The following is a 55,697-nucleotide window of genomic DNA, read 5'->3' as shown; positions in this document are numbered from 1 at the left end:
GGACGAGTTCGACGTCGACGGGGATGCCGGGCTCGAAGCGCACGGCGGTGCCTGCGGCGACGTTGAGCCGCTTGCCGCGCGCGGCGCCGCGGTCGAAGTCCAGACCGGGGTTGGCCTCGGCGAAGTGGTAGTGGGAGCCGACCTGGACGGGGCGGTCGGCGGCGTTGAGGACGGTCAGCCGGGTGACCTCACGGCCCTCGTTGAAGACGACGGGCTCCTCGGCGAAGAGGATCTCTCCGGGAATCATGGCGCTCGCTCCCCCGTCAGACGATCGGGTCGTGGACGGTGACGAGCTTGGTGCCGTCCGGGAAGGTCGCCTCGACCTGGACGTCGTGGATCATCTCGGGGATGCCCGTCATGACGTCGTCCCGGGTGAGGATCTTGCGCCCGGAGGACATCAGTTCGGCGACGGTACGGCCGTCACGGGCGCCTTCGAGGATATGCGACGTGATCAGGGCGACGGCCTCGGGGTGGTTCAGTTTCAGTCCGCGGGCCCGGCGCTTCTCGGCGACATCGGCTGCCACATGGATCAGCAGCTTCTCCTGCTCGTGCGGGGTCAGTTGCACGGCGTCCCACCTCACATCCTCGCTCCGGACCGTGCGGGGCCCGGTGGCCGCAGCCACCAAAACCCCTGGTGGCGTGGATGGGCACGCTAGTTGGCCGGAGTTTCGAGGACGTTAACCAGCCCGTGATCGCTCCAGGGCCGGGCGGAAGGGCTCCGTCGGGCCCGCGAGGCCGCCCCGCTTCCCCGGTTTCATGCCGTCGGGCCGCACCGGTACCCGGGGAGGCCGCGACCCTGTCGGCGACCGGACCGTATACGGCATACCGCTCGGCCGCGGGGGTGGTCCCGGAGCGCGGTCGTTGCCGCAGCCGTTGTCCCGCGCCGGTGACCAGGGCCGGTGACCAGGGCCTGTCCGACCAGAGAAGCCCTAGGAGGCGCTGGGCCCCCGGTGTTCCGCGGCGATGCCGAACCGCTGGCGTTCGCGGGGCACGGACGCCACCTCGCGGACGCTGGACAGAGCGCTGATCACCTGATCGTCCGCGGGCTCCTGGAGTTCTTCGAGGCGCTCCAGGTCGGCGGCGGAGACCAGGGCGACGAGGGGCTTCCCGTGCCGCGTCACGACGACGCGCTCGCCGCCGTACACGACGCGGTTGATCAGTTCGGCGAGCTCAGCTCTGGCTTGCGTCACCGGAATCTCGTAGGCCATGACGTCCAGCTTAGACCGGGCCTCCCGCACTCCGCGGGGCATGAGATCCCGCCCGAGGGCGGCGCGCAGGGCCTGTCGACCGGCTCTCGGTCCCGGGGTGCCGCCGTTTCGCTCTCAGCATGGCCCTCTTCCACAGGGACGTACGTCCTGTACATTTTTTACAGACGTCGACCCGAGGAGGCGCGCCATGGACAGCCCGTCCGCCCGCTATGTCCTGCCCGAATTCACCGAACGGACCAGCACGGGGCACCGGACGCTGGATCCGTACTCGAAGCTGCTCAGTGAGCGGATCGTGTTCCTCGGGACGCCGATCGACGACACCTCGGCGAACGACGTGATGGCGCAGTTCATGTACCTCGAACACGAGGCGCCCGAGCAGGACATCTCGCTCTACATCAACTCTCCGGGCGGCTCCTTCAGCGCGATGACCGCGATCTACGACACGATGCAGTTCGTCACCTGCGACGTGGAGACGATCTGCCTCGGCCAGGCGGCATCGGCAGCGGCCGTCCTGCTGGCCGGCGGCACCCCGGGCAAGCGGCTCGCCCTGCCGGGAGCGCGCGTCCTCCTCCACCAGCCGTCGGTCCCGGAGCCGATCCAGGGGCAGACGAGCGATCTGGTCATCCAGGCAGAGGAGTTGCTGCGCACCCGCGAGATCCTCGAGGAAATGCTCGTACGGCACACGGGACAGAGCCCGGAGCAGGTCGCCGCGGACATCGAGCGGGACAAGGTCTTCGACACTCCGGCGGCGCTGGCCTACGGACTGATCGACCGGATCGTCCCGAGCCGCAGGGCCTCGTTCGAGACGCACGGCGCGAGGTGAGCGGCCGATGATCCCGGACCTTCCACCGCTGCCCGCGCTGACCCGCGCCGAAGCCGAGCTGATCGACCGCTACCTCGACGTGGTCGACCTGGTCGGCCGTATCAACCCGTCCCGTCCCGGGGACACCTATCGCGGCCTGAGGGCGGCTCAGGCTCTGGTCGGCAAAGCGGCGGCCCTGCGGGACGCCCTCACCCTGATGCACCAGCGGGGCGAGAGCGAGGTGCACGCCCCGACCCTGGCTCAGGCGCTGCGGGTTCTCGACGGCGAGCGGCGGGCTGCCCGGGTCACCGTGCCGCCCGAGTCCGGCAGTTGACGCACCCACACCTCGGAGCCGGTACGTGCCGCCGCTCCGTGGTGTCCGGTCCGGGACTCAAACGCACCGGATGGTGTACCCCCCGATGGCGTAGTGAACGATCCTTTCTGCGACCCCTCCAAGTTGCGCAACACGCCGATCAGAAAGGCGGGATGAAGCCCTTAGCCGCAGGTGCGGGCCTCGTCGATGTCTCCAACACCCCCTCGAACAGAGGGGTGTCCACCCGAACGGGTGAGTGGTGAGTAACCCCACAAAAAGCCCGTTCCGCTCGGCATTTCCGACACTCATGAGTGAAGATCCCTTCCGACGACAAGCCCCCGCCACAGCGGCGGGGCGGTCCGGGCGGACGCCGAGTCCTGCCGCCACCCGGATGACCGGTCGACAGATGTGCATCGGCAGGAGTGGAGGACCCAGCACGACGGGTCGCCGGAGCAATCCGGGCGGTCCTTGGGGTGAAGCCGCAGCTGCGGCCGGGCAACTTCGCCAGCCCGAATCCGACAGGTCATCCTTCACAGGCGGCTGACGAAGGGTTGCGCATGACTGCGCTCAATCGTGTCCCGTCGCTGTGGACCCGGGCCGGTACGGCCTCGGCGCTCACTCTTGCCGCCGTGGGCAGCAGCCTCGTGGTCCCCGGCGTCGCACCCGACGCCGAGGCGGCCACACTCGCGACGAGGGCACTCCAGGTCGCGGCGTCGAAGCACGGCTCCCCGTACCAGTGGGGCGCCGCGGGACCGCACCGCTTCGACTGCTCCGGGCTCACGCTCTACTCGTACAAGAAGGCGGGCAAGAAGCTGCCTCGTACGGCCGCGGCACAGTACAACAAGACGCACCATGTCTCGGCCTCGCACCGCAAGGCCGGTGACCTCGTGTTCTTCCACTCGGGCCGGAACGTGTACCACGTCGGCATCTACGCCGGGAAGGGAAAGATCTGGCACTCCCCGAAGACCGGGGAAGTGGTGAAGCTCCAGAAGATCTGGACGAGAAGCGTCTGGTACGGCAGGGTCGGCTGACCCTGTGCCCCGGGGGCGTCGGCACACGTGTGCCGACGCCCCCGGGGCACACAGCATGTGAAGGGTGTGCAACACGGGCCGGAGTGGTTACTCATTCCCCATGACCGCCGACCCGGCCGACACGTCCCGGAACGAGACGTCCGCCCCGAGCGACCCGTCCCCTGGGACGCGGACGTCCGGCCGCGACGAGACACCCCTCGAACGGGCGGACCGCAACTTCGCCGAGTTGCTCCAGGAGCTGCGCGTCACCCAGACCGGGGTGCAGATCCTGTTCGCCTTCCTGCTGACGCTCGCCTTCACCCAGCGTTTCTCCTCCCTGGACACCGCGCAGAGGGCGACCTACGTGGTCACGCTGCTGCTGGCAGTGCTGGCCGCCGCCCTTTTCACGGCCCCCGCGGCCCTGCACCGGTCGCTGTTCCAGCACAACGCCAAACCCGCCATCGTGCAGGTCTCCTCGCGCCTCGCCACCATCGGTCTCTACGTCCTGGCGGCGGCGTTCACCGGTTCGGTGCTGCTCGTCGTGGACGTGACGCTGGGGCGCGCCGCGGGCATCGCGGCAGGGGCCGGCACCCTGGCCGTCTGTCTGGCGCTGTGGAGCCTGCTGCCCCGGCTGGTGCAGCGCCGTCTCAGCTCCTCAGAGGCTCCAGCACCAGGACGAGCCCCAGAACGGTGAGGGCGGCGCCCGTGACCCCCTCCACGGTGCGTGCGGCACGTGGCCCGCGCAGCCACCGTCCGAGCCGGTCCACCAGCAGCGCGACCGCCGGGAACCACACCAGTGCGAGAACGACCACGATCAGTGCCAGCAGCAGCGTCCGCGGCATCGCGGGGCTGCCCGCGGGCACGAACTGCGGCAGCAGGCTGAGGAAGGTGATGGGCGCCTTCGGGTTGAGCGCGTTGGTGACGAAGCCCTGCCGCAACGGACGCGCCCCCGGACCCGCCGCCCCGGCCACCGCCTCGCCCGGACGCGTGCCCAGCCCCTCCGCCGCCACCGCACGAGGAAGCGGGCCGACTCCACCGGTGACCACCCCTCGCTGACGGCCCGGTGAGCGCAGCGTGCGCAGGCCCAGATAGAGCACATAGGCACCGCCGAGCAGTTGGAGCGTCCGGAACAGCGCCGGGACGGCGGTGAGGACCGCGGCGACCCCGGCGACGGCGAGCGCGGTGTGGAGCAGCAGCCCGCCCGCGATGCCGAGGGCGCACGCGACTCCGGCCCGGCGTGAGACGAGGGCGTTGCGTACGACGACGGTGAAGTCCGCGCCCGGCATGGCGACCATGCCCGCGGCGACGCCTGTGAAGGCGATGAGCTGTGCGTCCATGCCCCCAGACTGCCCGGCCCGGGCCTTCAGCAGGTATGTCGAATATCCTGGGCGAGTCTTAAGCAATCGTTTAGACCCGGCAGGGTGCCGCCGGGCCCGGGAGGACGCGATGTACGACCCGACGCGGCTCGCGGCGCTGGTGGCGGTCGCCGAGGCGGGGTCGATCACCCGGGCCGCCGAACGCCTCGGCTACACCCCGCCGGCACTGTCCCAGCAGGTGGCGAAGCTGGAGCGGGAGGCGGGGGCGACATTGCTGGTGCGCTCCCATCGCGGGACCCGGCTCACCGGTGCGGGTGAACTGCTGGTCGTGCGGGCCCGCCGGGTCCTCGACGAGATGGAGCTGGCCCGGCACGAACTGGCCCGTCTGACGGGACTGTCGGGCGGCACGCTGCGGCTCGGCACCTTCCAGACGGCGGGCATCCATCTGCTGCCGCCCGTCCTCAGCGCCTTCCGTCGGGCCCACCCGGACGTGGCCCTCGCGGTCGCCGACTACGAGCCTCCGCACGGGATCGAGGCGGTCGCGGCGGGCGAGGTCGACCTCGCGCTCACGCACACCTACCAGCCCGCCCCGCCGGTCACGCTGCCGTCGTCCGTGGGCGTCGAGCCGGTCCTGGTCGAGGAACTGGTGCTGGTGACCGCTCCCGGCCACCTGCTCGCGGGCGGTTCGGCGCGGCTGCCGCTCGCCGAGCTGGCCGGGCAGCCGCTGATCAGCATGGCCCCGGACCACCCTCCCCGGCAGGGCGTGGAGGCCGCGCTCGCCCGGGCGGGGGCAACACCGGCGGTGCTCGTCGAGACCCCCGGGTACGGCCTGGTGTGCGCGCTGGTCAGCGCCGGGCTCGGGGTCGCGGTCGTGCCGGAGATGGTGGCGGCGACCGCGGCGACGCCGGTGGGGACACGACTGCTGGAGCCGGGCGATCTGCGCCGTACGATCTCGGTCGTCCACCGGACGGATGTGACGGCGCCCGCGGCCGACGCGTTCCGTGCCCTGCTGCGCGGCGCCTTCGGGCGGGCCGGACAGCACCGGCCCGGCAACCGTCCGGAGGTCTAGGACCTGTCCGATCGACCCGTTCGAGCGCCGTGCACGAACGGGCTGCCCGAACGGCTCGTCCGCACGGTCTGCACGAACGGCCTGTCCGCACGGTCAGCCCGGACCGGCTGCCCGGACGACAGCGCTCAGGGCTCCTGAGGCCCCCCGGCCGGCACCGGCTGGACCGGTACCGTCCACGGGAGTTCGATGGAGACCGTCTTGCCGCCCTCCCGGGTCGGCCGGACGATGAGTCTGCCGCCGCATTCGGCGGTCAGCCAGCGGATGATCACCATGCCGCGGCCGTTGTCCTGCTGGACAGCCGCGGGCAGCCGCTTCGGAAATCGCGGATGGCTGTCCGTGACACCGATGCGTAGGTGCTCCTCGCGGTCGAGACGCACGCCCACCGTGAAGGTGGGCGACTGCCCGAGCGTGTGCTGGACGGCGTTGGTGGCCAGTTCGGACACGATCAGACGGACGGTCTCGGCGACTTCGCAGTCGCGCGGCAGGCCCCATTCGGCCAGCACTTCGGCGACGAATTTACGGGCCACGGAAACCGAGACCGGCTCGCTCGGCAGCGTGACGGATGCTTCCTGGTGATCTGCCATGGCGACGTCGTCCCTTTCCCACGGGACCGGAGCCCGACACCGAGCGGTTGGTTCGAGTACGGTCCCGGACTGGTGCTTGCGCCAGACTGCCATTACCGGGCCGGTCGCGGGTGCGATCCACCGAGTAATGCATATATCTGTCGCTCGATGCGGTGAACTCTGCGTCGGCAGAGCGTATTCGGGTGGCTTGGAAGGAGTAAGGAGAACGGCCATGCAGCACGGTCCCGCGGTGCGCCGCCGCAAACTCGGTGCCGAACTGCGCGCGCTGCGCGCGGGCTCGGGTCTCACGAGCGGTGAGGCGGCCCACCTGCTCGGCTGGCACCAGTCGAAGGTGAGCCGCATCGAAACCGGCACCAGCGGCGTGAAACCGGTCGACGTGGAACGCCTGTTGAACGCGTACGGCGTCGAGGATCCGGAACTGCGCGAGCTCCTGGTGGTGTTGGCGGGGTCCGAGGGCAACGGCCGCCACCACTGGTGGCACGCGTACCGCGGGGTTCTCCCTCCGGCGTACCGCGACTTCATCAGTCTGGAGTCGGGAGCCAGTCGTATGCGCACCTTGGAGACCTCTGTCGTACCCGGGCTGCTGCAGACGCCGGAGTACGCCCGCGCGGTGACGCGGGCCGCCGTGGACGGGCTGGAGGAGAGCAAGCTCGACGCCTTGGTCGAGGTGCGCCTGGCCCGGCAGGACGTGCTGCGTTCGGACCCGCCGCTGGAACTGTCCGCCGTCCTCGACGAAGCGGTGTTGCGGCGGGAGGTCGGCGGCCCCGATGTCATGGCACGCCAGTTGCGCCGGCTGAGCGAGGCCGCCGCCCTGCCTCAAGTGCGGCTCCAGGTACTGCCGTTCGCCGCCGGGGCACACATCGGAGTCACCGGTCCTTTCGTTATTTTCTCATTTCCGAACACAACCGATCTAGATGTGGTTGTTCTCGACCACTTGACGAGTAGCCTCTATCTCGAGCGGAAAGAAGACCTCCAGGCCTACACCGAGGCCTTCAACGCCCTTCAGTTCCACGCCCTTTCGCCCGAGGACTCGTTGGACTACATCGCCGGGATAGGTGACGGCGCGTAAGGAGGCAACCTTCATGTCTGCAATGCCTCGGTACGTACCATCCAGCACTTCACTGCACCATGTGCGATGGCTGCGCAGCAGCCGCAGTACCGGAATGAACAACTGCGTCGAGACGGCACGGCCGAGCTCCGGACCCTGGTCCGGATTGGTCGCCGTGCGCGATTCCAAGAACACGGCGGGCCCCGCCCTGATGTTCACTCCCGACGTCTGGGAGGGGTTCATCACCGGACTGAACTGACCTCGCACGGCTCACCGCTCCACCGGTTCACCACTCGAACGCACCATCGCTCCATGGGTTCACCGGTCCACCGGTCGATCACATCACCGGTTCACCGGTTCCGGCTGATCACGTCCACCGCGTACTCGATCTGCTCCTCGGTGAGGTCCGCGCGGGCCGTCAGCCGCAGTCGCGAAACACCGTCGGGCACCGACGGGGGACGGAAACAGCCGACAGCGAGGCCCGCCTCGCGGCAGTCGGCCGCCCATCGCACCGCCCGTTCGGGGGACGGTGCCCGCACGGAGACCACGGCCGCGTCAGGCCGTACCGCGGAAAGGCCCACCGCCGTGAGCCGGGTGTGCAGCGCCGTGGCCACCTCACGTGCCCGCGCCGCCCGCTCCGGTTCGCGGCGCAGCAGCCGCAGCGCCGCAAGCGCCGCGCCCGCCGCCGCCGGCGCCAGACCGGTGTCGAAGATGAAGGTGCGCGCCGCGTTGATCAGATGGTCGATGACCGCCGCCGGGCCGAGGACGGCGCCGCCCTGGCTGCCGAGCGACTTGGAGAGCGTGACGGTCACGACGACGTCCGGGTCCCCCGCGAGCCCCGCCGCGTGCGGAGCTCCCCTGCCACCGTCGCCCAGCACACCGAGTCCGTGCGCGTCGTCGACGATCAGCCCGGCGCCGTACTCCCGGCAGGCGAGGGCGAGTTCGGCGAGCGGCGCAGCGTCGCCGTCCACCGAGAAGACCGTGTCGGAGACGGTGACGGCGGGTCCGTCGTGGGTGCCGAGCGCCTTGCGCACCCCGTCGGGGTCCGCGTGACCGACCACCTGTGTGGTGCCGCGGGCCAGCCGGCAGCCGTCGATCAGCGAGGCGTGGTTGCCCGCGTCCGAGACGACCAGCGAGCCGTGCGGTGCGAGCGCGGTGACGGCGGCGAGGTTGGCCGCGTAGCCCGAGGACAGGACGAGCGCGGATTCGAAGCCACAGAATTCGGCCAGCTCGCGTTCCAGTTCCGTGTGCAGTTCGGTGGTGCCGGTGACGAGCCGGGAGCCGGTCGCGCCGCCGCCCCACGTGCGCGCGGCACAGGCCGCGCCCTCGGTGACCTCCGGATGGCGGGCGAGCCCTAGGTAGTCGTTGCTCGCGAGATCGAGGAGCGGCGAGTCGGCAGGGCGCGGGCGCAGCGTACGTACGAGTCCGGCCCTGCGGCGCGCCTCGGCCTGCTCGTCGATCCAGCCGAACGCCATGTGTCCTCCGGGGCTCGCCGCACGTGCGGTGGCGGTGTTTTGTAGGCAGTGAACAGACCCTAGCGGTCGCTCCGGCGGCCCGAGATGTGGCAATACCCACACGTCGAACCATCTCTGTTGTGCAAACTCTCCTTGGCCGAGAGCGGTCGCATAGGTCAGGATCGGACCTCATGGACCTGCTGAACACACTGGTGGACAAGGGGCTTCGGCGCGAGTTGCCGACCCGCGGCGAGGCGCTGGCCGTCCTGGCCACCTCCGACGACGACGTGCTCGACGTGGTGGCCGCGGCCGGAAAGGTACGCCGCCACTGGTTCGGCCGCCGGGTGAAACTGAACTATCTCGTCAACCTGAAGTCGGGCCTGTGCCCGGAGGACTGCTCGTACTGCTCGCAGCGCCTCGGCTCCACGGCCGGGATTCTCAAGTACAGCTGGCTCAAGCCCGACGAGGCCTCCCGGGCCGCGGCGGCCGGACTGGCCGGGGGCGCCAAGCGGGTCTGCCTGGTGGCCAGCGGGCGCGGCCCGACGGACCGTGACGTGGACCGGGTCTCCGACACCATCAAGGCGATCAAGGACCAGAACGAGAACGTCGAGGTGTGCGCCTGCCTCGGCCTGCTCTCCGACGGCCAGGCCGAGCGGCTGCGCGAGGCGGGCGCGGACGCCTACAACCACAACCTGAACACGTCCGAGGGGACGTACGGGGAGATCACGACCACCCACACGTACGCCGACCGGGTGGACACCGTCCAGAAGGCGCACGCGGCGGGGCTGTCCGCCTGCTCGGGTCTGATCGCGGGCATGGGCGAGTCGGACGAGGACCTCGTCGACGTCGTGTACGCGCTGCGCGAGCTCGACCCCGACTCCGTTCCGGTGAACTTCCTGATCCCGTTCGAGGGCACCCCGCTCGCCAAGGAGTGGAACCTCACCCCGCAGCGCTGTCTGCGCATTCTCGCCATGGTCCGGTTCGTCTGCCCGGACGTCGAGGTCCGGATCGCCGGTGGCCGCGAGGTGCATCTGCGCACCCTCCAGCCGCTCGCCCTGCACCTCGCCAACTCGATCTTCCTCGGTGACTACCTCACCAGTGAGGGCCAGGCGGGCAAGGCCGACCTGGAGATGATCGCGGACGCCGGCTTCGAGGTGGAGAACGCGGGCGAAGTGACGCTGCCGGAGCACCGCGCGCCGTCGGGCGGCGGCTGCGGATCGCATGCCGAGGCCGGGTGCGGCTCGCACGGCGGCGGCGGGTGCGGATCGCACGCCGAGGCCGGCTGCGGGTCCCAGGAGGGCGGCGGGGTGTGCGGCTCGGCCTCCACGGCTCCGGCCGAGGTGCCCGCGGCTGTGTCCGAGGCGCCCGCCGACGCCCGTACGGACCTCGTCTCCGTGCGTCGTCGCGGCGCCGGAACGGATCTCGCGCCCAATGCCTGACCTGTCCGTGCGGGAACTGCTCGACCTCGACCGGCGGCATGTCTGGCATCCGTACGGGCCGATGCCCGGCCGCCAGGATCCGCTGGTCGTGGAGTCGGCGAGCGGGGTCCGGCTGCGGCTGGCCGACGGCACGGGCGAACTGGTCGACGGGATGTCGTCCTGGTGGTCGGCGATCCACGGCTACAACCACCCGGTCCTGAACGACGCGGCACGCGGCCAGCTCGACCGCATGAGCCACGTGATGTTCGGCGGGCTCACCCACGAGCCCGCCGTCCAGCTGGCGAAGCGGCTCGTGGACATCTCGCCGGAGGGTCTGGAGCACGTCTTCCTCGCCGACTCCGGCTCGGTCTCGGTCGAGGTCGCCGTCAAGATGTGCCTCCAGCACTGGCGCTCGCTCGGCCGTCCGGGCAAGCAGCGGCTGCTGACCTGGCGGGGCGGCTATCACGGGGACACCTGGCAGCCCATGTCGGTGTGCGACCCCGAGGGCGGGATGCACGAGCTGTGGCAGGGCGTGCTCCAACGCCAGGTGTTCGCCGACGCGCCGCCGGCCGGGTACGAGGAGTCGTACGCCGACCATCTGCGTGAGCTGATCGGGCTCCACGCGGACGAGCTCGCCGCCGTCATCGTGGAGCCGGTGGTCCAGGGCGCGGGCGGGATGCGTTTCCACTCCCCCGCGTATCTGCGGGTGCTGCGCGAGGCCTGCGACGCGCACGACGTGCTGCTGGTCTTCGACGAGATCGCGACAGGCTTCGGCCGTACGGGTGAACTGTTCGCGGCGGACCACGCGGGTGTCACCCCGGACGTGATGTGTGTCGGCAAGGCGCTGACCGGCGGCTATCTGACGATGGCGGCGACGCTGTGCACCTCGCGGGTGGCCGATGGCATCTCGCGCGGCGAGGTCCCGGTGCTCGCGCACGGCCCGACCTTCATGGGCAACCCGCTCGCCGCCGCGGTGGCGTGCGCCTCGATCGACCTGTTGCTGGGCCAGGACTGGCGGACCGAGGTGAAGCGGATCGAGACGGGTCTGCGGGACGGTCTCGCGGAGGCCGCCGCCCTTCCGGGTGTCCGGGAGGTACGCGTGCTCGGCGCGATCGGGGTCGTCCAGCTCGACCACGAGGTGGACATGAAGGCGGCGACGGCGGCCGCGGTGCGCGAGGGCGTGTGGCTGCGGCCGTTCCGCGACCTCGTCTACACGATGCCGCCGTACGTCACGGGCGACACGGATCTGGCACGGATCGCGCGAGCGGTCTGCGCGGCGGCGCGGGAGGGCTGAGATGGCGGTACTGGTGATCACGGGGACGGGCACGGAGGTCGGCAAGACGGTCGTCACGGCCGCTGTCGCCGCCACGGCTCTCGCGGCCGGGCGGTCCGTGGCCGTCCTGAAACCCGCGCAGACGGGTGTACGTCCGCACGAGCGCGGCGACGCCGACGAGGTGGCCCGGCTCGCGGGTGCCGTCACGACGCTCGAACTGGGCCGTTACCCGGAGCCGTTGGCGCCTGCGACGGCTGCCCGGCGGGCCGGCCTTGCGGCCGTGTCTCCGCAGTCGGCGGCCGAGGCGGCGGCCAAGCTGGCCACCGAGCACGATCTGGTGCTGGTCGAGGGCGCGGGCGGCCTGCTCGTCCGGTTCGACGACGAGGACGGGACGCTGGCGGACACGGCCCGGCTGCTCGACGCGCCCGTGCTGGTCGTCGCTTCGGCGGGACTGGGCACGCTCAACACGACGGAGCTGACGGCTCGTGAACTACGGCGCCGGGAGCTGGACTTCGCGGGCGTGGTGATCGGCAGCTGGCCCGACTCCCCCGATCTGGCGATGCGGTGCAATCTCGCGGATCTTCCGGCGGTGTCCGGTGCGCCCCTGCTGGGCGCGGTACCGGCGGGCGCGGGGTCGCACTCGCCCGCCGACTTCCGTGCGGGGGCGCCGAGTTGGCTGGACCACCGGCTGGGCGGACGCTGGAACGCCGGGGTCTTCGCCGCGGCACACACGGCCTGACGTCGCCCCCCTCACCCACCACTTGTCACTCACCACCCATCACCCACCACTCACCCACCACTCACCCACCACTCGTCACCCGTCACCCGTCACCCGTCACCCGTCACCGAGCAACCGCACCAGCTCGATCCGTGACCGGATCCCCAACCGCGTGAACACGCCGCGCAGATGGTGGTCGATGGTCCTCGGACTCAGCGCGAGCCGAGCGGCGATCTCCCGGTTCGTCGCGCCTTCGGCGGCCATGCGGGCCACCATCAACTGCTGTGCGGTGAGCCGGGCCGCGAGATCCTCGGCACCCCGCGCCGGTACCGCGGACTCGCCGAGGACGCGGAGTTCGGCCCGAGCCTGGGCGGCCCACTGCGGCGACCCGAAGTGCTCGAACGCCTCAAGGGCGCTGTGCAGCCGGTCCCGCGCCTGCGTACGCTGCCGCAGCCGCCGCAGCGCTCCGCCGAACAGCAGTTCCGTGCGGGCGCGTTCGAAGTCCCGGGTGCTCGAGGCGTGCAGGTCGAGGGCGGTGCGGTAGTGATCGACGGCCTCGGCACCGCCCGCGAGGAGAGCACGGCCGCGGGCGCTGAGCGCGAGTTCGTCGGGGCTGCGTACGGTCCGCGCCCAGTGGTCGTAGTCGGCGTGGGCCGCCCTGGCCACCCGGGTTTCGCCGGTGCGGGCGGCCGCCTCGACGTACAGCGGGGTCGCCAGGTGCCGGACGGCCCGGTGTCCGTGGCCGGGGCCGAACCCGGCCAGGGCGCGCAGCCGGGCAGCCGCGGCGGCGAAGCGGCCGGCGCCGAGGTCGAGGAGGGCGAGCGCGAACAGGGCCAGCGCGGCGGGCAGGCCGAGTCCGCGCTCCAGGGCGTAGCGGCGGGCGGCCCCGGCACGCTGCCGGCACATGTCCTCGTCGCCGGTGAGGGCGGCGAACATCGCGAGGGCCGCCTGGAGATGACAGGCGGCGTTGTCCTGACCGGTGGCGTACGCCTGGCGCAGTGCGTCGAGGGTGGCGGCCTCGGCGGCGCGGGGCCGTCCGGTCCAGAACTCGGCGTAGGCGCGGAATTCCATCGCCTGGGGCACGGCAACGGTCTCACCCCAGGAGCGGGCCGCGGCGGCGGCGCGGACGGCCGCGGTGGCCGCACCGGTGTGGTCGCCGAGCAGCAGCGCCGCGATGGCGGAGTGGATCAGTGCGGTGGGGTCGCCGCCGGGACCGCAGCGGCCCGCGGCCGCCTTGAGCGCGTCCCGCGCGTCGTCGTAGCGGCCCTCGACGGCGGCGGCGAGCCCGCCGAGTGTGCCGGGCGGCGCGATGCCCAGCCGGTCGGCCACGGCGGCCGCCTCACGACAGCGGCGCAGGTCGCCGGTGTAGATGGCGGCTTCGGTGGCGCGGGCGAGGAAATGCGCGGCGGTGTCACGGTGGGTGGGCACACCCGGGCTCCCCGGGAGCGCTGGACCACCGGGATCCGCGGCGCCGTGGGACCGTGCGCGGGCGCCGGACTCCGTGGCGCCCGGGAGGTACGCCTGCACGCCGGCCGACGCGTCCGCGCGGCCCGTGTGCAGCACCGCGGCGGTCAGCAGGGCGTCGAAGGCGTCGGTCGCGTTCCCCGCGCGGAGCGCGAGCAGACCGCTCAGTCCGTCGTCGTCGGTGGACACGACCAGACGGCTGGCCCGGTCGCCGTCGCCGGAGCGCCAGGCGTCGGCGGCTGCTCGGGCGAGCAGTCGGGTGCGCTCGCCCGGTTCAGGCGCGAGCGCCGCGGCGCGTTCGGCGAGGGTGCAGGCCAGGGTGTGTTCGCCCACCCGGCGCGCCGTGCTCGCGGCCGCCGTCAGTTCCGCGGCGAGCCGTCTGCTGGGGCCGAGCGCCGCGGCGCCCCGGTGCCAGGAGCGCCTCGGTGACTCGCCCTCGCCGCGCAGCACCCGGGCGAGCAGCCGATGGACCGCGCGGTGCTCCGTCGTGGACGCGGTCTCGTAGGCCGCGATCCGCGTCCACGGGTCACGGAAGACGACCCCACCGGCGGTGGCGTGGGCGAGTCCGGCCGCTTCGGCGGCGTCGATGGGCCGGGTGTCCAGCCGGGCCGCCGTCACGGCACGCAGAAAGGCGTGCGTGTCGACGGGGTACTGGTCGGCCGCCGCCAGGAGCAGGAGAAAACGGGTGCTGTCCGGCAGGCCCCGGATTTCCTGGCGGTACACCCGCAGCAGGACGGGAGGCTGCACCGGAAGCGGCTCCAGACCGGCCAGCTGACGCTCGGTCAGCACCGAGGCGAGTTCCCGGGCCACGCGCCGGTCGCCGTGCGCGGCCCGCAGAACGCGTACGCGCACGCCCTCGGACAGCGAGGGACCGAGGTCTCGTTCCGACCATGAGGCGCCGAGGCCGGGTTCGGACCGTGGGGGGGGTCCGACTCGGCCTGCCGGCAGCCGTGTTCGGGTGGAGCCGTCTGGTGTTCTCGCTGTACGGGGTCGAGTCGCCGCCACAGGTGCGGGGGCTGCGGTGGCGAAGTGTGCGGGAGAGGCGGGGGGTTCACCGAAGTCACCACACGCATGACGTTACCGGCGGGTTAACTGGCAAGTAAAGACCGGCGATTTCACTGATGCGGCGCGCGTAGACCCGGGCTGACACTCCTGCCACCCCCACCCCTTTCAGGAGGCACCATGCAGCCTGTCCTGCGCCGCGCCGTCACATGTGTCTCAGCCGTGGCCGCGACGCTTCTTCTGTCGCTCTCCCTCTCCGCGGCACCCGCTCAGGCGGCCACCCACAATCCCGTGCTCTTCGTGCACGGGCTCAGCAGTTCGGCGAGCAGCTGGGACGAGTGGATCACCGACTTCAAGGCGGACGGATACTCCTCCTCCGAGCTGTTCGCGTGGTCGTACGACTGGAAACAGTCGAACGTGACCACGGCGCAGCAACTGGCCACCGAGGTCAAGAGCGTGCTCGCGCAGACGGGCGCCTCGAAGGTCGACCTGGTCGTCCACTCCATGGGTGCGATGAACTCTCGGTACTACCTCAAGAACCTCGGCGGAACGGCGTACGTCGACGACTTCGTCTCCGTCGCCGGGGTGAACCACGGGACGAGTGTCGCCTCGTGGTGCACCTGGCTGTATACGTCATGCACCGAGATGTACACCGGCAGCTCGTTCCTGACGTCTCTGAACTCCGGTGACGAGACACCGGGCAGCGTGACGTACGCCACCTACTGGTCGAACTGCGACGAGGCGCTGAATCCGGACAGCACAGCGCTGCTGTCCGGTGCCACGAATGTCGGTGTCGGCTGCATCTCGCACACCGACATGAACAACGATTACGGCGTCTACACACAGGTGCGCAACTTCATCGCCTGACACGCGGCGCGTGCGGCGGACGTCCCGGGGGGACAATCTCGGTAAGCCCTGTCCCCCCGGGAGGTCCGTCATGCCGTTCATGCCGCTCCGGTCTGCCGGCTCGGGCAAGGTCTCTCCGGAGGCCGTGCACCATCCGGTGTTCGCCCGCTACTACGCCCGTTTCAGCGTCGGCGCCGAGACCCGGATGGGGATGGGCCGGGTACGCGAACGGCTGCTCACCGGGCTGTCCGGGCGGGTCATCGAGATCGGCGCGGGCAACGGCCTGAACTTCGCCCACTATCCGGGCACCGTCTCCGAGGTCGTCGCCATCGAACCCGAGCGGCTGCTCCGGCAGTTGGCGGTGGAGGCGGCGCTGCGCTGCGAGGTACCCGTCGATGTGGCGCCGGGCGCCGCGGAGGCCCTGCCGGTCAAGAGTGAGGCGTACGACGCCGCCGTGCTCTCGCTGGTGCTGTGCAGCGTGCGGGACGTGCCGAGGGCGCTCGCCGAGGTACGGCGGGTGCTGCGCCCCGGTGGCACGGTGCGGTTCTTCGAGCACGGCAGGGGTGGCGGACGAATGATGGCGTCCGTCCAGCGGGGATTGGACGCCACGGTGTGGCCACGGCTGTGCGGCGGCTGTCACGTGGCCCGCGACCCGATCGCCGCACTGCGTGAGGCGGGGTTCGAACTGGGCCCGTACCGAAGCCTGTTGATGCCCGACAAGGGACCGCGCCTGCCCACGTCGTACTGCGTCCTGGGCACGGCCCGTCGGCCGCTCGACCAGGACATGCCCGGTCGGTGACGGGAGCTGCGTCACAGGCTCCAGCGGCGCAGTTCGTGCGCGATGTCGTGCACGGTGGCCTCGCCGCTCTTCACCAGGCGGGCCAGCTCCCGCACCTGTTCGGGTGAGGTGACGACCTTCAGTCCGCTGGCGACGAGATAGGCGTACGCGACGGCCGAGGCGAACATCGCGTTGGAGCGTTCGAGCGCCGGGACGTGCAGCAGGAGCTGGAGGAGCGCGGCGGCGCGGGCGTGCGGGCTGTCGTAGACGGGAATGCCGAAGATCTCCGCCTCGTGCCGGCTGACGGCGGCGACAAGGGCTCCCCAGTCGGTGACCTGGGGATCTCCGGGCGTTTTCTGTTCGGCGATCATGAGGAGCCAGGCAAGATCGACTCTGAGACTGCTCAAGGGATCAACGACGACCTTCGCGGGTGCCTTCACGGTCCGCGCCGAATTCCTCGGCGAACACGGACTCGTACTGCTTCATGAAATCGGCGGCGGCCTCCACGAAGGTGTGGCCCACCTCCCCGGTGTCCTGCCGGACCAGCTCCTCGATGTAGCGGTTCACGCTCATCCCCCGTTCCAGGGCTCGCTCCCGGGCGGCCCGCGCCGTGCCTTCGTCCACCCGGACGTTCAGCTGAGTCTTCGCCATCCTTCGAAGCTAGCGCGATATCGCTAGCACAGACAAGGGGGCCTGGCCCGGAGGTGGAGAACCACGGTGGAGATTGCCCCTTACATCGATATCAGGGGCACACCCTGGGGCGGAGACCGTCCGGGACCTAGGGGGGATACCGAGTGTGCCTCCGATCACACTACGCTCGGGCTGGACGAGGAGTCCGGACATCCACCACAGAGGAGGCGGTCTTGTCCACAGCTGCTGCGGAGCAGGTTCCCGGCCGCGCGGAGGGGGACGGGATCGCCGCCCGCGCCCGCGGCCTGACCAAGGCGTACGGTTCCGGCGAGACCACGGTGCTGGCCCTCGACTCGGTCGACGTGGACATCGCGCGCGGCCGATTCACCGCCGTCATGGGCCCCTCGGGCTCCGGGAAGTCCACCCTCATGCACTGCCTGGCGGGCCTCGACAACGTCTCGGCCGGCCAGGTCTGGCTGGGCGACACCGAGATCACCGGACTGAAGGACCGCGAACTGACCCGGCTGCGACGGGACCGGATCGGCTTCATGTTCCAGTCCTTCAATCTGATCCCCACGCTGAACGCGGCGGAGAACATCACGCTGCCCATGGACATCGCGGGCCAGAAGCCCGACCAGAAGTGGCTGGACCAGGTCATCGACACCCTCGGGCTGCGCGACCGGCTGAAGCACCGGCCCGCCCAGCTCTCCGGGGGACAGCAACAGCGCGTCGCCTGTGCACGGGCGCTCGCCTCCCGGCCCGAGCTGATCTTCGCGGACGAGCCGACCGGCAACCTCGACTCCCGCGCCGGTCTCGAAGTCCTCGGCTTCCTGCGCGGGGCCGTCGACGAGCTGGGCCAGACCGTCGTCATGGTCACCCACGACCCCGGCGCGGCCGCCCACTCCGATCTGGTGCTCTTCCTCGCGGACGGGCGGATCGTGGACGAGATGGAGCGGCCCTCGGCCGAAGCCGTGCTGGAGCGGATGAAGCGTTTCGACACGACCCGGGTGACCTTCGACGGCGGGCGCGGCGAGCCCGGCGAAGCGACGCCCGACCGCGACTTCGGTGCCGCGGCCCGTACAGATGCCGACTCAAGTGACACGGCCCGCTCCGACGGCGCGAATGGCACCACTCCGGTCGCCGCCGCCGGCGACACGGCCCACGGCAGCTCCGGCGGCACCGCTCCCGACAGCGGCTCCGGTGACGTAACCCCCGACAAGGACTGAGGCGGTCGTGCTCAAGGCGACACTGCGAAGCTTTCTCGCGCACAAAGGCCGGCTGCTGCTCTCGGCACTGGCCATCGTGCTGTCCGTGGCCTTCGTCGCGGGCAGTCTCATCTTCTCGGACACGGTGACCCGCACGTTCGACCGGCTCTTCGCCTCCACCGCGGCCGATGTGACCGTCGAGCCCAAGAACGACCTGAAGTCACAACTGCCGACCGGCGCCACCGAGACCGTGCCGGCCTCGCTCGCCGACAGGCTCGCCGAGGTCGACGGAGTGGCCGCCACCCATGTCGACGCGTCGGTGGAGAACGCCCCGGTCGTCGACAGCGCGAACAAGTCGGTCGGACCGACGACCGGCGCCCCCACCATCGTCACCAACTGGCAGATCACCGAGCGCAGTCCGGTGAAGCTGACCTCCGGGCACGAGCCGCACGGCAGCGGCGAGGCACTGCTCGACGCGGACACCGCCGACAAGAAGCACCTCGGCATCGGTGACACCCTGACGGTGCAGGCGCAGCCCGGCTCGTTCAAGGTGCGGATCGTCGGGATCGCCACCTTCACCACCACCAACCCCGGTGCCGCGCTGATCTTCCTCGACACCCCGACCGCGCAGTCCAAACTGCTCGGCGCCTCCGACGTCGCCACGAGCGTCTCCGTGGACGCCGCGCCTGGCGTCGACGACGCCGTGCTCAAGCAGCGGGTCTCCGCCGAACTCGGCGCCAGGACCTACGACGTGAAGACCGCCGAGGAGCAGGCGAAGTCGGCCGCCGCCCAGCTCGGCGGGTTCCTCGACGTCATCAAGTACGTGATGCTCGGCTTCGCCGGGATCGCGGTACTCGTCGGCATATTCCTCATCGTCAACACCTTCTCGATGCTGATCGCCCAGCGCACCCGGGAACTCGGGCTGCTGCGGGCACTCGGCGCCGACCGCCGTCAGGTGCGCCGGTCGGTGCTCACCGAGGCGCTGCTCCTCGGCCTGGTCGGTTCGACTCTCGGCCTCGCGGCCGGGATCGGACTGGCGGTCGGTCTGATCAAGCTGATGACCGCGTTCGGCATGAACCTCAAGTCCACGGAGATGGTGATCGGTTGGCCGACACCCGTGGCGGCGTACGTCGTCGGGGTCGGCGTCACCTATGTCGCGGCCTATCTCCCGGCCAGGCGCGCGGCGACCGTCTCCCCCATGGCGGCCCTCTCGGACGCCGAAGTCGCGGGCGTGGGACGGCCGTTGCGGGTACGGGCCGTGGTGGGCGGAGTCGTCGGCGCGGCCGGGGCCGCGGCTCTCGCGGGATGCGCGGCCTCGACGAAGACCTCGACCGCGGCCTCCCTGCTGGGCCTCGGTGTCGTCCTGACGCTGATCGCCACGGTGATCGCGGGGCCGCTGCTGGTCCGGCCGGTGATCCGCGTCCTCGGGGGCGCGTTCCCGGCGATCTTCGGCCCGGTGGGCCGGATGAGCCAGCGCAACGCGCTGCGCAATCCACGGCGCACGGGCGCCACCGCGGCCGCGCTGATGGTCGGGCTCGCCCTGGTCGGCGGGATGTCCGTGGCCAGTGCGTCCATGAGCAAGTCCTTCGACCAGCAGATCGACAAAACCCTCGGCGCCGACTTCGTGCTCCAGAACGCCAACTTCGTGCCGTTCTCGCACGAGGTCACCGACAAGGTGCGCGCCACGGAGGGTGTCGGGCTCGTCGTCCGCCAGCGGTTCAGCCCGGTCGCGGTCCGGCTGCCCGACGGCAAGCGGGTCGAGACGACCGCCTCGGCCTACGATCCGCAGCTCGACGAAGTCGCCCACATCACCTACGCGCAGGGCGACACCGCGGCCGCGCTCGGCGACGGACACATCGCCATGGACGCGAAGTTCGCCGAGGACCACGACGTGCGGGTCGGCAGCACGATCCCCGTCGAGTTCCCCGCAGGCCGCAGGACGGAACTGACGGTGGGCGCGCTCACCGACCAGGCCGGCAGCGGCGGGTTCGGCATGCAGGGCGGACTCTTCTTCGGTTTCGGCACGATCGAGAAGTACGTGCCCGGCGGGCAGGACTCGTCGCTGTACGTGAACGCGGCCCCGGGCACCGCCCCGGACCGGCTGCGCCCGCCTCTGGAGAAGACCCTCGAACCGTATCCGCAGGTACAGGTCCGTGACCAGGCCGACTACAAGAAGCTGGTCCACGACCAGATCGCCGTGCTGCTCTACCTCGTGTACGCGCTGCTCGGGCTCGCGATCGTCATCGCGGTGCTGGGTGTGGTCAACACCCTCGCCCTGTCGGTCGTGGAGCGCACCCGCGAGATCGGCCTGCTGCGCGCCATCGGTCTCGGCCGGCGCCAGCTGCGCCGGATGATCCGTCTGGAGTCCGTGGTGATCGCCGTGTTCGGCGCGGTCCTCGGCCTGGCGCTGGGGATCATCTGGGGTGTCTGCGTCCAGCAGGTGCTCGCGCTGCAGGGCATGGAGGCGCTCGCGATCCCCTGGACGACGATCGTCGCGGTCGTGATCGGCTCGGCCGTCGTCGGTATCGTCGCGGCGCTGCTTCCGGCTCTGCGCGCGTCCCGCATGAATGTGCTCGCGGCCATCGCGCACGAGTGACCACCGGCTCGCCCCGGTCCGGAGCAGGTTCCCCAGGTCCGGGGCAGGTTCCCCAGGTCCGGCAAGCCCCCAGGGAAGGAATGGTTCATGTCGCGCCCGTTCCGTTTCGGCGTCAGCCTGATCGACGCGGCGCCCGCCGCCGAGTGGGCTGCCAAGTGCCGCCGTGCCGAGGAGCTCGGCTACGACGTGATCACCGTGGCGGACCATCTGGGCATGCCCGCCCCGTTCCCCTCGCTGGTCGCCGCCGCCGGGGCGACCGAGCGGCCCCGGCTCGGCACGTTCGTGCTCAACGCGGGCTTCTGGAACCCCGCCCTGCTGGCCCGCGAGGTGGCCACCACGGACGCGCTGACGGGCGGCCGCCTCGAACTCGGCCTCGGCACCGGGTACGTACCGGCGGAGCACGAGACGGCGGGCCTGCCCTGGGGCACCCCGGGCGAGCGCGTCGACCATCTGCTGCGCACGGTCGAGGAGTTGGAGCGGCTGCACGGCTCGGACGAACTCGCCCGCGTCGCGCCGCGGCCGGGCGGTGAGAGTCCCGGTCCGGGAACCGGCGGGCTGCCGCGGGTGCCGCTGCTGATCGGGGCCAACGGCGACCGGATGCTGCGTATCGCCGCGGAGCACGCGGACATCGCCGCGTTCACGGGCGCGCGCACCCGGCAGAACGGCGCTCTGGAGCCGGTCACGGCCGCCGAACTCGACGGCCGCGTCGCGCTCTACCGGAAGGCGGCCGCCGCGCGCGAGGAGCCCGCCGAGCTCAACCTGCTGATCCAGATCGTCGCCGTCACCGACGACCGCCGTGCCGCGATCCGGCCTTGGCTGCCCCGGATCCCGAGTCTGAGCGAGCGGCAGGTCCTGGAGCTGCCCATCGTGCTGGTGGGCACCGTGGAGCAGATCGTCGAACAGGTGCGGGCCCAGCGCGAGCGGTACGGATTCTCGTATCTGACGGTGCTGGAGCCGAACCTGGAGGCCTTCGCTCCCGTGGTCCGCGAACTGCGCGGCCGGTGACCGTCCGCATGGCGGAAATGCCCTTCCCGCGCCGGGCCCGCGTGGTGGGATCGGATCATGGATGACTTGCGGATACGGGCCGCGCTGCCCGAGGACCTCGATGCCGTGCTCGCCTTCTGGAAGGTGGCCGCCGAGGGCACGAGCATCAGTGACGACCGAAACGGCGTGGAGCGATTGGTCGCCCGCGACCCCGAGGCGCTGCTGCTGGCGGAGCAGGCCGGGGAGCTGGTCGGCACGGTGATCGCCGGCTTCGACGGCTGGCGCTGCCATCTGTACCGGCTGGCGGTCGACCCCGGGCGACGCCGCCTCGGTATCGGCTCGGCACTGCTCGCCGCCGCGGAGGAGCGTTTCGTACGGCTCGGAGGGCGGCGCGGGGATGCCATGGTATTGAAGGAGAACGAGACCGCCCACCATGCCTGGCGCGCGACCGGGTACGCGCCCGAGGAGCGCTGGCGGCGCTGGGTGAAGCCGCTCACCGACTGAGGGCGTCCCGTACTCCCCGGTGGATCGGCGCGCGGCGTCGGATGCTGGGGCCCCTCACATGTCTTTCGGACTGTGGGGGAGCGTCGCAAGGCGGAGGGTCGTCCTCGTACCGGGCGTATTCGGGCGATCCGACGACGCGGCGTGGGGGTCCCCCTGCTCGAAGAGCTTGGGGGAGTGCCGTGGCTGTCTCCGTGCGCCTGCCGGGGATCACGGGACAGCCCTTGGCCGGAACTCCGGGGCGCCGGTGGACGGCAGGGGCCACCGAGAAGCCCCTTTGCCTTTCCTTTACCCTTGTTGGGCAATCGTTCCTTCTACGAAAGGTGTGAGCGTCCGCCCATGGGCGAGCCTCCCCGTACCCGCAGCCGTGATCCGCACGGTGGCCGCGGACATCGCGCGATCCCCCCGCCGCTGGCCGATCATGGGACGGAGGTGACCCGATGACCGAAGTGTTCCTGCTGCTGGTGGCGGTTCTGCTGTCGCTGGCCTGCGGCGGCTTCGTGGCGGCGGAGTTCTCGCTGACCACGGTCGAACGCAGCGAACTGGAGCGTGCCGCGGAGCGCGGCGAGCGGGGTGCCTCCGGCGCCCTCAAGGCCGTACGGAACCTCACCTTCCAGCTGTCCGGCGCCCAGCTCGGCATCACCGTGACGAACCTGGTCGTCGGCATGCTCTCCGAGGCGTCGATCGCCAAGCTCATCGCGGGCCCCCTGGAGTCGATCGGCGTGCCGCCCTCCGCGTCGAACTCGGTGGCCCTGGTCATCGGTACGGCGCTCTCGACGCTCTTCCTGATGGTCGTCGGCGAGCTGGTGCCCAAGAACTGGGCGATCTCCTCACCGCTGGCCGTGGCCAAGCGGGTGGCGACGCCGCAGCGCTGGTTCAGCGCCGCGTTCCGCCCGTTCATCGCCCATCTCAACAACACGGCGAACCACGTCGTACGCCGCTTCGGCCTCGAACCCGCCGAGGAGCTCGCCTCCGCCCGCGGGCCCCAGGAGCTGGTGGCGCTCGCCCGGCACTCCGCGAAGGAGGGAGCGCTGGAGGCGGACACCGCCGAGCTGTTCGTGCGCACGCTGAATCTCGCCGACCTGACCGCGGAGAACGTGATGACACCGCGCGTCCAGGTCATCGCACTGGACGTCCAGGCCACCTGCGAGGACGTGGCGAACGCGACCCGGGCGACCGGCCTGTCCCGCTTCCCCGTCTACCAGGAAACCCTCGACGAGGTGGTCGGCATCGCGCACATCAAGGACGTGCTGACCGTGCACGCCGCGAGCCGGACGCAGACGCCCGTCTCGCAGATCATGCGCGAGCCGCTGCTCGTACCGGAGTCGCTGACCGTCGACCGGCTGCTGGACCGGCTGGCCGACAGGCGCACGATGGCCGTGGTCATCGACGAGTACGGGGGCACGGCCGGGGTCGCCACCCTGGAGGACATCGTCGAGGAGGTCGTCGGCGAGGTACGCGACGAGCACGACCCGCACGAGACGCCCGATCTCGCCCCGGTGGGCACGGACGACGAGGGCCGGGCGCTGTACTCGGCCGACGGGTCCGCCCGTACCGACCAGCTCGCCCGGGTCGGGCTGCGGGTGCCCGAGGGGCCGTACGAGACGCTGGCCGGTTTCGTCGCGGCCGAGCTCGGCCGCATCCCCGCCGAAGGGGACACCGTCGAGGCCGCCGGGTGGCGGCTCGACGTGGTGGACGCCTCGGGGCGGCGGGCCGCCCGCGTGCTGCTGCACGCACCGCTCGACGCCGAGGAGGGCGCGCGATGACCGCCGTACAACTGCTGATCGGGCTCGCGACGCTCGTCGTGAACGGCTTCTTCGTGGGCGCCGAGTTCGGGCTGATCTCGGTGCGCCGCAGCCAGATCGAACCGCACGCCGAGCGCGGCGACCGGCGGGCGAAGAGTGTTCTCTGGGGCCTCGAACACGTCTCGGCGCTCCTCGCGACCGCGCAGCTGGGCATCACGCTGTGCACGCTGGTGCTCGGCATCGTGGCCGAGCCCGCGATCGCGCACCTGCTGGAGCCGGTGTTCCACGCGCTGGGCGTCCCCTCCGGTGCGGGCCACGCGGTCTCCTTCGTCATCGCGCTCACCCTGGCGACGTATCTGCACATGCTGCTCGGCGAGATGGTGCCGAAGAACGTGGCACTCGCCGAACCCGTGCGGACGGCGCTGACGCTCGGACCACCGCTGGTCGCGCTCTCCCGCGCGCTGCGCCCGGTGATCTTCACGGTCAACGCCTTCGCCAACGGGCTGCTGAAGCTGTTGCGGGTCGAGACGAAGGACGAGGTCGCGGCGACCTTCTCCGACGACGAACTGGCCCGACTCGTGCAGGATTCCAGTGCCGCCGGGCTCATCGACCACCGCGCACAGGAACGCCTGCACGACGTCCTGGAGCTGGGCCGCCGTCCCGTGCACGATGTCGTGCTCCCGGTGGAACGCGTCGTCTACGCGCACGTGGGCGTCACCCCGGAGGAGCTGGAGCGGCTGTCGGCCGAGTCGGGCTTCTCCCGCTTCCCGGTCGTCGACGGGGGACGTCGCATCGTCGGCTATCTGCACGTCAAGGACGCGCTGGACGCGACCCCGCGCGAGGAGCCGTTCCGCGTGGAGGACATGCGGCCCATCGCCCGCGTCCGGGAGAGCACTCCCCTGGACGACGTCCTGACGGCGATGCGCCGCAGTCGTACACATCTCGCGGCCGTCATGGGCAGCGACGGACGGCTCACGGGGCTGGTGACGATGGAGGACGTCCTGAGGGAGCTGTTCGGGCAGCCGGCGTAGGAAAACCGTGGGCGTCGTACGAGCTGCAGGAGTCGTATGAGCCGCAGGAGTCGCACGAGCCCACCTGCCGGCCGGGTCCGGGCGGCACCGGCGGGACAGCCCGACCGACCGCTGAGTATGTGTTCGGGTTACCATCTTTCCCGCCATGCAGATGAATGCCACCTACACCAGCCTCGTCGCGGTCGGCGACTCCTTCACCGAGGGCATGTCGGACCTGTTGCCCGACGGCTCGTACCGAGGATGGGCCGACCTCCTCGCGGGCCGGATGGCGGCCCGGACCTCCGGTTTCCGCTACGCCAACCTCGCCGTGCGCGGCAAGCTGATCGGACAGATCGTCGCCGAGCAGGTGGACGTGGCCGCCGCCATGCGGCCCGACGTGATCACGTTGGTGGGCGGCCTCAACGACACCCTGCGGCCCAAGGTCGACATGGGACGTGTCCGCGGTCTCCTGGAGGAGGCCGTGGAACGGCTCGCCCCCGCCTGCGAGCGGCTCGTCCTGATGCGCAGCCCCGGCCGCAACGGTCCGGTCCTCGAACGCTTCCGGCCCCGCATGGAGGAGCTCTTCGCCGTCGTCGACGATCTCGCCGAGCGGCACGACGCGTTGGTGGTCGACCTCTACGGGGCGCCCTCGCTCGCCGACCCGCGGGTGTGGGACGTCGACCGGCTGCACCTGTCCGCCGAGGGGCACCGCCGGGTCGCCGAGGCCGTATGGCAGACCCTCGGGTACGAGGCCGAGGACCCTGAGTGGCGCACCCCGATGGCGCCCACGCCGCCGCCCGACTGGGTCGCCCGCCGCGGCGCCGACGCCCGCTTCGCCCAGCAGCATCTGCTGCCGTGGATCGGTCGACGTCTGACAGGCCGCTCGTCCGGCGACGGGCGTCCGGCGAAACGGCCGGAGCTGCTTCCCTACGAGGGTCCGGTCGCAGACGGCCACGGCGGCTGAGTCCGTGCTTCACCGAGGCGACTCCGGGAGCCGCGGACCACGTCCGTGCGCGGTGGAGCACGCGCGGTGCCCGCGGGAGCTGAAGGGAGTGCAGAAGGGGCGGCTTCCGCCGTGCCCCTCTCTCGAGTGACACGGCGGCCCATGCTCCGCATGAAGGAGGACGCTACCGGTTCGCCCCTCGGCCGCCACAGGGCGCACGGGGGGCGCTCGACAGCGCGGGAGTGCCGTTGATGCGCTCACTCACGCGCCCCGGAACTACGGCCGGGCCCGGCGCGTACGCCGGGCCCAGCCGACGGCCCCCCCAGCTTTGCGGAGCATGGAGAGGAGCCGTCCCGCCACCCTGGAGGGGATGGCAAGTAACAGGCCAGCCGGGAAACCCAGCTGGAATCAACATCAAAGCACTCATGCGTGGGCCTGAGAAGTACGCCCCTGAGCACCGCCCAACGAACTTCCTGGCGCCTGTCTGTGGGCGTGGCCGGGGCAAAGGCGTGTGCGTACCTTTTGGCACCGACACGCCATCGGTGGACGGATCAGGGCCGATGTGCCCCATCGGCACCGTTGCGGCGACCTGTCGGGAGGGTGGGAAACCAGCCACGTCGAGCGACCGCGCCTACTACTGATCAGGTTTGCTCTGCGCCAGGTGCAGTACACGGCCCGGGAACATCCGTGGACGCGGGGCCCTGGTTCGCCTCGTGCAGAGGCGAGGGTCGCCACGGATGAGAAACAGCCAGCGGAAGCGGCGGCCCCCGCCGGCGGTCACGCACTGTCTCCGGCCATTCCGTCGGAGGGGAGGGGGGTGGCCGTCAGCGGGCCGTGCGCCATGACGATCGAAGCCAGCGGATAGGGGGGACCGTCCGTGCCGCGCAGGATCAGCAGGGGCATCCCGCGCTCGTCCTGCCGCCGGCCGAGGGACAGCCAGATGCGGTCGGTCCGGTCGATCTGCCCCATCCCGAGGTCGTAGATCCGTCCCCAGAGGTAGAAGGGATCGGCGGCCGCGTCGCTCGCTTCCTGGAGGAGTTCGGGGACACCGTGCGCGGTCAGGTGGACAGCGACTCCGTCCAGGGTTCCCGCGGCCACCTGGGCGTGCCCGGCCGTCCTGGTCCGGACATTGCGAGGAGCCCCGATGGCGTCGAGCCAGTACTCCCAGTCGGCCAGGCAGGTGGCCTTGATGGCCACCGTGACCCGCTCGCCGTCCGCCGAGATCTGCATGGCTTCCAGGCGCGCGAGGTGGTCCGACTGCAGGCCTGCGGCGACGGAGACCGCGCGGGCGGAGGCGCTGCCCCATCCGACGGCGCGCGTCCGCGCGGCGGCCGGCCGCACCCGCGGAACCTGCCCGTCGATGCGCTTGGGCACCGACGCCGGCCCGTACTCCGCCATGGACCGTCCGCCGCCCCGGTCGGCGAGGTGCAGCACGATCGCCCCGCGTGCGGCCGGAACGAGCAGCGAGGACTCGGAAGCACGGTCGTGCCGCGGTTCGGAGTCCTCGCCGTCGAGAGCCGGCCCCGCGCGGTTCGGCGCCGACGCGGGAGCATGATCGGGCCGGGGTTCGGGGCCCTCGCCACCGGGGGCGGGCCCCTTGCGGTTCGGCCCGGACACGGGCGCGCGATCGTGCCGGGGTTCGAATTCCTCGCCACCGGGGGCGGGCCCCTTGCGGTTCGGCCCGGACACGGGCGCGCGATCGTGCCGCGGCTCGGAGTCCTCGCCGCCCGGGATCAGCCCCTTGCGGTTCAGCGCGGTGGCGATCCTCATCGCGACCTCGCTCGGGTAGCCGCAGTCCTCGACGATCGTGTCGACGGCCGCGTGGTAGGCCTCCGGAAAGTTCTGCCAGGCCTCGGCCTGTGCCCGCAGCCGTTCGAGAACCCCGGCCCCGCCCACTTCCACCAGGCGCCCCTGCGCCTCCAGTTCGGCGACGAACTCCCGCGCGAACGTGCCGAGTTGCTCGGCGAGGTCCGCCTCGACGGCCGTGCGGATCCCGGGCACCGTGGTCATGCCGCCACCCCCAGGTACTCACTGCGCAGCTTGGCCAGCGCCCTGAACTGAAGCGTCTTCACCGCGCCTTCGGACCGCTCCATCTGACGCGCCGTCTCCAGCACCGAGAGCTCCATGAGGAACCGGCGCGTGAGGACTTCGCGTTGCGGCGGTCGCAGCTGCTCCAGAGCCTGGAGCAGCAACTCCTCGTCCAGATTGATCAGTACGGTGTCCTCGGTGCTCACGGTGAGGTCTTCGTCGAAGCCGAGCATGTCCTCGACGACGAACTCGCGACGCTGCGCACTCTTGCAATGGTCGATGACCTTGTTCCGGGCGATGGTGATCAGCCACCCGACGAAGCCGATGCCGCGGTAGGTGAACGTGCCGCGTTTCATCCAGGCGTTGAGAAAGGTTTCGCCGGTGATGTCCTCGGCGACCTGCCGATTGCGTACACGGCGCTGTACGTAAGCCAGCACCGCGGGGTGGTGCAGAGCGTAGAGCTCCCCGAACGCGTCCCGGTCACCCGCGAGTGCACGGGCGATAAGGGCCGGTTCTCTAGTGTCGAACCGCGGTGTGGCGGCGTTAGCCTCGGCGATCAAGGCCTACTCCGTTCATGAGTGGATGAACTGTGGCGGGCAGGTGCTGCGACGGTCCGCTCCGGCCACGGCCGGCCTCGGGCGCCGGGTGACCGGGGCGTCGTGTCCGAAGGTTTCGAGGCGTCCCCCGCAGATGCCTCGCAGCTCCGGAGCCTGGTCGAGCTGATGTCGAGGCGGTGCAAATAGGGTCCCCTCAAAGGGACTTGCATACGTGCGACTAACTCACAGTCATGCAACATATGCAACTTGCGTACACGTACGCAAGTTGCTTCGCCGGTATGACGACGAGAGTTTTTGTTGGGAACTGGAGTGCGAGCCGTCCCCCTTGGCCTGCCACGACACCCATACGCCTGTTGACCTGCGAAGATGCACGCATGCAAGTCGCGTGCAAGTTGCATACATGCGCGCTACTCTCCGGGCATGCGGAGCATGGAAGAGTCCCCCCACGAGTCCCGCGGTGAGCGACAAGCTCTCGCAAGGAGGGTTGGCGAGTACCTGACGAATGCCGCGACAGCGGCCGGGTACGACGTCCGCCCACGAGCCGGTGGCCGGGCTCAGCTGGCCATCTCGATTGGAGTGAGCCTGACGACGATCAGCAGAACACTGGAAGGGAAGACCCTCCCCCTCCCCTCGCAACTGAACACATGGGCGTCAGTACTTGGCCTCGACCAGCGAGAGATGTTGGTCAACAGCGGGATGCTTCCGCCGGAACACGGGCCTCAGCCTGCGGCACGGAGGGTAGCCTCAGTCACACTCACCCCGGAGGAGGCCATGGACGCATGGGGAATCACTGATCTCAGAATCCGCACAATGCTCAGCGGGAACATCGTCCAAGCTATCGAGCTCCAGAAGGATCTCGACGCCGACGAAAACCGGGGGGCCACTGCAAGGGGGTAACGAAACGTGGCGTACAGACTGGCATTCGCGTCCGCCGCCAGCTGCACAGCCGGCTGGACATTCGTGGGCGAGGGCGTCTGGCACCATACATGGGAGTTTGCGGCAGTCGGGGTCGGCCTGTTAACCGTGGGAGCGGCCGGGGTCCTTGCGGCCCTGCTCCGCCACACGATCAACCAGGTCGACGCCCGTACACGGCATGATCTCAGCGTCCTGGCGGAGCATCGCAGACGTCTCGAGCTGGACATGCACAAGCGCGAGCTGGAACTGTCCCAGAGAGAGAAAGCCATGGCCCGCAGGGCCACCATCACGGCCATCAGACTCGGCAGCCATGCCAGAGCCCTCGACGAGGCGCGGAATGCGAACACGGCACTGCGCGCCAAGAACTCCCAGCTCATGCAGGAGATCGAGGAAGTCAACGATGAGCGCAACCAACTGATCACGGCGGAGCTCACCCTCGCCCACGACCGGTTCACTTCGAAGACGTACGGGGGTCTGCGCGCTGTAGTCGGCAGCGAGCAGTCCCACCACGATCCCCACGCGCAGGCGGGCTACGGAAGCCGCCCACCGCGCTCGGGGTCGTGACAACGATCCTGCGAAAACGGTCCACCAAAACATCTCTGCACTACATACGATGAACAACTCCCTTCTACTCAAAGGAAGTTGAGCGTCTTTTCGCCGGGCCCACCGGCGAACGGCAGGAGCGACGACGCGGTCTGTGGTGTCCGCTGAAACGCGGCACCTGGGTCCCGTCCCCGCACCTCTCACGCACACCCCGGTCCGCCGGGGGGTGCCGCTCCGCCCCGACCTGCGCATTCAGGACGCGGCGGACGTAACAGGACCCGCGCCGGACAGCCGGTATGCTCCATACACGTGACTGCCGCGCCTGCAAAGCCCCGTATCCCCAACGTTCTCGCCGGACGCTACGCCTCCGCCGAGCTCGCCACGCTCTGGTCCCCCGAGCAGAAGGTGAAACTGGAGCGTCAGCTCTGGCTCGCCGTCCTGCGCGCCCAGAAGGACCTCGGGATCGAGGTTCCGGACGCCGCCATCGCCGATTACGAGCGCGTCCTCGACCAGGTCGACCTCGCCTCCATCGCCGAGCGCGAGAAGGTCACCCGGCACGATGTGAAGGCACGGATCGAGGAGTTCAACGACCTCGCCGGGCACGAGCACGTGCACAAGGGCATGACGTCCCGCGACCTCACCGAGAACGTCGAGCAGCTGCAGATCCGGCTCTCCCTGGAACTGATGCGCGACCGTACGGTGGCGGTCCTCGCCCGGCTGGGCAAGCTCGCCGGCGAGTACGCCGAGCTGGTCATGGCCGGCCGCTCGCACAACGTGGCCGCACAGGCCACCACCCTGGGCAAGCGCTTCGCGACCGCCGCCGACGAGCTGCTCGTCGCGTACGGCCGCCTCGAGGAACTGCTCGAGCGCTACCCGCTGCGCGGTATCAAGGGCCCGGTCGGCACGGCACAGGACATGCTCGACCTGCTGGGCGGGGACGCGGCCAAACTCGCCGACCTGGAGCAGCGGATCGCCGGGCACCTCGGCTTCTCGCAGGCCTTCACCTCCGTGGGCCAGGTCTACCCGCGCTCCCTGGACTACGACGTCGTGACCGCGCTGGTACAGCTGGCGGCCGCGCCGTCCTCGACGGCGAAGACCATCCGGCTGATGGCCGGGCACGAGCTGGTCACCGAGGGCTTCAAGCCCGGCCAGGTCGGCTCCTCCGCGATGCCGCACAAGATGAACACCCGCTCCTGCGAGCGCGTCAACGGCCTGATGGTCATCCTGCGCGGCTACGCGTCGATGACGGGCGAGCTGGCCGGCGACCAGTGGAACGAGGGCGACGTGTCGTGCTCGGTCGTCCGCCGGGTCGCACTGCCGGACGCGTTCTTCGCGCTGGACGGTCTGCTGGAGACCTTCCTGACCGTCCTCGACGAGTTCGGCGCCTTCCCGGCCGTCGTCGCCCGCGAGCTGGACCGCTACCTGCCGTTCCTCGCGACGACCAAGGTCCTGATGGGCGCGGTGCGCGCGGGTGTCGGCCGTGAGGTCGCCCACGAGGCGATCAAGGAGAATGCTGTCGCCTCCGCCCTCGCCATGCGCGAGCAGGGTGCCGAACGCAACGAGCTGCTCGACAAGCTCGCCGCGGACGAGCGGATCCCGCTGGACCGCGCGCAGCTCGACGAGCTGATGGCCGACAAGCTGTCCTTCACGGGCGCCGCTGCCGACCAGGTTGCCGTCGTCGTCGGGCGTGTCGAGGAGATCGTGAAGCAGCACCCGGAGGCCGCCGCCTACACGCCCGGGGCGATCCTCTGACACGGCTCACCCGAGCGGACCTGGAGGCCGCCCGCGACCGGCTCGTGCCGGATGTCGTCGCGGACGGCCTCTCGGTCCTTTTCTGCGGCATCAATCCGGGCCTGATGACGGCGGCCACCGGCCATCACTTCGCCCGGCCCGGCAACCGGTTCTGGCCGGTGCTTCATCTCTCCGGGTTCACTCCGCGGCTCATGAAGCCCTCCGAGCAGGACGAGTTGCTCTCGTACGGACTCGGCATCACGAACGTGGTGGCGCGGGCGACGGCCCGCGCCGACGAGCTGAGTGCCGAGGAGTACCGCGAAGGCGGGCGGCTGCTCGGCGAGAAGGTCGAGCGACTGCGCCCGAGGTGGCTGGCGGTGGTGGGGGTGACCGCCTACCGTGCGGCCTTCGACGACCGCCGGGCCCGCATCGGTCCGCAGGAGCGGACGATCGGGTCGAGCCGGGTGTGGGTTCTGCCCAACCCGAGTGGGCTCAACGCGCATTGGACCGCGGCGACGATGGCCGAGGAGTTCGGCCGCCTGCGGGTGGCGGCGCAGGCTCACTGAATCAGGGTGGGTCTGTCGCCGTGATCACCGCGAGCAGTTGGAACGGCAGTTCGCGGTCCCACTGCGAGATGCCGAGGGCGAGCCAGCGGTCGTGCCCGGCCGGCTTCCAGAGGTGCACATCGGGAACGTGCGAACTCAGGACGCCCCAGGGCTCGGGTATGTCCTCGCCGTCCATCACCCGGTCGAGAACGCTCGACAGGCTGAGGACGTCCGGGTGCCCCCAGCGGCGGGTGAGCAGCCCCGAGAGACCGTCCCGGTCGGCCTCGTACTGCTCCTCCGTCTCCTCGCGTGCCGCGCCGTCGGCTTCCCAGAAGTCCTCGCTCGTCGCTAACTCGGCTATGTGGTAACCGGGTCCACCCGAGCCGACATCCGACCGGCTGTGCTCCGAGGGGAAGTCCTCGGAGCACAGCCGGTCGATCACGGCGAGATGCTGCGCGATGGTCATGACGTCCAGTAAAGCGGCCGCCACTGACAATTGGTGAGGCGTCAGGAGGCCCGTGCGGTCACGCGTCCCGGCGCCGGACGCACCACGCGCCCGCGCCCAGCGCCGCGGCGGTCCACAGCGCGGTCACCGCGAGCCCGCTCCAGGGGCCGAGGGCACCGCCCGACGTCTCGTGCAGGACCGTCTGCCCCGCCTTGTCCGGCAGGAAGTCCGCCACGGTCCCCGATGCTCCCCCGACGACGAAGGACACGATCAGGAGGAAGGGGATCAGGATGCTCAGCGTGGCGACCCCGCTGCGCAGGACGGCTGCCAGGCCCGCCGCGAACAGGGCCATCAGGGCCAGGTAGATCGCGCAGCCGACCACTCCCCGGAGTTCCTCCGCCCAGGTCAGCCCGTTCGCCCTGGAACCGAGCACGGACGTCCCCACGACCAGACCGGCCACTCCCGTGACCAGGCCGACGATCAGGGCCGGTCCTCCGATCGCCACCGTCTTCGCCAGGAACCAGCGCCCCCGGTCGGGAACCGCCGACAGCGAGACACGCAGGGCGCCGCCCTGGTATTCGGCCGAGACGGCCTGCGCCCCGAAGGTGATGGCGGCGATCTGGCCGAAACTGACACCGAAGAAGGTCGAGAAGAGCGGGTCGAACTCCGGGTCGTCGGAGTTGTCGAGTCCGGCGAGTGCCGAGAACGCCACCGTGGCCGCGAGGACGGCGAGCAGGCCCCAGAGGAGCGAGCGCAGGGTTCGGATCTTGATCCATTCCGCGCGGAGTGCGGGTGCGAAGGACACGGTCAGGCCTCCTGAGGCTGGGTCGGGACGGCGGCGAACTCGGTCTCGGTGGCTGTCAGATCCAGATACGCCTGTTCCAACGTGCCTTCCTCCGCGGCGAGTTCGAGGATCGGAAGACCGGCGGCCGAGGTGAGGCGCCCGATGTCCTCCAACCGCGCGTCGAGGGCGGTCCAGCGGCCGTCCTCGCCCTCGACGGCCTCGATGCCGTGCTCCGCGAACAGGCTCGCCAACGCGCCGCCGTCCGTGCTGCGTACCCGGACGCGAGGCTGCACGCGCGCGTGGATGAACTCGCGCATGGGCATGTCGGCGAGAAGACGGCCGCGGCCGAGGACGACGAGCTGGTCGGCGAAGGACGCGGTCTCGTTCATGAGGTGGCTGGAGACGAGGACGGTGCGCCCCTCCCGGGCCAGACGGCGCAGCAGCTCCCGGATCCAGATGATCCCTTCCGGATCGAGTCCGTTCGACGGTTCGTCGAGGAGTACGACGGGCGGATCGCCGAGGAGGGCGGCCGCGATGCCCAGACGCTGACGCATGCCCAGGGAGTACGTCTTCACCCGGCGCCGGGCCACCGAGGTGAGCCCCGTCTCCTCCAGTACGTCGTCCACCCGGCGTTCGGAGATGCGGTTGGTGGCGGCGAGCGCCCGCAGATGGTCCCGGGCGGTCCGCGACCCGTGCGCGGCCCCGGCGTCGAGCAGGGCGCCCACCTTCCGGAGCGGCTCGTCGAGGGTGGCGTAGGCACGGCCCCCGACGGTGGCGGTGCCGGACGTGGGCCGGTCCAGGCCCAGCACGAGCCGCATGGTGGTGGACTTTCCGGCGCCGTTGGGCCCGAGGAATCCGGTGACGCGGCCCGGGAGAACGCTGAAGGTCAGGCGGTCCACGGCGCGCTTGCTGCCGTACTCCTTGGTCAGGTCTTGGACGTCGATGCTGGTCATGGCCCCAGCGTGGTCGCGGCCGCCTGGTCCGCGCCTCCCCCGCAGGTGGAGATCCTCTCCCCCGCCCGGGGGAGGTCCGTTGTCAGTGCCGGCTGGCACGATGACGCGATGGCCCGGTTTCTGCGCCCGCTGCTGTGGGGGACGACGTACACGCGTTTGCTGCACCTGTGGGTGCCGATGCTGTTCGTCAGCGTGTGGCTGTTCATCGACAGTACGAGGCCGTGGGTGCCCGCGCTGATGCTCATTCCGCTGGGGCTGATCCCGGCCGTGCGGCGGGGCGAGGGTGTGCAGGCACGGTTCATGCTGGCGCCGGGCGAGCGAAGTGGCGAGGACACGGCGTTCTCGGTCGCTCCTTCGGCCGGCCGACGGGACCGGTGGCGGACCGTGCTCTGGCTGGAAGCGCGCATGTTGCTGAGCGTGGCGACCTCCATGGCCACCGTCTGGCTGCCCATGTTCGCCGTCGATCTCACCAGGGCGGCCCTCGGTTACTGGCCGGGCAACGACCCCGTGGTGAGGCTCCTCGACCCGCACTGGAGCTGCGCGCTGCTCATCCCGCTGCCCCTGCTCGCCCTGTACGGCGCGGTGGTCGGCCTCGGCGAGCTGACCACGGCGCTGGCGCGGCGGCTCCTCGGCCCCTCCCCCACCGAGCGGCTCGCCGCTCTGGAGGAGCGCACCGAACAACTCCTGGAGCGCAACCGCATCGCCCGTGAGCTCCACGACTCCATCGGCCACGCGCTGACGGTCGCGGTGGTGCAGGCCGGCGCGGCGCGGGCGGCCGGCGACCCGGCTTTCACCGGCCGCGCCCTGGTCGCCATCGAGGAGACCGGACGGGCCGCCCTGGAGGACCTGGAGCGGGTGCTGGGAGTACTGCGCGAGGCACAGCGTCCCGTGAGCAGCCGTCCTACGCTGACCGACGCCGACCGGCTGCTGGAGTCGGCCCGCACGTCGGGTGCCAAGGTCGACGCCGAAGTGACAGGCCCGCTCGCGACCGTGCCCGGTCCGGTGTCCAGAGAGGGCTACCGGATCCTCCAGGAGTCGCTCACCAATGTGCTGCGGCACGCCGGGAGCGTCCCGGTGCGGGTCCGTATCGAGGTCAAGGACGGCGCGCTCGCCCTGGAAGTCCGCAATCCGCTGCCGGCCGGCATAACGGGGCCGGGGCGGGGCAGCGGCCTGCGCGGCATACGGGAGCGGGCCGCGCTGCTCGGCGGCCGTGCCCGGACGGGCCCGCACGAGGGTGACTGGCAGGTGCATGCAGAGCTGCCGTTGCGTTGATCTACGCTGGCCGGATGCCGGTCACCGTTCTGCTCGTCGACGACGAACCTCTCGTACGCGCGGGGCTGCGCGCCGTTCTGGAGGCGCAGCCCGACATCGAGGTCGTCGGTGAGGCGGCCGACGGCGCCGCGGTGATCCCGCTGGTCCGGCAGTTGCGGCCGGATGTGGTCGCGATGGATGTCCGGATGCCGCTGATGGACGGCATCGAGGCCACCCGCGCGGTACTGCGGACCGTCACCGATCCGCCGAAGATCCTTGTCGTGACGACGTTCGAGAACGACGAATACGTCTACGAGGCGCTCCGCGCGGGTGCCGACGGATTCCTCCTCAAGCGGGCTCGGCCGGCCGAGATCGTGCACGCGGTACGTCTGGTGGCCGAGGGCGAGTCCTTGCTGTTCCCCTCCTCCGTACGGCAGTTGGCGGCCGAGTACGGGGAGAGCGGGGGGAATCCGGCGGCACGTGCGGCCATGGAGCGGGCCGCGCTGACCGAGCGCGAGGCGGACGTGCTGCGTCTGATGGCCCGGGGGATGTCGAACGCCGAGATCGCCACGCGGCTGGTCGTCGGGACGGAGACGGTCAAGTCGCATGTCAGCGCCCTGCTGGCGAAGCTGGGGGCCCGGGACCGTACTCAGGCGGTCATCGCGGCCTACGAGTCGGGGTTCGTGGCACCGGGCTGACAGCGAGCCGTAGGAGGGGCTGACGGCGACCCCGTGGGCGGGAAAGGGTCCCCGGCCCTCGCCGAGGTCCCCCGCGACGAGTACGATCCGGCCAACACGCGTACAAGCTGGGAGGACGGACGTTGGGGCGGTTGACCGGCGGGGATCCCTCTCTGCTGCGACGGATCAATTCCGCGGTGGTGCTGCACGCCCTGCGTGCCACGGACTGCGCGACCCTCACCGAGATCACCCGGGTGACCGGATTGTCACGGCCGACGGTCGAAGGAGTCGTCGAGGGGCTGATCGAGAACGGGCTCGTCGTCGAGAAGGCGGCCGAGGAGGGCGCCACGCGGCGCCAGGGGCGCCCGGCGCGCAGATTCCGGTTCCGGGCCGAGGCGGGACATCTGCTGGGCCTGGAGATCGGCCCGCACCGCGTCGCGGCGCTCCTCGCGGACCTGGACGGGCGCGTGATGGGCGCGATGGCCAAGGACGTGGACGAGACGGCGTCCGCCGACGAACGGCTGGAACGGCTGCGGATGGCGGTCGCCGAACTGCTGCGCAGGGCCGGTGTCGCCCGTAGCTCCCTGCGGGCGGTGGGCGTGGGAAGCCCCGGCATCGTGGAGGCGGACGGCACTGTGCGCCTGGGCACAGCGCTGCCGGAATGGACGGGCCTGCCGCTGGGCGAGCGGCTGAGCCGCTCCTTCAAATGCCCGGTGCTCGTGGAGAACGACGCCAACACGGCGGCGGTCGCCGAGCACTGGAAGGGGGCGGCGACCGAGTCCGACGACGTCGTATTCGTCCTGGCGGGGCTGAGTCCGGGCGCCGGCTCGCTGATCGGCGGGCGGCTGCACCGGGGATACGGCGGGGCGGCCGGTGAGATCGGCGCGCTGCATCTGCTCGGCCGCGACGTCACTCCCGAGACGCTGCTGTCGACCACGGACGAACCATTGCACCCGCTCGACGAGCAGGCGGTGGCCAAGGTGTTCGCACTGGCCAAGGGTGGCGACCAACGGGCGCGCGCGGCCGTCGACCGCTTCATCCAGCGACTGGTGCACGACGTGGCGGCCCTGGTCCTCGCCCTCGATCCGGAACTGGTCGTCATCGGCGGCTGGGCAGCCGGTCTGGACGGCGTACTGGAGCCGCTGCGGCGGGAGTTGGCGCGCTACTGCCTGCGCCCGCCCAAGGTGGCCCTGTCCATGCTGGGGGAAGCGGCCGTGGCGACCGGAGCGCTGCGCCTGGCCCTCGACCACGTGGAGGAACAACTGTTCGCGGTGGAGGGAACCGTGACGGCGCGCCGCTGACACGACAGCGCAGCATCCGCTGTAGCTGTAGCTGTAGCTGTAGCTAGGAAAAAAACATCGCGCCCCGGAGTGTTCCGGGGCGCGACGGGTGTCGTCCGGGACGCGCAGAGAAGTGCGCGTCGGTCCGGGCAGGACGGCTCAGGAAGCGCGACGCTCCGGGTCGTGGTGGATCTCCACGCCACCGGAGTCACCGAACGTGAGCCGGCAGGTGTCCGCGCGGTACGTGGCCATGGAGACCGCTGCCGTACGCCCCTCGGTGAAGAAACGGGTGGTGACGACCAGAACGGGCGCTCCGGGAAGGCGGTCGAGCTCCTTGGCGTCGTCCGCGCGGGCCGAGCCGAGCTCGACGGCACGGTCCTGGCCTTCCAGTTCCAGGCGCTGGAGTTCCCGCAGCACAGCACGCGCGCGTGCGGCACCCGAGGGCGCGTCGATCGCAGACAGGTCCGGCACCGAGGACGCCGGGATGTACAGGAGCTCGGCGGCGACGGGCTGGCCGTGCGTCACCCGGGAACGGCGCACCGTGTGAACCAGTTCGCTGGCGGCGGTCTCCAGGATGTCTGCCACTGACGCGGGCGGTGCCGCCACGGTGCAGTCCGCGGCGTGCCAGGCGTCGCCGGCCGCCCCCGGCCACACGTGCTGTTCTGTTCCGACGGCCACACCCATACGCGGCGGCGCGACCGTGGTGCCCACGCCGCGACGGCGCTGCAGCCGGCCTTCCAGTTCGAGCTGTTCGAGCGCCTGGCGCAGCGTGGCCCGAGCGACACCGAAGCGGGCCGCCAGATCACGTTCGTTGGGCAGGATCTCGCCCACGGTGAATTCGGAGTCCAGTGCTTCACTGAGCACGGTCTTGAGATGCCAGTACTTAGGTTCCGGCACCGATTCCAACTGCGTGGTCCCCACCCTGTCCTCCGCAATCGCCGTGGCCCGGCGGCGTTTTAACGCCCTTGTTTATTAAAGGTTCCTGCACTATCCCTGCGACGATAGGGCCGCCCCCACCCTTGGTCAAGACCAATCCTCGATCCCTTGTGGATTGCACAGGCGGTCCGCCGCAGAGCGTTCACGGGGTGTTCTCGCTGGGCGATGTCCCTGACACAACAGCGAAAGCCCCCGTCCGAAGACGGGGGCTTTCGCTGCCGTTCGGCGCCTCGGACCGAGGCGTTCGTCAGTGGTCAGTCGGCGGAGAGCGACACCAGCTTCTCCGGGTTGCGCACGATGTAGACGCACTGGATGCGGCCGTCCGCGACGTCCAGCTGGATGATGCTGTCCGGCTTGCCCTCGGACAGCGCGAGCACCGCGACACCGCCGTTGACCTCGAGGAAGCGGAACGACAGGCCCGGTACACCCTTCCTGGTGACGCCGATGACGAAGCGGCCGACCTTGTCTGCGGAGTCGAGGACCCGCAGCGGCGCCTGGGCCAGGCCTCCGCTGTCGCCGATGAGGCGCGCCTCCGGTGCCAGCAGCGACATGAGCCCCTCGAGATCGCCCCCGCCCGCCGCGGCGAGGAACCGCTCGGTGAGGTCACGGCGTTCGGCCGGGTCGACCTCGTAGCGGGGCCGTCGTTCCTCGACGTGCTTGCGCGCCCGCCCGGCGAGTTGACGCACCGCCGGTTCTCCCCGGTCGAGGACGGCGGCGATGTCGGCGTACGGATAGCCGAACGCCTCCCTCAGGACGAACACCGCGCGTTCCAGCGGCGAAAGGGACTCCAGGACGACGAGGACGGCGAGGGAGACGGAGTCCGCGAGGACGGCCCGTTCGGCACTGTCAGGGACGGTGTCGCCGAAGTCGGTGACGTACGGCTCCGGGAGCCATGGTCCGACGTACGCCTCGTGGCGCGACTGGACCTGGCGCAGTCGGTCGATGGCGAGCCGGGTGGTGACGCGGACCAGGTAGCCGCGCGGTTCACGCACGTCCGACCGGTCGTCGGCGGACCAGCGCAGCCACGCCTCCTGAACGACGTCCTCCGCGTCGGCCACCCGCCCGAGCATGCGGTACGCCACGCCCATCAGTACGGGGCGATGTTCTTCGAAGACATCGGTCGCGGTGTCGATTGCCACCGCACCATCCCACCCGACACCTTCCCTCGTGTCCAGGCGAAATCGCCGACCCGGAGCACAATGACGGCGGGCCGCCGCCGGCCCGCGGTCTCGAAACGGGAGGAACGACGATGCGATACGGGGTTCTGGGCACGGGCGACGTGGGGCGCGCGCTTGCCGGCAAACTGGTCGAGGTGGGCCACGAGGTCTGTCTGGGTTCGCGCACGAAGGACAACGCGGCGGCCGTCGAGTGGGCCGGCGGTTCGGGTCCCACTGCCCGTCACGGCACGTTCGCGGACGCCGCGGCGTTCGGCGAGGTGGTAGTGAACGCGGTGGGCGGGCGGGTCGCTCTCACCGTGCTGCGGTCGGCCGGCGAGGAACAACTGGACGGCAAGGTACTGCTGGACGTCTCCAACCCCATGGCGTTCGAGGACGGCGAGATGCGGCTCTCTCCTGTCGAGTCGGACAGCGTGGGCGAGCAGATCCAGCGCGCGTTCCCGCAGGCCCGCGTGGTGAAGAGCCTCAACACCGTCAACTGCCAAGTAATGGTCGACCCCGCCAGGGTGCCAGGAGAGCACCAGATCTTCGTCTCCGGGGACGACGAGAGCGCCAAGGAGCAGGTGACGGCGCTGCTGGGGGAGTTCGGCTGGCCCGCGCACCGCGTGCTCGACCTCGGGGGCATCCGGACCGCGCGGGCCGCGGAGATGTATCTGCCCCTGTGGCTGAACCTCTTCCGAAGCATCGGGCACCCGGAGTTCAACGTGGAGGTGCACAGGGCACGCTAGCGCGGGCCGCGGGCGACGGGGAGGAGGGATACGGGTGCCGGGAGCAGGCGGCTGACAGCTGGCGGCCGACGGCTGGCGGCCAGCGGCTGGGGTGAGGTACGGGATCCCGCTCTCGGCGGGCCGGCCTGGCCGTCGTCCCCTCGGCAGCCCGGTCCCCCGGGCTGCCCGATCCGCGCCGTTCCGTTCCTGGCGTACGGTTCGTGACACCTCGGGGCTACCCGTCGGTAGCAGTTGCTGACAAGCTGTCTACAAGATGGTTCGTCACGGCGTCCAGACGAGGAGCAGTCCCATGTCCGACACGGTCACCGTCAGTCTCCCCTCCCCGAGCGGCCCGAGGGCGGTCACCCTGTCCTACGCGCGCGTGGGCGCCGGTGAACCGCTGCTCCTGCTTCACGGGATCGGCCACCACCGACAGGCCTGGGACCCGGTCGTCCCCATCCTCGCGGCCGAGCGCGACGTGATAGCCGTCGATCTCCCGGGCTTCGGCGAGTCACCGGCGCTGCCCGAGGGGCTCACCCACGACCTGTCGACGGTGGTTCCCGTGCTCGGCGCACTGTGCGAGGCGCTGGAGATCGAGCGGCCGCACGTCGCCGGCAACTCGCTAGGTGGGCTGCTGGCCCTGGAACTGGGCCGCGAGAAGCTCGTACGGTCCGTCACGGCGCTCTCGCCCGCCGGCTTCTGGTCACCGGTGGAGCGGCGCTACGCCTTCGGCGTGCTGATCGCCATGCGAGCGGCGGCCCGGCGCATGCCCCTGCCGGTCATCGACCGGCTCTCCCGCTCGGCGGCCGGGCGGATGGTGCTGACCAGCACCATCTACGCCCGGCCCGGCCGCCGTTCACCGGACGCGGTCGTCGCCGAGACACTCGCGCTGGCCCGCGCCGAGGGATTCGCCGAGACCCTCCGGGCAGGCACGAACGTCCAGTTCACGGACGACATCCCGGCGCTGCCCGTCACCGTGGCCTGGGGCACCCACGACCGACTGCTGATGCGCCGCCAGGGCGTCCGGGCCAAGCAGATCATTCCGCGGGCGCGGCTGGTGCGGCTGCCCCGCTGCGGACACGTCCCGATGAACGACGACCCGGCGCTCGTCGCCCGCGTCATCCTCGACGGCAGCAGCTGAGAGGCGGGGCACCGCTCCCCGGAAGGCTGCACGCGAACCCTGCCGCCCGCCGTCCTCGGTGACGGCGTTCGGGCAGCGTCGGCCGCCGTCCTCGGAGGCAGCCCGTGAGCCCCAGCGCCCGCCGCCCCGTGAGCAGCGTCCCACGTCGAGGAGGTCGTCGAGCGCAAACGCACCATGGACCTCGGCAACCGTTCCTAGGGACTGAGCGGGAGTGAGTCCTGTTGCCAGGACTCGTGCTCGGCCGAACGCCCCGGACGGTGTTGGGCTCCCCCACTGCCTTAAGGGCGTGGGAGGTACCCCCAGGTTGCCCGCGTTCGCTCCGCGTCCGGGCGGCACGGATCGTGTCCGTGGTCCGGGAATGCGGGGGCGGCCCGCGGCCGGAGGCCGCTGATGAACAGCGCCTCACGCCCCGGGGTGGCCGGTCGGGCCTGGACGGTCCGATGCCCGTACCCATCACGCTGGTGGGTACGGGGCGGTGCCGTCCGCCGCCGGATCGGATGCCCCGGGACGCGCCTTCCGATCGCCACGGCGGCAGCGTCGTGGCGGGTGGTTTTCCTGATGGTGCTGGTGAGGGGTTTCTGCAAGTGCTGGGCGCCCCACCTGCTGGTGCAGGCGGGGTCGACCGCGACCAGCGGGATGCCGAGTCCGGTGGCCATGGACACCAGGCGGGCCCGCAGCCGGCCCACGGGCATCCCGCTCCCGCCAACCCGGTCCAGCCCCGAGATCGGTACGTCAATTCCGCACTTTCCAGTGCTGGTTGTTCACCCGCGGTTTCCGTGTGCGCTGCGGCGCACCAGTAGTTGTGGCACTGCACACTGGCCGAATCCGTCCCCGGAGGCGTATCCATGTCGCACCGTCCGCCCAGCTCGTTTCCCGGCCGCCGCAGCGTGCTGCGCGGCTCCCTGGCCGCGTCGGCGGCACTGACCCTGCCCACCGCGCTCGGTTCGGCGCCGGCGTTCGCCCTGTCCGGCCGGCCGAAGGCGGGCTGGGGCGTCCAGGCCGGCGACGTGACCGCCGACTCCGGCCTGGTGTGGGTCCGCTCCGACCGCCCCGCCCGGATGATCGTCGAGACCTCGGCGACCGGGACGTTCCGCAACCCGCGCAGCTGGCACGGACCACTGCTGGGCGCGGACACGGACTTCACGGGGACCACCCGGCTGCGCGGACTGCCCTCCGGCGAACAGATCCACTACCGCGTCCTGCTCGCCGACCCCGACGACCCCCGGCGCACCGGCGAGCCGGTGAGCGGGACGTTCCGTACGACTCCGCACGGGCGGCGCGACGGCGTCCGCTTCCTGTGGTCGGGCGACCTGGCCGGGCAGGGCTGGGGCATCAACCCGGACATCGGCGGCTACCGCATCTACGACGCGATGGCCCGGCTCGACCCCGACTTCTTCCTGTGCAGCGGTGACAACATCTACGCGGACGGCCCGATCGCCGCGACCGCCGCGCTCCCCGACGGCAGCACGTGGCGGAACATCACGACCGAGGAGAAGTCCAAGGTCGCCGAGTCGCTGGCGGAGTTCCGCGGCAACTTCCGCTACAACCTGCTCGACGAGAACCTCAGACGGTTCAACGCCCAGGTGCCCTCCATCATCCAGTGGGACGACCACGAGGTGCGCAACAACTGGTACCCGGGTGAGGTCATCGCGAGCACGGACGCGCGCTACACCGAGAAGAGCGTCGACGTCCTGGCGGCTCGGGCCCGGCGCGCGTTCAGCGAGTACTTCCCCGTCTCGACCCTGCGGCCCGGCGACCGGGAAGGCCGTGTGCACCGGGTCGTACGGCACGGGCCGCTCCTGGACGTGTTCGTCCTCGACATGCGCACCTACCGCAACGCCAACTCCCCGGACAACCAGACCACGGACCCGCAGGGCATCCTCGGCGCCGAACAGCTCGAGTGGCTGAAGCGCGAGCTGCCGCGCTCGCGCGCCGTGTGGAAGGTGATCGCCGCGGACATGCCGCTCGGCCTCGTCGTGCCGGACACGACCGAAGGACAGCCGAACATCGAGGCGGTCGCGCAGGGCGACCCGGGCCTGCCCCTCGGACGTGAGCTGCAGCTGGCCGAGCTGCTGCGGTTCGTCAAGCACCGGCGGATCACGGGCACGGTGTGGCTCACCGCCGATGTGCACCACACCTCGGCGCAGCACTACCAGCCGTCACGGGCCGCCTTCACCGACTTCGAGCCGTTCTGGGAGTTCGTCTCCGGTCCGCTCAACGCCGGCGCCTTCCCGGCGAGCGCGCTGGACAACACGTTCGGTCCGGAGCGGGTGTTCGTGAAGGCGCCCGTCGCCTCGAACGTCTCGCCCGCCGGCGGTTATCAGTTCTTCGGCGAGGTCGACATCGACGGCGACAGCGGCGAACTGACGGTACGGCTCCGCGAACAGGACGGCACCGTGCTGTTCACCCAGGTGCTCCAGCCCGGGCGCGTAGGGCAGTAGACGTACTCGAACCGCCTGCCGCGCACCGGACCGTCCCTGGGCGCGCGGCACGGCGGGCCCGCCGTGCCAGTCACCTGACGAGCAAGTCGTCACAGGTCAGAGGGATTGTCAGTGGCCGCCTCTACGGTTTTTCCATGACGCGATCGTTGCAGGCCGTGGCCTACACCCGACCCTCCACGCTGGAGTCCGCACCGGACGGACGGCGCCTGGGACTTGAGACCTCGCGGGGCGCGACGCCCACGGGGATCGAGGACCATCCGCGGTTCTTCGCGGGCTTTCTGACGTCGCCTCAAGTGGCGGCCGCGGGACTGCTGGCGGTGGCCGATGTCGCTGCGGCTCGCTACTACCAGCCGCAGCTGCGCGCCTCCCTGGACCCGGTGGTCACGGGCAACGGCGACCGGCTCCGGTTCGAGTCCTTCTCCGGCTGCGGCGGGGTGTACGCGCGTCTGGACGTCCTGACAGCGGGCCTCGACGGGGACGAGATCGGGCACGGGACGACGAATGTCGACGTGAACAACCCGCTGCGCGAGGCCCTTTCCCGCATCGGAACGGACGATCCGCTGCACCTTCGGGTCGGCCCCGACGAAATGGCCGTGACCACGCTGGACGGACCGGTGGTGGAGAAGAAGGTGCCGTTGCCGGACCGCTGGCTGCGGGGATTCGCCGAGGCCCAGGTGATAGCGGCCGGGTTCGATCTGCGGGCCGAGCTGCCCGCGGCGGAGGCCGTGCGGTTCCTGCGCTCCCTGCCGCGCGGCACCGCGCGCGGGATGTCGGGAGGTCCGCGGTGGGTGGTGCCGACAGGCCGGGGACTGCGTCCGACGACCCGGCCGGTTCCGGGGGCGGTGTGTCTGCCCGGCCCCGAGCGGCTGATCGCGCTCCAGCGGGTGCTGCGCCATGCGACGGCCCTGCGGGTGTACGGCCCACCGGTCACCGGTGAAGCCGTCGCGGCCGGCGCCTGGGAGGCCGTCCTGCCCGGCATGCGGCTCACGCTCACGCTGTCGCCGGACGCCTCCCGGGGCTTCTCCGGGGAGGGCGGGGTTCTGGACGCCCTCGCCACTGACGAGGCCGGCGAGGACGCGGAGCTGATCGCGGTGCTCCTGGCCTGGGAGCCGCGCGTCGACGTGGGCGACCTGGCCGCCGCCTCCGGCCTGCCGGCCGAGCGGGTGAGGGCCGCCCTGGTCCGGCTGGGCACCTCGGGGCGCGTGGGGTACGACACCGCGGAGGCGGCGTACTTCCACCGCGAACTGCCCTATGAGGCGGGGCGGGTCGAGCGGCACAATCCGCGCCTGCGGTCGGCCCGCGCCCTGGTGTCGGCGGGTGCGGTGGCCCTGGACGGCGCCATCGGCACGGTGACGGCCGACGACGGACATGTGCAGCGGGTCCGCGACGACGCGGGAACGCTGAGCTGCTCCTGCCTGTGGTGGGCGAAGTACCGGGGCGGACGCGGGCCCTGCAAGCACGCCCTCGCGGTGCGGATGGTGCGGCGGGGCGCTCGGGCCGAGCACGGGGACAGTCCGGCTCCGGCCGGCGGACGACGCGAAGAATTCCTGGAAGTTCCGGTCGACGGGGGCGATGTGCGATGAGCGGCGAAGCACTGTTGAACGCGGTACGGGCGGGGCGGACGGTCGAGGCCGCCGGTCTCCTGGACGGGATGACCGACGGCGAACGCCGCGCCTGTCTGCCCGCGTTGAAGGAACTCCGCAAGGAGTTGCGGACCGCGCCGTGGAACGCGGAATCCCGAGTGGCCTATCCCGCGCTGCACGCGGCGGGAGCCGCTTGTCACACGGGCGCCGCAGGGGCGGCGACCTGGATCGCCGCGGCCGACATGCGCTGGTCCCAGGCCTCCCCCGGTGTCCTCCTCCATGTGCTGGGCGACCGCGAGTCCGACTGGCTCGCCGACCTGACGCACCGGCTCGCCGGTCGGCCGGTGACGTCCCGGCTCCCGTTCGCGCTTCTGTCGGGGCTGGTGGGGCTGTCCGGCTGCGAGGTTCCGACGACCGACGCCTATGTGCAGGGCTGGTTCGAGCACATCGGTGCTTCGTGGCACAGCGGAGGCACCGTGGTGCAGCGACTGCGCAAGGAGCCGCACCTGCCCCGGATGATCGCCGCCCTCTTCGAGTCGCTGGAGGTCACGGGGCGGATCACGTGGTTGTTCGGCGACGGACCTGGCAGCTGGTACAACGCCCTCGCCGAACTGGCCGAGGAGGGCGACCTCGACCGCAAGGTTCTGGTGGACGCCTGCGTGGCCCGGCTGCTGCGCGGCGGCGTCCCCGCCGACCAACGGGTGTTCCTGCGCCTGTTGTCGTCCCTCGGCCCGACACGTGAGGAGGAACGCGAGCGCACCTCCGACTGGACGGCGCTCGCCTGCCAGGCCGTTCCGGCCGTCGCCTGGCACGCGCAGTCGGTGCTCGCCGCTCTCGCGCTGGACGGCGAGTTGACGTCCCGGCAGCTGGCCGAGATGTCCTCGGGCGTACTCTTCCGCACCGAGAAGAAGCTGGTACGGGCCCAGCTCGTCCTGCTGGGCAAGGTCCTCAGGCACGATCCGTCCACGGCGGATGTACTGCTGCCCGCGGTGGCGGAAGCCTTCGGGCACGAGGACACGGAGGTGCAGGAGCGTGCGCTGAAGCTGGTGGAGCGCCATGTCACCGCACTGCCCGACTCGGGTGACGCGCGGGATCGGCTCGGCGAGCTCGCCGACGACTTGAGTCCGGGGCTGCGGCTGCGGGCGCAGCGACTCCTCGGCATCGAGGCTCTCGGCTCCGCTTCGGTGGTCCAGGAGGAAGTGCTGCCGCCCGTCCCGGAGCGGGCGCGGCTGGCGACGGCACCGGACTCGGTGACCGAACTGGCCGAGGAGGTCAGCGCGCTGCTGGCGTCCGGTGGCGGCGTCGCGGCGTTCGAGCGCACCCTGGACGGCCTGGTCCGCCACGCCCACCGCGACCGGGACGCTCTGGTGGAGGCCCTCGGCCCCGTGGTCGCGCGATTCTGGTGGGGGGACGGCGATTCGCGGTACTCGAACGCGGGCAGGCACTACCGTGAGTCGCCACAGGGTCTCGAAGTCGTCCTCGCGACCCTGTTCGAGCAGATCGACATGGACACGCTCCATGCTGCGGTGCAGCAGGGCACGACAAGCGGCAACTGCCACCACAGTGCTCTGTCCCGCGCTTTCGAGGCGCGCCTGTGGGAAGTGTCCTACCGGCTCCGCGCCGACCCGATGCCGTTCCTGCTGGCCACTCCCACCTGGGACACCGGGCTGCTGGAGCCCGACGAGCTGGTGGCACGCCTCACCGAGTACCGGCGGCTCGACGCCCGGCCGGGCACCGCCGACTTCGCGCAGGCGCTGCTGCGAGTACGGCGCGACGACCCGGCGACGGCGGCGGCGGCCGCGGCGCGGGCCCGCGCGCTCGGCAGCCCCGAGGGGTACCGGCTGGCTCAGTGGCTCGCCGCCGAAGGCCCGCTGCTTCCGGAGAGCCGCCGACGGACCTCAGGCGTCCGTATCCTGCTGGAACTGGGTGAACTCGAAGACATACAAGGCCTGTTCCCCCCGGAGTTCCGGCATCTGGGACGCCCCTTCACGGTGTTCAAGGACCGCTGGTACTGCCGGCACTGGGGCGTCAGGGGCCTGCAGCACTGGCCGGCCGTGGTACCGGGACGGCGGGAGCTGGTGGCGGCGCGGCTGCTGGGCGACATCAGCACGGCCGCGGTGGAGGACAGTCGCGCGGACGCCGCGATACTGCCGCTCCTCGCCGAGGCCGACGGTGAGGCGGGCGAAGCACTGCACCTGTGCGTGGCGTACGGGCTCGGGGCCCGGCATCCCGAGGACCGGCTCGCCGCGGTGGACGCCCTGCTGATCCTCGCCGCGCGGGGGCAGCTCGACGCCGGGCGGCTCGGCACGGACATCGGGGAGCTGGTGCGCAGGGGAGCGCTGAAGCAGTCCCGGCTGGCCGAGTCGATACGCACGGCGGCGGCCACGGGCGCGTACGCCACCGTCTGGTCCGTGCTGCGCGACCTGCTGCCGGTCCTGCTGGCCGACCTGGCAGCGGACGGGGCGGGCGGCGGCCCGGTGCGGGGGCTCGGCGAGCTGCTGGCTGTCGCGGCCGACTGTGCCGAGCGGTCCGGGGCCCGCGGTGATCTCGCGCATCTCGCCGGGACCGCCGAGCGGCGCGGCTCGTCCAAGGTGGTGACGCAGGCCCGGCGGCTACGGACGGCGCTGACGCAGGAGGCCGCCGCCTGACGTAGGGCCGCCACATTCCTGGGACAGGGCGATCAGGGATCGGGCGGCCCTGACCAGGTGAGCAGTCCGCTCGCGCGTTCGAGGCAAAAGACCCGTAAAAAGAACTGCAAAAAGGGCAGAACGACACTTAACCGATCAGTCACAAGCCGTTCGTGATCACGCAACACCGTTCCTTCACAGTGACTGTATGACTCCAGACATGTCTGATGTGACGCGTGCGAAGCACGGACGGCCCGTCCACCACTGGCGGCGGGACATCGTCGAACTCGCCGCACTGTTCACGGCCGTAGCGGTCGCGGACGGTGTGGCCAATCTGATCGGGCACGGGCCGGACGGTACCGCGCTGCTGCTCATCTCCGCGGTGATCCTGGTCGCCACGGCCGGATTCCACACATGGTGGGCACGGCGCCACGGTCACGCGCCGCCGACGAGCGATCCCGGCGCCCGGCCGCCCTCGGACGGGCGAGCGGGCGGGCTTCCCGGGGAAGAGGCGGGAACCGCCGCACCGGTGGCCGGCGTTGAGGCGACCGTGCTGTGGCGGATGCGTACGACGGTCAAGGACGCGCCGGGTTCGCTCGCCGCACTGTGCACGGCGCTCGCACAGCACCAGGTCGACATCCTGAGCCTCCAGACGCACCCGCTGGCGGACGGGACGGTCGACGAGTTCCTGCTGCGCGCCCCCGCCGAGCTGGCCACGTCCGAGATCACCCGCAATGTGGCGCAGGCGGGCGGCACCGCGACCTGGATCGAGCGGGCCGACGCCCACGATCTGGTGGACGCGCCGACCCGGGTGCTCGGCCTGGCCACCCGCACCGCCCTCGACGCCTCCGAACTGCCGCTCGCGTTGCGGCAGTTGCTCGGCCGGTGCACGATCCGCTCGCTGCCCGCCGTCTCTCCCGTCTCCGGCCGGGCCGCGGAAGGGGCTCCCGTGGAGGGGGCACTCGAGGACACGGTGATGCGGCTGCGGGCACCGGAGGGCGGGGTGATCACGGTGGAGCGGCCGTATCTGCCGTTCACACCGACCGAGTTCGCCCGGGCGCGGGCACTGGTCGAGCTGGACGCGCGGCTCGGTCCGCGCATTCCGGGCGGGCAGGACATGCTGACGCTTCCTCAAGGCAACGCGATCACCGTACGGCGAGCCGACGCCGCCGACGTCGAGGCCGCCAAGGCGATGCACGAGCGCTGCTCGCCGCGCACGCTGAGCATGCGGTACCACGGCCCCGTCGGCGACGCGGACCGCTACCTCAGCCACCTGCTCAGCCCCAGTTTCGGACGCACTCTGGCCGTCCAGACGGCATCCGGCAGGATCGTCGGGCTCGGCCATCTCCTGTGGGACGGCGACGAGACGGAGGTCGCGCTGCTCGTCGAGGACGACTGGCAGCGGCGCGGCATCGGCGTCGAACTGCTGGGCCGCCTGGTGACGATGGCCGTCGAGGCCGGCTGCGAGAGCGTGTACGCCGTCACGCAGGCATCCAACACCGGAATGGTGGCCGCCATGCGCAGCCTCGGCCTCCCGCTCGACTACCAGATCGAGGAGGGCACCCTGGTCATCACCGCCCGCCTGGACGCCGCACCGGTGAGCTCGCGTCTGCCGTACGACCAGGGCCAGAGCCACGCACAGCACGGAACGTGGACCAGTCGGGACTAGCCGCCCCCAGAGTTCGGGGCCGCGGCCCCGTCGGCCCGCGGGCCCGTCCGTTCGCAGACCTGGGCGTCCGGGGCGGACGGGTCCGCGGACCCGTCCGCTCCCCCCGCCACCGCTCCACCGCTCCACCGCCGGGATGCCGGCCGGTCGGCCGCCCGCCGCCCGGCGCGGGCATGCCGGGCGGCGGGCGGTTCGGAGCAAACGAAGGTCCGGTACTGGTGGGCAGAGGCGAGGACCCGTGCAGCGGCGGTCCGACGTGAGAGCCCGGGGTACTCACGGACCACCGCGAGAAGCCGGGGGCAGGGACCGGCGCGAAGACCCGGGCCTACCGCTCCCGCCCGGCGCAGGCACGCCGGGTGGCGGCGGTTCGCCCGACGCGAGAGCCCCGGGTACCGCCGATCGGCCCGAGAAGCCGAGTGGCGCCGGACCCGCCCGAGAAGCCGGGTCAGCCACTCCGCCCGGCGCAGGCACGCCAGGTGGCGGCGGTTTCGCCCGAGGTGAGGCTCCCAGGTCGCGGCCGACCTGTGCCATACCCCGGGGACCAGCTGACCGGCGGAACGAAGTCCGCAGCGGCGCCGGGGTGCCCATGACTCACCCGGCACCTCCGGACACGGCCACCACCGTCGACAACCGCCAAGCACCCCTGGTGCCGCCGGGCACTGCGTGTGCCGCTGGTGCGACCGGGCCGGCCCCCGCCAGGCATTGCCGGTGCCGCCCGGCGCTGCCTGCGTCGCCCGGCACCCCCCGAGGCGCCGCCAGACGTCAGTGTCACTCCCCCGCACCCTCAGCCCCCGCTGGTGAACCCCAGTGCTCCCTCCAGGTCGGACCACAGGTCGTCCACATCCTCCAGGCCTACCGACAGGCGCAGCAGGCGGTCGCTCACGCCCGCGTCCTGGCGGTCCGCCGTGGGGACGATGCGGTGGCTTATGGAGGCCGGGTGCTGGATGAGGCTGTCGACGCTGCCGAGGCTCACGGCGGGGGTGATCAGCCGGACTCCGGCGATCACGTCGTGCGGGTCGCCGTGCACCTCGAAGGCGATCATGGCGCCACCGATGCGCGGATAGTGGACGCGGGCGACGCGCGGATCGTCGGCGAGCCGGCGGGCGAGTTCCGCGGCGTTCGAGGACGCGGCCCGGACCCGTACCGGCAGGGTCGAAAGGCCCCGCAGCAGCAGATAGCCGGCCAGTGGATGCAGGACACCCCCCGTCGCGAACCGCACCTGGCGCAGCTTCCGGGCGAACTCCTCGTCGCACGCGACCACTCCGGCCATCACGTCCCCGTGTCCGCCCAGGTACTTGGTGGCACTGTGCAGGATCAGGCGCGCGCCGTGTTCGGCAGGGCGTTGCAGCACGGGCGTGGCGAAGGTGTTGTCGGCGAGGAGCGGGACGGAACCGCAGGAGTGGGCCACGGCCCGCAGATCGAGCTCGGCGAGCGTCGGGTTGGCCGGGGACTCGACCATCACGAGGCCCGTGTCCGGACGCAGCGCGTCGGCGATGCCGGCCGGGTCGACCCAGGTGACCTCGCTGCCGAGCAGCCCTGCCGTGAGGAGGTGGTCGCTGCAGCCGTACAGGGGACGTACGGCGACGACATGGCGCAGCCCCATCGCGTTGCGTACGAGGAGGACGGCGCTCAGCGCGGCCATGCCGCTCGCGAAGGCGACCGCGCTCTCGGTGCCTTCGAGGCGCGCGAGGGCGGTCTCGAAGCGGGCGACGGTCGGATTGCCGAGGCGGGCGTAGACGGGCGGGCCCTCGGGTTCGGCGCCGTCGGCCGCGAAGGCGTCGATCCGGGCGGCCTCACCGCGGCTGTCGTACGAGGGGTAGGTGGTGGACAGGTCGATCGGGGCCGCGTGCAGCCCCAGACCCGCCAGATCCTCCCGGCCGGCGTGCACGGCTTCGGTGGCGAGTGCCCTGGTCCGAGCCGCGAAGACCTGGCGGTTTCCGCTCAGGTCGTCCTGCGCGTCCTGCGCGCCCTGCGTGTCGTACACAACGGAGTCCATGGGCGGAAGCCTGAACACCGGGCGGGGTTCGGGCGCCACATCCCGTGTTACGTTCGCGCCATGGCCGATTCCGTCGTACTCGATCCGGTGGATCTTCATCTGTTGCGGTTGTTGCAGAACGACGCACGGACGACGTACCGCGATCTCGCCGCGCAGGTGGGGGTCGCGCCCTCGACCTGCCTCGACCGGGTGACCCGACTGCGGCGGGCAGGGGTGATTCTCGGCCATCAGCTGCGGCTGGACCCGGCGAAGCTCGGACGGGGTCTGGAGGCGTTGCTGTCCGTACAGGTGCGGCCGCACCGCCGGGAACTGGTGGGGCCCTTCGTGGACCGGATCAAGCTGCTGCCGGAGTCCCGGACCGTCTTCCATCTCACCGGTCCCGACGACTACCTCGTCCATGTCGCGGTCGCGGACATGTCGGATCTGCAGCGGCTGGTGCTCGACGAGTTCACCTCGCAGCGGGAGGTGGCGCGGGTCGAGACGCGGTTGATATTCCAGCAGTGGGACTGCGGCCCCCTGCTGCCGCCTGCCGCGCCGGGGACATCGTCCCCGGCCAAATCCGGCTGATGCGGTGAAAAAGCCCGGTGGACCGGGCTGACGCGGCGCCCGTCCCCGTATGAGGATGTGCGCATGTCACAGACGAAGAACCCGCTGCCCCGCGAGGTCGCCGACGCGTACGTCGACGAGCTCATCGCCCTCGACCCGGTCCTCGGCACCTACCTCGGTGTGAAGGAGAGTCACAGCAGGCTCCCCGACACCTCGCCCACCGGCCAGGACGCCGTCGCCGAGCTGGCGCGGGTGACACTCGCGCGGCTGGACGAGGCGGAGCGGCAGCCGGGCGCGGAACGTGACATCGAGCGCCGTTGCGCCCGGCTGCTGCGTGAACGGCTCACCGCCGCACTCGCGGTCCACGACGCGGGCGAGGGCCTGCGGTCGGTCGGCAATCTGCACACGGCGGCGCACAGTGTGCGGCAGGTCTTCACCCTGACACCGACTGAGACCGACGAGGACTGGGCCGCGGTCGCCGAGCGGCTGCGCGCGGTACCGGCCGCGCTCTCGGGCTACCGGGAGTCGCTTGCGCTCGGGCTCGACCGCAAGCTGTACGCGGGCCCGCGCCCGACCGCGACGTTCATCGAGCAGCTCACCGAGTGGTCGGACACGGACGGCCAGGGCCGCGGCTGGTTCGAGGACTTCGTCTCGGCGGGCCCCGACTCCGCGCGCGAGGAGCTGGACACGGCGGCGCGTACCGCGACGGAGGCGCTGGTCGCCCTGCGGGACTGGATGCGCGAGGTGTACGCGCCCACGATCGAGGGCGCGCCGAACACGGTGGGCCACGAGCGGTACGCGCGGCTGGCCCGGTACTTCAACGGTACGGATCTCGACCTCGACGAGGCGTACGCGTACGGCTGGGCCGAGTACCACCGTCTCCTCGGCGAGATGCGGACCGAGGCCGAGAAGATCCTGCCCGGCGCGGCCACACCCTGGGTGGCGCTCGCGCACCTCGACGAGCACGGCCGGCACATCGAGGGCGTCGACGAGGTCCAGAGGTGGCTCCAGGGGCTGATGGACGAGGCGATCACGGCCCTGGACGGCACGCACTTCGAACTCGCCGAGCCGGTACGGAAGGTGGAGTCCCGCATCGCACCGCCCGGCGGTGCGGCGGCCCCGTACTACACCGCCCCGTCGCAGGACTTCTCGCGGCCGGGCCGCACCTGGCTGCCCACGATGGGACAGACCCGCTTCCCCGTCTACGATCTCGTCTCGACCTGGTACCACGAGGGGGTGCCCGGCCATCACCTCCAGCTCGCGCAATGGGCGTACGTCGTCGACGACCTGTCCCGCTACCAGGCCACCGTCGGCCAGGTCAGCGCCAACTGCGAGGGCTGGGCGCTGTACGCGGAGCGGCTGATGGACGAGCTCGGCTTCCTGGCCGACGCGGAGCAGCGGCTCGGCTACCTCGACGCGCAGATGATGCGGGCCGCCAGGGTCATCGTCGACATCGGCATGCACCTGGAACTGGAGATCCCCGCCGACTCCCCCTTCCACCCGGGCGAGCGGTGGACTCCGGACCTGGCGCAGGAGTTCTTCGGCGCGCACAGCAGCCGGCCGGCCGATTTCGTGGAGAGCGAGCTGACCCGCTACCTCACGATGCCCGGCCAGGCCATCGGCTACAAGCTCGGCGAACGCGCCTGGCTGCTGGGCCGTGAGAACGCGAAGAAGCGCCACGGTGACGCGTTCGACGCGAAGGCCTGGCACATGGCCGCTCTGTCCCAGGGTTCGCTGGGCCTGGACGACCTGGTGGACGAACTGTCCCGGCTCTGACGGCCCCGCGCGGCGGCCGGAGCCGGCCGCCGCGCCCCCTGTCAGAGCGCCCCGATGCCAGTCCCCAAGGGTGTCAGGGCATCAGAGGGTCAGGGCGTCAGCCGACGCAGTTGTACGAGGCCCACCCACGTCTCGGGTCCCGGTTCGACACGGGCCGCGCGGACCCCGTACCGGCCCGGTTCGAGCGCCACCCTCAGGTGGTCCGTGCTCTCGAAGGCGGCGCCCGGCCAGGCGGCGTCGAAGAGGATGACGGGGCCGGGCACGTTCCACCGCGCTTCCGGCTCCCACACCGCCTCCGCCAGCGCCGCCGGGACGACGGAGAGCAGTTCGTCCTCGGACTCGGCGGCGCACCAGCGTACGAAGGCGCCGTGCTCGGGGAGGTAGGTGGTCGAGGCGGGATCGTCGCCGAGGACGAGGGCCCTGGTGTCGCCCACGGGCAGGAAGCCGATGAACCCGTCGACGTCACAGGCCCGGTCGTAGTCGCAGGACATGTCGTCGCCGTCGGCCCCCGACCAGAACGGGAGCACCACTTCCGGAATCGCTATGAGCGGCCCGCCGCCCGACTCCACCCACTGGACCGCACCAGGGTCCGCGTATCTTGGCATGCGCAGAAGTTACACGGCACGCGTCAGCCCCCGTACAGCAGGCATCCTCAGGAGGCCGGAGGCAGACATCGACGCGCAACGCGGGTGCCGAAGCCGTCGGCGCGATCCCCGTTCCTCGGGGTCAGCAGCCGCAGTCCGCCGCCTCCACGGGTGCCGTCAGCGGGTCCACGGCGGGGCGCTCACGCCCCTCCCAGGTCTCGAACTCGAAGCCCTCGCGCGCCCAGTACTCGAATCCGCCGAGCATCTCCTTGACCTGGAAGCCGAGTTCGGTGAGGGCGAGGGCCGCCCGGGTCGCGCCGTTGCATCCGGGGCCCCAGCAATAGGTGACGACCGGCACCGACTTGTCGAGGAACTGCTCGGCCTGCTCGGGGATGAGCGCGGTGGGCAGGTGGACCGCGCCGGGGATGTGGCCCTGTTCCCACGAGGCGGTGGAGCGGGAGTCGAGTACGACGAACCCGGGGTCGCCGTCGGCGGCGAGGGCCGCGGCCACGTCGGACACGTCCGCGTGGAAGGCGAGGCTCGCGCCGAAGTAGGCGGCAGCCGCGGCCGGGGACGCCGGCGCCACCCGCAGAACGGGGTTCGCCACTGTCACGGAACCGGTCGTCGTGTCCGCCCCGGCGGTGGCCGACGCGGAACCGGTCACCGTACTGGTCGTGATGCCCTCAGCAGTCGCAGTCATGGTCTGGCCCTTCCTTGCTCCCTGATCCCGCCGGACCGGTGCCGTCCTTGCCACCCCGGTGCTTCTCGCGCACCGAATCCCGCGGGACTTCCTGACCAGAAATCTACGTCTGTCGATCTCCGTCCTGAAGTGACGATCCACGGCAGCACTCTTGATCGGCCGGGGATTCTCCTGGTATTCATCACGGATGACC

The 55,697-nt window shown here is 71.2% G+C and carries 54 protein-coding genes, 1 pseudogene and 1 riboswitch (2 of these 56 cut by a window edge); of the genes and pseudogenes, 35 read left to right on the top strand and 20 right to left on the bottom strand.

The features are described 5' to 3' along the window. The 3 genes from N4G66_RS13160 to N4G66_RS13150 form a co-directional block, all read right to left on the bottom strand. Positions 1-247: the 5' portion of an urease subunit beta gene (locus N4G66_RS13160; RefSeq protein WP_261704238.1), read on the bottom strand. 65 nt of this gene lie to the left of the window's left edge; 247 of the gene's 312 nt are visible here — the first part of the coding sequence; its start codon is at positions 245-247; its stop codon lies beyond the left edge, outside the window. 16 nt (positions 248-263) lie between these two features. Beyond that, positions 264-566, bottom strand: coding sequence for an urease subunit gamma (locus tag N4G66_RS13155; RefSeq protein ID WP_261704237.1), 303 nt, complete (start codon positions 564-566; stop codon positions 264-266). 363 nt (positions 567-929) lie between these two features. Next, complete coding sequence (locus N4G66_RS13150) at positions 930-1,208, bottom strand: type II toxin-antitoxin system Phd/YefM family antitoxin (protein ID WP_261704236.1); 279 nt, start codon at positions 1,206-1,208, stop codon at positions 930-932. Positions 1,209-1,395: 187 nt separating this feature from the next. Between N4G66_RS13150 and N4G66_RS13145 the strand changes: the two genes are divergently transcribed. From N4G66_RS13145 to N4G66_RS13130, 4 genes are all read left to right on the top strand, one after another. Beyond that, positions 1,396-2,031 carry an ATP-dependent Clp protease proteolytic subunit gene (locus N4G66_RS13145; protein WP_261704235.1) on the top strand — a complete coding sequence of 212 codons (636 nt, stop codon included), beginning with the start codon at positions 1,396-1,398 and terminating at the stop codon, positions 2,029-2,031. A gap of 7 nt (positions 2,032-2,038) precedes the next feature. Beyond that, positions 2,039-2,344 (top strand): hypothetical protein, encoded by a 306-nt coding sequence (locus N4G66_RS13140; protein ID WP_261704234.1) that lies wholly within the window; start codon positions 2,039-2,041, stop codon positions 2,342-2,344. A gap of 369 nt (positions 2,345-2,713) precedes the next feature. Further along, positions 2,714-2,877: riboswitch (cyclic di-AMP (ydaO/yuaA leader) on the top strand. 3 nt (positions 2,878-2,880) lie between these two features. Continuing rightward, positions 2,881-3,354: a C40 family peptidase gene (locus tag N4G66_RS13135; RefSeq protein WP_261704233.1), complete on the top strand. Its 474-nt coding sequence runs from the start codon at positions 2,881-2,883 to the stop codon at positions 3,352-3,354. 100 nt (positions 3,355-3,454) lie between these two features. Next, entirely contained in the window at positions 3,455-4,027 is a 573-nt protein-coding gene (locus tag N4G66_RS13130) for a DUF6328 family protein (protein ID WP_261704232.1), read from the top strand. On the opposite strand, the gene N4G66_RS13125 is transcribed toward N4G66_RS13130, so the two are convergent. After that, positions 3,981-4,670 (bottom strand): LysE family translocator, encoded by a 690-nt coding sequence (locus N4G66_RS13125; protein ID WP_261704231.1) that lies wholly within the window; start codon positions 4,668-4,670, stop codon positions 3,981-3,983. The two genes, N4G66_RS13130 and N4G66_RS13125, sit on opposite strands and share 47 nt — an antisense overlap. A gap of 109 nt (positions 4,671-4,779) precedes the next feature. Between N4G66_RS13125 and N4G66_RS13120 the strand changes: the two genes are divergently transcribed. After that, positions 4,780-5,718 carry a LysR family transcriptional regulator gene (locus tag N4G66_RS13120; RefSeq protein ID WP_261704230.1) on the top strand — a complete coding sequence of 313 codons (939 nt, stop codon included), beginning with the start codon at positions 4,780-4,782 and terminating at the stop codon, positions 5,716-5,718. Between the two features lie 125 nt (positions 5,719-5,843). On the opposite strand, the gene N4G66_RS13115 is transcribed toward N4G66_RS13120, so the two are convergent. After that, positions 5,844-6,302, bottom strand: a complete 459-nt coding sequence (locus N4G66_RS13115; RefSeq protein ID WP_261704229.1) for an ATP-binding protein — start codon at positions 6,300-6,302, stop codon at positions 5,844-5,846. Between the two features lie 211 nt (positions 6,303-6,513). Here N4G66_RS13115 and N4G66_RS13110 point away from each other — a divergent pair, with 211 nt between their 5' ends. Next, on the top strand, positions 6,514-7,371 hold the full coding sequence (locus N4G66_RS13110; protein ID WP_261704228.1) for a helix-turn-helix domain-containing protein: 858 nt from the start codon (positions 6,514-6,516) through the stop codon (positions 7,369-7,371). 13 nt (positions 7,372-7,384) lie between these two features. Next, on the top strand, positions 7,385-7,609 hold the full coding sequence (locus N4G66_RS13105; RefSeq protein WP_261704227.1) for a DUF397 domain-containing protein: 225 nt from the start codon (positions 7,385-7,387) through the stop codon (positions 7,607-7,609). Positions 7,610-7,700: 91 nt separating this feature from the next. Here the strand turns inward: N4G66_RS13105 and N4G66_RS13100 are convergent, their stop codons facing one another. Next, on the bottom strand, positions 7,701-8,825 hold the full coding sequence (locus N4G66_RS13100; protein WP_261704226.1) for an 8-amino-7-oxononanoate synthase: 1,125 nt from the start codon (positions 8,823-8,825) through the stop codon (positions 7,701-7,703). 170 nt (positions 8,826-8,995) lie between these two features. Here N4G66_RS13100 and bioB point away from each other — a divergent pair, with 170 nt between their 5' ends. From bioB to bioD, 3 genes are read left to right on the top strand one after another with little or no spacing between them, the layout of a single operon-like run. After that, the gene (gene bioB, locus N4G66_RS13095; protein WP_261704225.1) at positions 8,996-10,243 is read left to right on the top strand and encodes a biotin synthase BioB; all 1,248 of its coding nucleotides are present in this window, start codon (positions 8,996-8,998) and stop codon (positions 10,241-10,243) included. After that, the gene (locus N4G66_RS13090) at positions 10,236-11,516 is read left to right on the top strand and encodes an adenosylmethionine--8-amino-7-oxononanoate transaminase (RefSeq protein ID WP_261704224.1); all 1,281 of its coding nucleotides are present in this window, start codon (positions 10,236-10,238) and stop codon (positions 11,514-11,516) included. The genes bioB and N4G66_RS13090 overlap by 8 nt, the downstream gene beginning before the upstream one ends. A 1-nt stretch (position 11,517) precedes the next feature. Continuing rightward, positions 11,518-12,234 (top strand): dethiobiotin synthase, encoded by a 717-nt coding sequence (gene bioD, locus N4G66_RS13085; RefSeq protein WP_261704223.1) that lies wholly within the window; start codon positions 11,518-11,520, stop codon positions 12,232-12,234. 96 nt (positions 12,235-12,330) lie between these two features. Here bioD and N4G66_RS13080 read toward each other — a convergent pair whose 3' ends face one another. Beyond that, entirely contained in the window at positions 12,331-14,529 is a 2,199-nt protein-coding gene (locus tag N4G66_RS13080; RefSeq protein WP_261704222.1) for a LuxR family transcriptional regulator, read from the bottom strand. Between the two features lie 330 nt (positions 14,530-14,859). Here N4G66_RS13080 and N4G66_RS13075 point away from each other — a divergent pair, with 330 nt between their 5' ends. Next, complete coding sequence (locus N4G66_RS13075; RefSeq protein ID WP_261704221.1) at positions 14,860-15,546, top strand: esterase/lipase family protein; 687 nt, start codon at positions 14,860-14,862, stop codon at positions 15,544-15,546. A gap of 79 nt (positions 15,547-15,625) precedes the next feature. Then, on the top strand, positions 15,626-16,324 hold the full coding sequence (locus tag N4G66_RS13070; protein WP_261704297.1) for a class I SAM-dependent methyltransferase: 699 nt from the start codon (positions 15,626-15,628) through the stop codon (positions 16,322-16,324). A gap of 11 nt (positions 16,325-16,335) precedes the next feature. On the opposite strand, the gene N4G66_RS13065 is transcribed toward N4G66_RS13070, so the two are convergent. Both N4G66_RS13065 and N4G66_RS13060 read right to left on the bottom strand, forming a co-directional pair. Further along, positions 16,336-16,710 (bottom strand): hypothetical protein, encoded by a 375-nt coding sequence (locus N4G66_RS13065; RefSeq protein ID WP_028800408.1) that lies wholly within the window; start codon positions 16,708-16,710, stop codon positions 16,336-16,338. A gap of 4 nt (positions 16,711-16,714) precedes the next feature. Further along, positions 16,715-16,954: a toxin-antitoxin system antitoxin component gene (locus tag N4G66_RS13060; RefSeq protein ID WP_028800409.1), complete on the bottom strand. Its 240-nt coding sequence runs from the start codon at positions 16,952-16,954 to the stop codon at positions 16,715-16,717. 212 nt (positions 16,955-17,166) lie between these two features. Here N4G66_RS13060 and N4G66_RS13055 point away from each other — a divergent pair, with 212 nt between their 5' ends. The 7 genes from N4G66_RS13055 to N4G66_RS13025 all read left to right on the top strand — a co-directional run bounded on the left by N4G66_RS13055 (position 17,167) and on the right by N4G66_RS13025 (position 25,938). Further along, a complete protein-coding gene (locus N4G66_RS13055; protein ID WP_261704220.1) occupies positions 17,167-18,159 on the top strand; it encodes an ABC transporter ATP-binding protein in 993 nt (330 codons plus the stop codon). 7 nt (positions 18,160-18,166) lie between these two features. Beyond that, a complete protein-coding gene (locus tag N4G66_RS13050; protein ID WP_261704219.1) occupies positions 18,167-20,734 on the top strand; it encodes an ABC transporter permease in 2,568 nt (855 codons plus the stop codon). An 87-nt stretch (positions 20,735-20,821) separates the two neighbouring features. After that, positions 20,822-21,739 carry a TIGR03621 family F420-dependent LLM class oxidoreductase gene (locus tag N4G66_RS13045; RefSeq protein WP_261704218.1) on the top strand — a complete coding sequence of 306 codons (918 nt, stop codon included), beginning with the start codon at positions 20,822-20,824 and terminating at the stop codon, positions 21,737-21,739. Between the two features lie 57 nt (positions 21,740-21,796). Continuing rightward, complete coding sequence (locus tag N4G66_RS13040) at positions 21,797-22,222, top strand: GNAT family N-acetyltransferase (protein WP_261704217.1); 426 nt, start codon at positions 21,797-21,799, stop codon at positions 22,220-22,222. Between the two features lie 437 nt (positions 22,223-22,659). Further along, complete coding sequence (locus tag N4G66_RS13035) at positions 22,660-23,985, top strand: hemolysin family protein (protein WP_261704216.1); 1,326 nt, start codon at positions 22,660-22,662, stop codon at positions 23,983-23,985. Continuing rightward, positions 23,982-24,995 (top strand): hemolysin family protein, encoded by a 1,014-nt coding sequence (locus tag N4G66_RS13030; protein WP_261704215.1) that lies wholly within the window; start codon positions 23,982-23,984, stop codon positions 24,993-24,995. Before N4G66_RS13035 ends, N4G66_RS13030 begins: the two co-directional genes overlap by 4 nt. 145 nt (positions 24,996-25,140) lie before the next feature. Continuing rightward, positions 25,141-25,938 carry an SGNH/GDSL hydrolase family protein gene (locus N4G66_RS13025; RefSeq protein WP_261704214.1) on the top strand — a complete coding sequence of 266 codons (798 nt, stop codon included), beginning with the start codon at positions 25,141-25,143 and terminating at the stop codon, positions 25,936-25,938. Between the two features lie 756 nt (positions 25,939-26,694). Here the strand turns inward: N4G66_RS13025 and N4G66_RS13020 are convergent. Further along, positions 26,695-27,927, bottom strand: coding sequence for a BN159_2729 family protein (locus N4G66_RS13020; protein ID WP_261704213.1), 1,233 nt, complete (start codon positions 27,925-27,927; stop codon positions 26,695-26,697). After that, positions 27,924-28,505, bottom strand: coding sequence for an RNA polymerase sigma factor (locus N4G66_RS13015; RefSeq protein ID WP_261704212.1), 582 nt, complete (start codon positions 28,503-28,505; stop codon positions 27,924-27,926). The genes N4G66_RS13020 and N4G66_RS13015 overlap by 4 nt, the downstream gene beginning before the upstream one ends. A 417-nt stretch (positions 28,506-28,922) precedes the next feature. On the opposite strand from N4G66_RS13015, the gene N4G66_RS13010 reads away from it, so the two are divergent. The 4 genes from N4G66_RS13010 (at position 28,923) to mug (ending at position 32,257) form a co-directional block, all read left to right on the top strand. Further along, the gene (locus N4G66_RS13010; RefSeq protein ID WP_261704211.1) at positions 28,923-29,399 is read left to right on the top strand and encodes a transcriptional regulator; all 477 of its coding nucleotides are present in this window, start codon (positions 28,923-28,925) and stop codon (positions 29,397-29,399) included. A 126-nt stretch (positions 29,400-29,525) separates the two neighbouring features. Continuing rightward, positions 29,526-29,981, top strand: a complete 456-nt coding sequence (locus N4G66_RS13005; protein WP_261704210.1) for a hypothetical protein — start codon at positions 29,526-29,528, stop codon at positions 29,979-29,981. Positions 29,982-30,269: 288 nt separating this feature from the next. Then, on the top strand, positions 30,270-31,712 hold the full coding sequence (purB, locus tag N4G66_RS13000) for an adenylosuccinate lyase (protein WP_261704209.1): 1,443 nt from the start codon (positions 30,270-30,272) through the stop codon (positions 31,710-31,712). A gap of 44 nt (positions 31,713-31,756) precedes the next feature. Beyond that, positions 31,757-32,257, top strand: a complete 501-nt coding sequence (gene mug / locus N4G66_RS12995; protein ID WP_261704208.1) for a G/U mismatch-specific DNA glycosylase — start codon at positions 31,757-31,759, stop codon at positions 32,255-32,257. A 1-nt stretch (position 32,258) separates the two neighbouring features. On the opposite strand, the gene N4G66_RS12990 is transcribed toward mug, so the two are convergent. Genes N4G66_RS12990 through N4G66_RS12980 form a run of 3 tightly spaced genes read right to left on the bottom strand, consistent with a single transcriptional unit; the run spans position 32,259 to position 34,418 of the window. Continuing rightward, a complete protein-coding gene (locus tag N4G66_RS12990) occupies positions 32,259-32,702 on the bottom strand; it encodes a hypothetical protein (RefSeq protein WP_261704207.1) in 444 nt (147 codons plus the stop codon). A gap of 58 nt (positions 32,703-32,760) precedes the next feature. Continuing rightward, a complete protein-coding gene (locus N4G66_RS12985; protein ID WP_261704206.1) occupies positions 32,761-33,486 on the bottom strand; it encodes an ABC transporter permease in 726 nt (241 codons plus the stop codon). 2 nt (positions 33,487-33,488) lie between these two features. Further along, a complete protein-coding gene (locus N4G66_RS12980; RefSeq protein WP_261704205.1) occupies positions 33,489-34,418 on the bottom strand; it encodes an ABC transporter ATP-binding protein in 930 nt (309 codons plus the stop codon). 108 nt (positions 34,419-34,526) lie between these two features. Here N4G66_RS12980 and N4G66_RS12975 point away from each other — a divergent pair, with 108 nt between their 5' ends. From N4G66_RS12975 to N4G66_RS12965, 3 genes are all read left to right on the top strand, one after another. Next, positions 34,527-35,690: a sensor histidine kinase gene (locus N4G66_RS12975; protein WP_261704204.1), complete on the top strand. Its 1,164-nt coding sequence runs from the start codon at positions 34,527-34,529 to the stop codon at positions 35,688-35,690. A 14-nt stretch (positions 35,691-35,704) separates the two neighbouring features. Further along, the gene (locus tag N4G66_RS12970; RefSeq protein ID WP_261704203.1) at positions 35,705-36,367 is read left to right on the top strand and encodes a response regulator transcription factor; all 663 of its coding nucleotides are present in this window, start codon (positions 35,705-35,707) and stop codon (positions 36,365-36,367) included. 122 nt (positions 36,368-36,489) lie between these two features. Then, positions 36,490-37,647 carry an ROK family transcriptional regulator gene (locus N4G66_RS12965; RefSeq protein ID WP_261704202.1) on the top strand — a complete coding sequence of 386 codons (1,158 nt, stop codon included), beginning with the start codon at positions 36,490-36,492 and terminating at the stop codon, positions 37,645-37,647. Positions 37,648-37,785: 138 nt separating this feature from the next. Here the strand turns inward: N4G66_RS12965 and N4G66_RS12960 are convergent, their stop codons facing one another. Next, positions 37,786-38,547 carry a GntR family transcriptional regulator gene (locus N4G66_RS12960; RefSeq protein ID WP_261704201.1) on the bottom strand — a complete coding sequence of 254 codons (762 nt, stop codon included), beginning with the start codon at positions 38,545-38,547 and terminating at the stop codon, positions 37,786-37,788. 269 nt (positions 38,548-38,816) lie between these two features. Beyond that, entirely contained in the window at positions 38,817-39,701 is an 885-nt protein-coding gene (locus tag N4G66_RS12955) for an RNA polymerase sigma-70 factor (RefSeq protein ID WP_261704200.1), read from the bottom strand. Positions 39,702-39,811: 110 nt separating this feature from the next. On the opposite strand from N4G66_RS12955, the gene N4G66_RS12950 reads away from it, so the two are divergent. Together N4G66_RS12950 and N4G66_RS12945 are read left to right on the top strand one after the other, a co-directional pair. Beyond that, positions 39,812-40,465, top strand: coding sequence for an NADPH-dependent F420 reductase (locus tag N4G66_RS12950; RefSeq protein ID WP_261704199.1), 654 nt, complete (start codon positions 39,812-39,814; stop codon positions 40,463-40,465). A gap of 289 nt (positions 40,466-40,754) precedes the next feature. After that, a complete protein-coding gene (locus N4G66_RS12945; protein WP_261704198.1) occupies positions 40,755-41,585 on the top strand; it encodes an alpha/beta fold hydrolase in 831 nt (276 codons plus the stop codon). A 194-nt stretch (positions 41,586-41,779) separates the two neighbouring features. Here N4G66_RS12945 and N4G66_RS12940 read toward each other — a convergent pair. Further along, positions 41,780-42,283, bottom strand: a pseudogene (locus N4G66_RS12940) (hypothetical protein); the annotation flags it as partial. A gap of 147 nt (positions 42,284-42,430) precedes the next feature. Here N4G66_RS12940 and N4G66_RS12935 point away from each other — a divergent pair. The 4 genes from N4G66_RS12935 (at position 42,431) to N4G66_RS12920 (ending at position 49,905) form a co-directional block, all read left to right on the top strand. Beyond that, positions 42,431-44,026, top strand: a complete 1,596-nt coding sequence (locus N4G66_RS12935) for an alkaline phosphatase D family protein (protein WP_261704197.1) — start codon at positions 42,431-42,433, stop codon at positions 44,024-44,026. Positions 44,027-44,160: 134 nt separating this feature from the next. Further along, a complete protein-coding gene (locus N4G66_RS12930) occupies positions 44,161-45,609 on the top strand; it encodes an SWIM zinc finger family protein (RefSeq protein WP_261704196.1) in 1,449 nt (482 codons plus the stop codon). Then, positions 45,606-48,257, top strand: coding sequence for a DUF7824 domain-containing protein (locus N4G66_RS12925; RefSeq protein WP_261704195.1), 2,652 nt, complete (start codon positions 45,606-45,608; stop codon positions 48,255-48,257). The genes N4G66_RS12930 and N4G66_RS12925 overlap by 4 nt, the downstream gene beginning before the upstream one ends. A gap of 199 nt (positions 48,258-48,456) precedes the next feature. Then, entirely contained in the window at positions 48,457-49,905 is a 1,449-nt protein-coding gene (locus tag N4G66_RS12920; RefSeq protein ID WP_261704194.1) for a GNAT family N-acetyltransferase, read from the top strand. A gap of 781 nt (positions 49,906-50,686) precedes the next feature. Here the strand turns inward: N4G66_RS12920 and N4G66_RS12915 are convergent. Then, complete coding sequence (locus N4G66_RS12915) at positions 50,687-51,898, bottom strand: trans-sulfuration enzyme family protein (RefSeq protein ID WP_261704193.1); 1,212 nt, start codon at positions 51,896-51,898, stop codon at positions 50,687-50,689. A gap of 60 nt (positions 51,899-51,958) precedes the next feature. Here N4G66_RS12915 and N4G66_RS12910 point away from each other — a divergent pair, with 60 nt between their 5' ends. Continuing rightward, entirely contained in the window at positions 51,959-52,465 is a 507-nt protein-coding gene (locus N4G66_RS12910) for an Lrp/AsnC family transcriptional regulator (protein WP_261704192.1), read from the top strand. Between the two features lie 63 nt (positions 52,466-52,528). Then, complete coding sequence (locus N4G66_RS12905) at positions 52,529-54,220, top strand: DUF885 domain-containing protein (RefSeq protein ID WP_261704191.1); 1,692 nt, start codon at positions 52,529-52,531, stop codon at positions 54,218-54,220. Positions 54,221-54,309: 89 nt separating this feature from the next. Here N4G66_RS12905 and N4G66_RS12900 read toward each other — a convergent pair whose 3' ends face one another. Beyond that, positions 54,310-54,825, bottom strand: a complete 516-nt coding sequence (locus N4G66_RS12900) for an immunity 21 family protein (protein ID WP_261704190.1) — start codon at positions 54,823-54,825, stop codon at positions 54,310-54,312. Between the two features lie 121 nt (positions 54,826-54,946). Continuing rightward, complete coding sequence (locus N4G66_RS12895) at positions 54,947-55,504, bottom strand: rhodanese-like domain-containing protein (RefSeq protein WP_261704189.1); 558 nt, start codon at positions 55,502-55,504, stop codon at positions 54,947-54,949. Positions 55,505-55,691: 187 nt separating this feature from the next. Between N4G66_RS12895 and N4G66_RS12890 the strand changes: the two genes are divergently transcribed. Continuing rightward, positions 55,692-55,697, top strand: partial view of an Lrp/AsnC family transcriptional regulator gene (locus N4G66_RS12890; RefSeq protein ID WP_261704188.1) — the beginning only. It continues 441 nt past the right edge of the window; only the first 6 of its 447 coding nucleotides appear in the window; its start codon is at positions 55,692-55,694; its stop codon lies off the right edge, out of view.

It is taken from the genome of Streptomyces rhizosphaerihabitans (genome assembly GCF_025399795.1).
Taxonomy (GTDB): Bacteria; Actinomycetota; Actinomycetes; order Streptomycetales; family Streptomycetaceae; genus Streptomyces; species Streptomyces rhizosphaerihabitans.
Note: the sequence above shows the minus strand (reverse complement) of the source record. Positions and strands in the feature narration are given on the sequence as shown.

Excerpts from the sequence above, each read along its gene's own strand:
- N4G66_RS13150 (WP_261704236.1), bottom strand. The coding sequence starts at position 1,208 with ATGGCCTACGAGATTCCGGTGACGCAAGCCAGAGCTGAGCTCGCCGAA.
- N4G66_RS13145 (WP_261704235.1), top strand. The coding sequence starts at position 1,396 with ATGGACAGCCCGTCCGCCCGCTATGTCCTGCCCGAATTCACCGAACGG.
- N4G66_RS13140 (WP_261704234.1), top strand. The coding sequence starts at position 2,039 with ATGATCCCGGACCTTCCACCGCTGCCCGCGCTGACCCGCGCCGAAGCC.
- N4G66_RS13135 (WP_261704233.1), top strand. The coding sequence starts at position 2,881 with ATGACTGCGCTCAATCGTGTCCCGTCGCTGTGGACCCGGGCCGGTACG.
- N4G66_RS13130 (WP_261704232.1), top strand. The coding sequence starts at position 3,455 with ATGACCGCCGACCCGGCCGACACGTCCCGGAACGAGACGTCCGCCCCG.
- N4G66_RS13125 (WP_261704231.1), bottom strand. The coding sequence starts at position 4,670 with ATGGACGCACAGCTCATCGCCTTCACAGGCGTCGCCGCGGGCATGGTC.
- N4G66_RS13120 (WP_261704230.1), top strand. The coding sequence starts at position 4,780 with ATGTACGACCCGACGCGGCTCGCGGCGCTGGTGGCGGTCGCCGAGGCG.
- N4G66_RS13115 (WP_261704229.1), bottom strand. The coding sequence starts at position 6,302 with ATGGCAGATCACCAGGAAGCATCCGTCACGCTGCCGAGCGAGCCGGTC.
- N4G66_RS13110 (WP_261704228.1), top strand. The coding sequence starts at position 6,514 with ATGCAGCACGGTCCCGCGGTGCGCCGCCGCAAACTCGGTGCCGAACTG.
- N4G66_RS13105 (WP_261704227.1), top strand. The coding sequence starts at position 7,385 with ATGTCTGCAATGCCTCGGTACGTACCATCCAGCACTTCACTGCACCAT.
- N4G66_RS13100 (WP_261704226.1), bottom strand. The coding sequence starts at position 8,825 with ATGGCGTTCGGCTGGATCGACGAGCAGGCCGAGGCGCGCCGCAGGGCC.
- bioB (WP_261704225.1), top strand. The coding sequence starts at position 8,996 with ATGGACCTGCTGAACACACTGGTGGACAAGGGGCTTCGGCGCGAGTTG.
- N4G66_RS13090 (WP_261704224.1), top strand. The coding sequence starts at position 10,236 with ATGCCTGACCTGTCCGTGCGGGAACTGCTCGACCTCGACCGGCGGCAT.
- bioD (WP_261704223.1), top strand. The coding sequence starts at position 11,518 with ATGGCGGTACTGGTGATCACGGGGACGGGCACGGAGGTCGGCAAGACG.
- N4G66_RS13075 (WP_261704221.1), top strand. The coding sequence starts at position 14,860 with ATGCAGCCTGTCCTGCGCCGCGCCGTCACATGTGTCTCAGCCGTGGCC.
- N4G66_RS13070 (WP_261704297.1), top strand. The coding sequence starts at position 15,626 with ATGCCGCTCCGGTCTGCCGGCTCGGGCAAGGTCTCTCCGGAGGCCGTG.
- N4G66_RS13060 (WP_028800409.1), bottom strand. The coding sequence starts at position 16,954 with ATGGCGAAGACTCAGCTGAACGTCCGGGTGGACGAAGGCACGGCGCGG.
- N4G66_RS13045 (WP_261704218.1), top strand. The coding sequence starts at position 20,822 with ATGTCGCGCCCGTTCCGTTTCGGCGTCAGCCTGATCGACGCGGCGCCC.
- N4G66_RS13040 (WP_261704217.1), top strand. The coding sequence starts at position 21,797 with ATGGATGACTTGCGGATACGGGCCGCGCTGCCCGAGGACCTCGATGCC.
- N4G66_RS13035 (WP_261704216.1), top strand. The coding sequence starts at position 22,660 with ATGACCGAAGTGTTCCTGCTGCTGGTGGCGGTTCTGCTGTCGCTGGCC.
- N4G66_RS13030 (WP_261704215.1), top strand. The coding sequence starts at position 23,982 with ATGACCGCCGTACAACTGCTGATCGGGCTCGCGACGCTCGTCGTGAAC.
- N4G66_RS13025 (WP_261704214.1), top strand. The coding sequence starts at position 25,141 with ATGCAGATGAATGCCACCTACACCAGCCTCGTCGCGGTCGGCGACTCC.
- N4G66_RS13020 (WP_261704213.1), bottom strand. The coding sequence starts at position 27,927 with ATGACCACGGTGCCCGGGATCCGCACGGCCGTCGAGGCGGACCTCGCC.
- N4G66_RS13010 (WP_261704211.1), top strand. The coding sequence starts at position 28,923 with ATGCGGAGCATGGAAGAGTCCCCCCACGAGTCCCGCGGTGAGCGACAA.
- N4G66_RS12990 (WP_261704207.1), bottom strand. The coding sequence starts at position 32,702 with ATGACCATCGCGCAGCATCTCGCCGTGATCGACCGGCTGTGCTCCGAG.
- N4G66_RS12980 (WP_261704205.1), bottom strand. The coding sequence starts at position 34,418 with ATGACCAGCATCGACGTCCAAGACCTGACCAAGGAGTACGGCAGCAAG.
- N4G66_RS12975 (WP_261704204.1), top strand. The coding sequence starts at position 34,527 with ATGGCCCGGTTTCTGCGCCCGCTGCTGTGGGGGACGACGTACACGCGT.
- N4G66_RS12970 (WP_261704203.1), top strand. The coding sequence starts at position 35,705 with ATGCCGGTCACCGTTCTGCTCGTCGACGACGAACCTCTCGTACGCGCG.
- N4G66_RS12950 (WP_261704199.1), top strand. The coding sequence starts at position 39,812 with ATGCGATACGGGGTTCTGGGCACGGGCGACGTGGGGCGCGCGCTTGCC.
- N4G66_RS12945 (WP_261704198.1), top strand. The coding sequence starts at position 40,755 with ATGTCCGACACGGTCACCGTCAGTCTCCCCTCCCCGAGCGGCCCGAGG.
- N4G66_RS12935 (WP_261704197.1), top strand. The coding sequence starts at position 42,431 with ATGTCGCACCGTCCGCCCAGCTCGTTTCCCGGCCGCCGCAGCGTGCTG.
- N4G66_RS12930 (WP_261704196.1), top strand. The coding sequence starts at position 44,161 with ATGACGCGATCGTTGCAGGCCGTGGCCTACACCCGACCCTCCACGCTG.
- N4G66_RS12925 (WP_261704195.1), top strand. The coding sequence starts at position 45,606 with ATGAGCGGCGAAGCACTGTTGAACGCGGTACGGGCGGGGCGGACGGTC.
- N4G66_RS12920 (WP_261704194.1), top strand. The coding sequence starts at position 48,457 with ATGTCTGATGTGACGCGTGCGAAGCACGGACGGCCCGTCCACCACTGG.
- N4G66_RS12915 (WP_261704193.1), bottom strand. The coding sequence starts at position 51,898 with ATGGACTCCGTTGTGTACGACACGCAGGGCGCGCAGGACGCGCAGGAC.
- N4G66_RS12910 (WP_261704192.1), top strand. The coding sequence starts at position 51,959 with ATGGCCGATTCCGTCGTACTCGATCCGGTGGATCTTCATCTGTTGCGG.
- N4G66_RS12905 (WP_261704191.1), top strand. The coding sequence starts at position 52,529 with ATGTCACAGACGAAGAACCCGCTGCCCCGCGAGGTCGCCGACGCGTAC.
- N4G66_RS12900 (WP_261704190.1), bottom strand. The coding sequence starts at position 54,825 with ATGCCAAGATACGCGGACCCTGGTGCGGTCCAGTGGGTGGAGTCGGGC.
- N4G66_RS12895 (WP_261704189.1), bottom strand. The coding sequence starts at position 55,504 with ATGACTGCGACTGCTGAGGGCATCACGACCAGTACGGTGACCGGTTCC.